Origin of the sequence: Ralstonia sp. SET104 (assembly GCF_003851545.1) — a bacterium.
Lineage (GTDB): Bacteria > Pseudomonadota > Gammaproteobacteria > Burkholderiales > Burkholderiaceae > Ralstonia.
Genome location: NZ_BHVX01000012.1, coordinates 1 through 55213, shown reverse-complemented (window position 1 = coordinate 55213; position 55213 = coordinate 1). Strand labels below are relative to the sequence as shown.

The following is a 55213-nucleotide window of genomic DNA, read 5'->3' as shown; positions in this document are numbered from 1 at the left end:
GATCGCGGCTACGACCGCATCGAAGACAAGCTCTCCGCCGTCGGCGCCAAGATCCGCCGCGTCCAGGCGTAAGGTAAGGAACAAGCAGGCCATGAACGCACTCCAGTCCGCTTCCAATCAGCTCACGCTGGCGCTCTCCAAGGGCCGCATCTTTGAAGAGACGCTGCCGCTCCTGAAGGCCGCCGGCATCGAGGTGACCGAGGATCCGGAAACTTCGCGCAAGCTGATCCTGCCCACGTCGGACCCGGCGCTGCGCGTGATCATCGTGCGCGCCTCTGACGTGCCGACGTACGTGCAGTACGGCGCGGCGGATTTTGGCGTGGCCGGCCGCGACGTGCTGATGGAGCACGGCATGGCAGGCCTGTATGCGCCCATTGATCTGAACATCGCCCGCTGCCGCATGTCGGTGGCGGTGCCCAAGGGCTTCGACTACGCCAATGCGGTGCGCCAGGGCGCGCGCCTGTCGGTGGCGACGAAGTATCTGAACACCGCGCGCGAACACTTTGCCAAGAAGGGCGTGCACGTCGACCTGATCAAGCTGTACGGCTCGATGGAGTTGGGCCCGCTGGTGGGCCTGGCTGATGCCATCGTTGATCTGGTCAGCACCGGCGGCACGCTGCGCGCGAACAACCTCGTCGAGGTGGAGGAGATCGTGCAGATCTCGTCCCGGCTGGTTGTCAACCAGGCTGCGCTGAAGCTCAAGCGCGAGCGGCTGGCACCGATTCTCGACGCTTTCGAGCGCGCTTGCGCCAAGAGCGAGCGCGCCGGGGAACCCGCATGAGCCTGACCATCCGTAAGCTGGATTCGGCCGAAGCCGGATTCGCGGCGCAACTGCGCCAGGTGCTCGCTTTCGAGGCGAGCGAAGACGAAGCCATCGATCGTGCTGCCGCGCAGATACTGGCCGACGTGAAAGCCCGCGGCGATGCTGCCGTGCTGGAGGCCACGCGTCGCTTCGATCGCATCGAGGCGGACAGCGTAGCTGCGCTGGAACTGTCGCCGGCCACCCTGCAAGCCGCGCTGGACGGCCTGGAGCCCAAGCGCCGCGCGGCACTGGAGGCGGCCGCGGCTCGCGTGCGCGCCTATCACGAGAAGCAGAAGATCGAGTGCGGCACGCACAGCTGGGAATACGCCGAAGCCGATGGCACGGTGCTTGGCCAGAAGGTCACGCCGCTCGATCGCGTCGGCATCTACGTGCCCGGCGGCAAGGCGGCGTACCCGTCTTCGGTGCTGATGAACGCGATTCCGGCACGCGTGGCCGGTGTCAAGGAAATCATCATGGTGGTGCCCACGCCGGGCGGCGTGCGCAATGAGCTGGTGCTGGCTGCTGCGTGCATTGCCGGGGTGGACCGCGTGTTCACCATCGGTGGTGCGCAGGCTGTCGGTGCGCTGGCTTATGGCACCGACACCGTGCCTGCCGTCGACAAGATCGTCGGTCCGGGCAACGCCTACGTGGCGGCTGCCAAGCGTCGCGTGTTCGGCACGGTCGGTATCGACATGATTGCCGGGCCGTCGGAAATCCTCGTCATCTGCGATGGCACAACCGACCCGGACTGGGTGGCGATGGATCTGTTCTCGCAGGCCGAGCACGACGAGCTCGCGCAGTCGATCCTGCTGTGCCCGAGCGCGGAATTCATCGCGCAGGTGGAAGCCAGCATCAATCGCCAGCTCGAAGAGATGCCGCGCAAGAACGTGATTGCCGAATCGCTGTCGGGCCGTGGTGCGCTGGTCAAGGTGCGTGACATGGAAGAGGCGTGCGAGATCGCCAACGACATCGCCCCCGAGCACCTGGAGATTTCCACTGAGAACCCGCGCCAGTGGGCCGAACGCATCCGCCACGCGGGCGCGATCTTCCTGGGCAAGTACACCAGCGAATCGCTGGGCGACTACTGTGCCGGCCCGAACCATGTGCTGCCGACCTCGCGCACGGCGCGCTTCTCGTCGCCGCTGGGTGTGTACGACTTCATCAAGCGGTCGAGCCTGATCGAGGTGAGCGAAGCCGGCGCGCAGATGCTGGGCGAGATCGCCGCCGAACTCGCCTACGGCGAAGGCCTGCAGGCGCATGCCCGCAGCGCTGAATATCGCCTGACCCCCAAGTCCGAATAACGCCTGCAGCATCACAATGACCGCCGCCGCCGCTCCAGCCCAGCCTTCGCTTGACCACCTGCTCGCCCGCATCGTGCGCGACGACGTACGCGCCATGGGCGCCTACCACGTGCCCGACGCGACCGGCATGGTCAAGCTGGACGCGATGGAGAACCCCTACTCGCTGCCAGCGATGCTGCGCGACGCGCTGGGCAAGCGCCTGGCCGACGTGGCGCTCAACCGCTACCCGGTACCGACCGCCGACGCGCTCAAGGCCCAACTCAAGCGCGTGATGCATGTGCCGGCTGGCGCCGAGGTGCTGCTGGGCAACGGTTCGGACGAAATCATCAGCCTGATCGCCATCGCTGCGGCCAAGCCAGGGGCGACCGTGCTGGCGCCGCTGCCGGGCTTCGTGATGTACGCGATGTCGGCGCAGTTGCTGGGCCTGAACTTCGTCGGCGTGCCGCTCAAGGCCGACCTGACGCTCGACCGCGAAGCGATGCTGGCGGCCATGGCTGAGCATCAGCCCGCCGTGATCTATCTGGCGTATCCGAACAACCCGACCGGCAACCTGTTCGACGCGGCCGATATGGATGCCGTCATCCGCGCCGCCCGCGGTCCGGTGTGTCAGAGCCTGGTGGTGGTCGACGAAGCCTACCAGCCGTTCGCGCAGCACAGTTGGATGCCGCGTTTGCCGGACTTCGATCACCTGCTCGTGATGCGCACGGTCTCCAAGCTCGGCTTGGCGGGCATTCGCCTTGGCTACGTGGCCGGCCACCCCAAGTGGATCGCCGAGCTGGACAAGGTGCGCCCGCCGTACAACGTGAATGTGCTGACCGAGGCCACCGCCCAGTTCATGCTCGAACACGTCGATGTGCTTGATGCCCAGGCAGCGACCCTGCGTGAAGAACGCACCAAGTTGATCGATGCGCTGTCCGCTCAGCCGGGCGTGACGGTGTTCCCAAGCGCGGCGAACTTCATCCTGCTGCGCGTACCCGATGCAGCGCGCTTGTTCGAGCGTCTGCTCAATCGGCGGATTCTTATTAAAAACGTCAGTAAAATGCACCCGTTGCTGGCCAACTGTCTGCGCGTGACGGTCAGCAATCCCGAAGAAAATGCGCAATTTCTCGATGCCTTTGCCGCATCGCTGCAGGAAGCCCCATGAGCCGCCCCACCAGTCGTCGCGCTGAGGTCACTCGCAATACCTCTGAAACGCAGATCCGCGTCGCCCTTGATTTGGACGGCACGGGCAAGCAGACGCTGAATACCGGCGTTCCCTTCCTCGACCACATGCTCGACCAGATCGCCCGTCATGGCATGGTCGACCTTGACGTCTCGGCCACCGGCGACACCCATATCGACGACCACCATACCGTGGAAGACGTCGGCATCACGTTCGGCCAGGCCGTTGCCAAGGCTATCGGCGACAAGAAGGGCATCGTGCGCTACGGCCACAGCTACGTCCCGCTGGACGAAGCCCTGTCGCGCGTCGTGATCGACTTCTCCGGCCGCCCGGGTCTGGAGTTCCACGTGCCGTTCACGCGTGCGCGCGTCGGCAGCTTTGACGTGGATCTGTCCATCGAATTCTTCCGCGGGTTCGTCAACCATGCCGGCGTGACGCTGCATATCGACAACCTGCGCGGTGTCAACGCGCATCACCAGATTGAAACCGTCTTCAAGGCCTTTGGCCGCGCGCTGCGCATGGCGGTCGAGATCGATCCGCGTGCCGCCGGCACGATTCCTTCGACCAAGGGCGCGCTGTAAATCGCTGCGCCGGCCTGGCCGCGCCTACCCGACTCCGAAAACGGCCACCGATCCGATGGATCTGACCAAGAGCTTCTTCTCGCTGCTCGCGCTGATCAACCCGATCGGCGCGATCCCGTTCTTCATCAGCCTGACCGAGAGCCAGACGGATGAAGAGAAGCGGCGCACGATCAAGGTCGCGTCGATTTCGGTGGCGATCGTGATTGGCCTGTCCGCGTTGCTGGGCGAGCAGATCATCGGTTTTTTTGGGTTTTCGGTCGGTTCGTTGCAGGTGGGCGGCGGGATCATCATGATCATGATCGCGCTGAACATGCTGAACGCGCAGACCAGCCGCACCAACGCCACGCCCGAAGAAGAGGATGAGGCGGGTGCCAAGGCCAGCATTGCCGTCGTGCCATTGGCGATCCCGCTGCTCACGGGCCCGGGCTCGATCAGCACCGTGATCGTGTATGCGGGCAAGACGCGCCACTGGTGGGAGTTGCTGCTCTTGGCCGGTGTGGGCGTGGCAATCGCGGGCGTGGTCTGGATCGTGTTGCGCGCGGCCGAACCGATTGCCCGTGTGATCGGCCGTACCGGCATCAACGTTGGTACGCGGTTGATGGGTTTGATCCTGGCGGCGCTGGCCGTGGAATTCATTGTTGATGGGTTGAAAACCCTGTTGCCCGTACTCAGGGCCTAAGTTAAGTCATGACTAAGATCGCAATCGTCGATTACGGCATGGGCAACCTGCGCTCGGTAGCGCAAGCCCTGATGGCCGTTGCTCCGGAGGCCGATGTGCGCATCAGTGCGCAAGCCGACGAGATCCGCGCCGCAGACCGTGTGGTGCTGCCGGGGCAGGGCGCCATGCCCGACTGCATGGCCGCGTTTGACCAATCCGGCCTGCGCGAAGCGGTGCTGGAGGCATCGCGCACCAAACCGATGCTCGGCGTGTGCGTTGGCGAGCAGATGATGCTCGAGCGCAGCACAGAGGCGCGTGTTGGCCAGCAATATACTCAGGGCCTCGGCCTGATCGGCGGTGAAGTCGTCCGCTTTGATCTGGACGGCCAGTTGCAGCCGGACGGCTCACGGTACAAAGTGCCTCAGATGGGCTGGAACCGCGTGCACCAGAGCCGCGCCCACGCGTTGTGGGCCGGAGTGCAGGAAGGCGCTTATTTTTATTTCGTGCACAGCTACTACGCTCGGCCCACCAATGCCGATGAATCGGTCGGAGAGACCGAATACGGCGTGCGGTTTACCTGCGCCATCGCCCGGGATAATATTTTTGCAACACAGTTTCACCCGGAAAAAAGTGCCCAATCCGGCCTGCAGATCTACCGGAACTTCGTGCACTGGAATCCGTGAACCGGCCTCACAGTCGCAACCGAATCCCTTTTTTCCCGTTTAACCCCACCCCCTCAACTTTGTCGTTACGACTATGCTGCTCATCCCGGCCATCGACCTGAAGGACGGTCAGTGTGTGCGCCTCAAGCAAGGCGATATGGATCAAGCCACCGTGTTCTCGGAAGACCCCGCTGCCATGGCGCGGCATTGGGTCGAGCAGGGTGCACGCCGCTTGCACCTTGTCGACCTGAATGGCGCTTTCGCGGGCAAGCCGCGTAACGAGGCGGCCGTCAAGGCCATCCTCGCCGAGGTGGGCGATGAGATTCCCGTGCAACTCGGCGGCGGCATCCGCGATCTGGGCACCATCGAGCGTTGGCTCGACGACGGCCTGTCGTACGTCATCATCGGTACGGCGGCGGTCAAGGACCCGGGCTTTCTGCGAGACGCATGCACGGCATTCGGCGGCCACATCATCGTCGGGCTCGATGCCAAGGACGGCAAGGTGGCGACCGACGGCTGGAGCAAGCTCTCGGGCCACGAAGTCGTGGACCTCGCCAAAAAGTACGAAGACTACGGCGTCGAATCCATCATCTACACCGACATCGGCCGCGACGGCATGCTGCAGGGCATCAACATCGATGCCACCGTCAAGCTGGCACAGTCGGTGAAGATTCCCGTGATCGCCAGCGGCGGGCTGTCCAACCTGAAGGACATCGACCATCTGTGCGCCGTTGAGGAACATGGCGTGGAGGGCGTGATCTGCGGTCGCGCCATCTACTCAGGCGACCTGAACTTCAAGGAAGCACAAGCCCTCGCGGACAAACTCGGCGCGGCCTAAGCTGCGCTCAACGGGTGCTGTGGCACCCGACTCATCATGCTAGCCAAACGAATCATCCCCTGCCTGGACGTGACCAACGGCCGGGTGGTCAAGGGCGTCAACTTCGTCGAGTTGCGCGATGCGGGCGACCCTGTCGAAATCGCGCGCCGCTACGATGAACAGGGCGCTGACGAAATCACATTCCTCGACATCACGGCCACGTCCGACGGGCGCGACCTGATGCTGCACATTATCGAAGCGGTGGCGTCGCAGGTGTTTATTCCGCTGACGGTCGGTGGCGGCGTGCGCGCGCTGGAAGACGTGCGCCGGCTGCTCAATGCCGGCGCAGACAAGATCAGCATGAATTCGTCGGCGGTGTCGAATCCGCAACTGGTGTCGGACGCCAGCGCCCGTCATGGCGCACAGTGCATCGTCGTGGCCATCGACGCCAAGAAGGTGTCGGCCGAAGGCGAAGCGCCGCGCTGGGAGGTCTTTACGCACGGTGGTCGCAAGGGCACGGGCCTGGACGCCGTGGCGTGGGCACGCGAGATGGCGCAACGCGGCGCCGGCGAAATCCTGCTCACCAGCATGGATCGTGACGGCACCAAGGCCGGCTTTGACCTCGAACTTACGCGCGCCGTGTCGGACGCCGTACCGGTGCCGGTCATTGCCTCGGGCGGTGTCGGCAACCTGCAGCATCTGGTAGACGGCATCCAGCAAGGCCATGCCGATGCGGTGCTGGCCGCCAGCATCTTCCACTACGGCGAATACACCGTCGGCCAGGCCAAGCAGTTCATGGCAGAGCATGGCATTCCGGTACGGGTTGGACTATGAGCAAGAAGTGGCTGAACAAGGTCCACTGGGACGACAACGGCCTGGTGCCGGTGATCGTGCAGGAGCAGGGCAGCAACGACGTCCTGATGTTCGCCTTTATGAACCGAGAGGCGCTGCAGAAGACCGTAGAAACCGGCGAGGCCGTGTTCTGGTCGCGCTCGCGCAAGCGCCTGTGGCACAAGGGCGAGGAGTCCGGCCACATTCAGAAGGTGCATGAAATCCGCCTCGACTGCGACGAAGACGTAGTCTTGCTCCGCGTCACACAAGTCGGCGGCATCGCCTGCCATACTGGCCGCCACGCATGCTTCTTCCAGAAGTTCGAAGGCAACGTGGAAGACGGCGACTGGCACACTGTTGAGCCCGTCCTGAAGAATCCTGACGATATTTACGCCGGAAAGCCCGGCCACAATCATGAGTGACACCCTGCGCCGCCTGGGCGAGGTGCTTGAATCCCGCAAGCTCGCCAATGGCGGCGATCCGGAAAAGAGCTACATCGCCCGCCTGTTCAACAAGGGCGACGACGCCATCCTCAAGAAAATCGGCGAAGAGGCCACCGAGACGGTCATGGCCGCCAAGGACGCTCGCGCCGCCGGCATGACCGGGGAGGCACGCAGCAAAGTCGTCTACGAAGTGGCCGATCTGTGGTTCCACACCATGGTGCTGCTGTCTCACTTTGACCTGACGCCGGATGATGTCGTCAACGAACTGGCGCGCCGCGAAGGGCTCTCGGGTCTGGAGGAAAAGGCGTTGCGCAAGTCGCAGGCACGCGACGCGGCAGGCGACTGATCACGGTGACGAATCGTCGCAGGGAGGCAGCGTGGACAAATACGGAGCGGCAGTGGTGGTGACAGACGACGCAGAGCGCTTGGCCGGACTGCGGCGCCTGACGCATATTCTGTATGCCCTCTACGCCATTTTTTGGCTGACCGGCGGCATCACTGCATTGATTGCCATCATTGTCGGCTACGTTAAGCGCGACGATGTGCGTGGCACGCTGTATGAGTCGCACTTCCGATGGCAAATCCGTTCGTTCTGGTGGTGCGTTCTGTGGGGTGTGATCGGCGTCTTGCTCATTCCTGTGGCGTTCATCGGCTTTGCCGTGCTGTGGGCTCTGGGCGTCTGGATGCTGTATCGTATTGTGAAAGGCTGGCTGTATCTGAACGACAGCAAGCCGATGTACGCAAATCCGTAAAATCAACCAATGGCGCCGCCACCGTTGCGGCGTTTCCAGCCGTATTTACGTGGGAGTAGGACATGGGTTCCTTTAGCATTTGGCACTGGCTGATCGTGCTGGTGATCGTCATGATGGTGTTCGGCACGAAGAAGCTGCGCAACATCGGTTCGGACCTCGGTGGTGCCGTGAAGGGCTTCAAGGACGGCATGAAGGAAGGCTCGGAAGACAAGCCCGCAGCACCGCAGCAGACCGCCGGCCAGCCGCCGCGCGAGTTGCACGACTCGACGACGATCGACGTCGAAGCGCGCGACAAGTCCAAGCAAGGTTGAGTACCGGCGCGCGCTGACCGATGATCGATCTCGGCATTTCCAAGCTGGCGCTGATTGGCATGGTGGCGCTTGTCGTCATCGGGCCGGAGCGCTTGCCTAAAGTGGCGCGTACGGCCGGCGCCTTGCTCGGCCGCGCGCAGCGCTACATCGCGGATGTGAAGGCCGAGGTGAGCCGCGAAATCGAGCTTGAGGAGCTGCGCAAGATGCGCACTGACTTCGAGCAGGCCGCGCGCAATGTCGAGCAGACCATCCATCAGGAGGTCAGCAAGCACACGACCGAGATCAATGAGCGCCTGAACGAGGCACTCGGCGATCCGTCGCAGCAGGCGGCGACCTCCGCGCCCGACTGGCGCCCCGCGCCGGGCAAGTCGCGCAACGGCCGCAACAGCTGGCGCAACAAGCAGCTCTCGATGCCCAAGTGGTACCGCCAGAAGCAGGGCGTGCGCATGTGGGCGCAATCGGGCGCGGCGCGCGTCAAGCGTCATCGTCCGCCCATCGTTGCCGCACAGTCGCGTGCGCGCTCCTTCTTCGAATGATCTTTCGGGCGCGAGCCGTCTCTGCGGTGTCGCGTCCTGACTCTCCCTTTTCCCACCCGACATGAGTGCCGCTCCGCTCGATCCGCAAGAGTCGCCCGAGGACGGCGCGCAGGAAACCTTCATCTCGCACCTGGTTGAGTTGCGCGAGCGCATCGTCAAGGCGGGCGCGGGCGTGCTGCTGGTGTTTCTTGGCCTGGTGTACTGGGCGCCGGATATCTTCAATCTGTTCTCGCGGCCGCTGATTCAGGCATTGCCCAAGAACGGCCACATGATCGTGACGGATGTCACCGGCTCGTTCTTTGTGCCGATGAAGGTGACGCTGCTGGCCGCCTTCCTGATCGCATTGCCATGGGTGCTGTATCAAATCTGGCGCTTCGTGGCGCCGGGGCTGTACACGCACGAGAAGCGGATGATCATGCCGCTGGTGGTGAGCACCTATGTGCTGTTTCTGTGCGGCGTGGCGTTTGCGTACTTCCTGGTCTTCCCGACAGTGTTCAAGGTGATGGCGCACTACAACGCGCCATTGGGTGCCGAGATGTCGACCGATATCGACAAGTACCTGAGCTTTGCGATGACCACGTTCCTGGCGTTCGGCATCACCTTTGAGGTGCCGGTGGTGGTGATGGTGCTGGTGCGCTTTGGCATCGTGAGCCTGGACAAGCTGCGCCAAGCGCGACCGTACGTGGTGGTGGGCGCGTTCATCATTGCGGCCGTGGTGACGCCGCCGGACGTGATGTCGCAGTTGCTGCTGGCGGTGCCGCTGTGGCTGCTGTACGAGTTGGGGCTGATCCTGGCGGCGATCTTCTTGCGCAAGACGGTCGCGCCCGATGCAGACCCCGAGCATCTGCCGGTGGTCAAGGACTGACGCGGATCGCCCCAAAAGAAAAGGCAGCCGAGGCTGCCTTTTTCTTTTGTTGCCGTTGAAACCCGCTTACGCTGCATATAGCCAGAACTGCTCGCGCGGGAAGGTCAGCGCGTACTTGCCGTCGCTCGGGGCGCTGGCGGAGTAGGCGCGCAGACCTGTGCCGGTCGCGCCGCTGTCGCCGGTGGCCCGGAACAGGCATTCCCAACGGTCGCCCAGGTACATGCGCGTGGCCAGCGGCAGGTGGATGGTGTTGTCGGCGTTGTCCACGCCCACGCGCACCTGTTCCAGACGGATCACGCCGTGCGCCGATGCACCGGGCTTCAGATCACCACGTGCCATCCCCCACAGCGACCAGCCGCCAGCTTCGTCCACCAAGCGGGCCATGCCGTCACGCACTTCGGCGATTTTGCCGTTGATGCGATTGTTGCTGCCCATGAACTCAGCGGTAAAGAGCGTTTCGGGTGCGCCGTACATCTGCTCGGGCGTGCCTTGCTGTTCGATCACACCGTTGTTCAGCAGCAGGATGCGGTCGGACATCGCCATCGCTTCGCTCTGGTCGTGCGTGACCATCAGCGCGGACAGCCCCAGGCGCACGATCAGCTCGCGCAGGAAGGCGCGAGCTTCTTCACGCAGCTTGGCGTCGAGGTTCGAGAGCGGCTCGTCGAGCAGGATCACGGGCGGGTTGTAGACCAGCGCACGGGCGATTGCCACGCGCTGCTGCTGGCCGCCGGAGAGCTGGCTCGGGAAGCGCTCGCCCAAGTGGCCAAGGCCCAGTTGCTGGAGCACGGCCTGTACGCGTTCCTTGATCTGCGCAGACGGCGTCTTGCGCAGCTTGAGCGGGTAGGCGACGTTCTCGGCCACGGTCTTGTGCGGCCACAGCGCGTACGACTGGAACACCAGCCCCAGGTTGCGTCCTTCAGCCGGTACGTCGAGCTTCCTGGCGCCGTCGAACATGACGCGATCGCCGATCGTGACGGTGCCGCGGCTGGCTTGTTCGAGGCCGGCGACAGCGCGCAGCAGCGTGGTCTTGCCCGAACCCGACGGGCCCAGCAGCGAGACGACCTCGCCCTTGTGCAACTGCATCGAGACACCCTTGAGGACCGGGTTGTTGCCGTATTGCAGGTGCAGGTCGTTGACGGTGAGTTCAATCATGGAGCTTCACTCCGAAACGCAGTGCGATGCCGAGGCCCACGGCCACCAGCATGATATTGACGAAGGACAGGGCGGCAACGATATCGATGGCGCCGCCAGCCCACAGGGAAACCAGCATCGAGCCGATCGTCTCGGTGCCCGGCGAGAGCAGGTACACACCGGTCGAGTACTCGCGCTCGAAAATCAGGAAGATCAGCAGCCACGCGCCGAGAAGGCCGTAGCGTGTGAGCGGCACGGTCACGTCGCGCGTGGTGCGGGCACGGCTGGCGCCCACGGAGCGTGCAGCCTCTTCCAGCTCAGGGCCGACTTGCAGCAGCGCGGCCGAGATCAAGCGCAGCCCGTAGGCCAGCCACACCACCGTGTACGCGATCCACACGCTGAAGATCGTGCTGCGCAAGTCGCGCAGGCTCGGCACGACGTGCTCGATGATCCAATTGGCGAAGGGCAGGCCGCTGTCGGTCAGGCCAGTCTCGACCCAGTTAGGTACGAACAGGAACACCCACAGGAAAGCCAGACCGGCCAGCAGGCCAGGAATGGCGCGGGGTACCAGCACGCTGTAATCGAGAAAGCGTGTCCAGCCATCCGGCTTGCGGTGCATGGCCAGGCCGATGCACGTGTAGCAGCCCACCGCCAGCGCGCCGCCGATCACGCCGATCAGGACCGTGTTGACCATCGCACGCAGGAACTGCGGCTGCTCGAAGATCTGCTGGAACGCCGTGGTCGAAAACGCCTCCACCAGCGACACGCCTTCACCCCAGTTCGACACGAAGGCGCGCAGTGCGATACCCGAGAGCGGCACCACCACTGTCACGAAGAACCAGAACACCACGACCGCCCAGGCAGGCCAGCGCCACTTGCCCAGCGGCAGCGGACGGCTGCGCGTGACCTTGCCCTTGACGGTGACAAAGCGGTTGGCCGATTTCAGCATGTAGCGCTGCAGCAGCACCAGCGGGAACGTCACCATCACCAGACAGACCGCCACGGCCGCCATCAGGTGATACGCCGGCGTGCCGAGCTTGTTGGTCAGCTTGTACAGATACGTCGCCAGCACCAGATGGCCTTCCGGATCGCCCAGCACGAGCACCAGACCGAACACTTCGAAGCCCAGGAATGTCACCAGTACGGCCGCGTACAGCAGCGCAGGGCGCACCATCGGCAGGCTCACGTTCAACGCCACCGACAGCGGCGAAGCCCCCGCGATACGCGCGGCTTCTTCCACGTCCGATCCGAGGCTGCGCAGCGCCGACGAGACATACAGATACACGTGCGGCACGTGTGTGAGGCCCGCAATGATGATGATGCTCGTGAACGAATACACGTTCCACGGTGCACCACCGAACAGGCTCTTGAACCACACCGTATAGAAGCCCACCGGGCCAGCCGACACCACATAGCCGAATGCCAGCACCATCGGCGAGACGAACACCGGGATCATCAGCAGCGGTTCGAGAAGGCGGCGGCCGGGCAGGTCCGAGCGCACCATCAGGAACGCGAGGATGCCACCCAGCGGCACCGAGATCGCCGCCAGGCCGAACGCCAGTGCGGCCGACTTTTCAAAAGCGTGCCAGAAATCCGAATCCGTAAAGATGAAGCGATACGCATCCAGCCCCGCCAGCGCGTCGGGCATGAAGAACGGCGCGGACAGAAAGCTCTGGTAGAAGATCAGCGCCAGCGGCGTGAAAATCGCCAGCGCGGTAAGCAGAATGACCACGCCGCGCGGCAAAGCCTGTCCCACACGCGTCCAGGGCGAGCGCTTGAGAGAGACTTCCGAAGCGGCGGCACGGTCTTGCGCTAGAGAACGCATGGTGCCTCCAAGGGGGCCGGCGCCAGATACGGATGGCGCCGGCAGGTCGGTCAGATGAGAAGAATCGTGATTCCGCGCGTCAGCAGATCAACGACCGGCGGCGGTGCGCCATTGCTTGATGAAGTCCAGGCGCTTCTTTGGCTCCAGGAACACCAGGATCGATTCGTCCACCGGAATCGGCTTGATGGAGTTGCCGAGAATCTTCTTCAGGCCAGCGGCGGTGGCTTCGCCCGTCACGTCGTCACGCAGCGAGTGCAGGTCCGACTTGTTGGCGAGGATGTCCTGGCCGCGCTTGGACAGGATGTAATCCAGCCACAGCTTGGCCGCGTTCGGGTTCTTCGCCTTCTTGGCGATCATCGCCACGCGCGAGACGACCAGCGTGTAGTCCTTCGGATAGACGATGCCGATCGACGGATCCTTCTTGGCGCGCGCAATCGCATACGAACCGAGGATGTTGTACGCCACCAGGTTTTCGCCCGAGGCCACGCGTTCCATCATCGTGCCGGTGGACGACTGCAGCACCAGGTTCGGGCCGACCGCCTTGATGAAGTCAAAGTATTGCGGCGAATCCTGATTGTCCTGCGCGGCCATCATGAAGCCCACGGCGGACTTCTCGATGTCATACGTCGTGACCTTGCTCTTGAAGCGCTCGGGTTGGCTGGCGACCAGCTTGGCGAAATCGGCGTGCGTTTGCGGCACTTCTGAATCCTTGACCAGGCGCTTGTTGTACAGGAACACGGCCGGCTCGTACGTCGTGCCATAAGCCAAGCCCTTGTAGATGGACCACTTCGGCAGGTTCGGCACCTCGGGCGAGTCGTACTTCATCGCGTAGGTCTGCGCGAGCTTGAGTTGCGAGTCCATCGACGAGTTCCACATCATGTCAGCCGAGGCGCCGCCGGCGGCCTGTTCGCTGATGAAGCGGTTGTACAGCTCGCTGCTGTTCATGTCGTTGTACTCGACCTTCACGCCGGGGTAGAGCGACTCGAAATCCTTGATCAGCGGATCCGCGGCCTTGGTGTCGGTCGTGGCGTAGACCACCACCTTGCCTTCCTTCTTGGCGGCGGCGACGGTGTCGGCGTAGCTGGCGGGGTAGCCGGCCGGGACTTGTGCGAAGGCGGCGGCGCTGAGGGTCAGGGCGGCAGCTGCAATTGAAGCGATCGCAGCGTGCGCGGGCACGAACTTGGGCGTAAAGCGGCCACGAAGCATGGTTTGTCTCCTGTTTGCTTGTGATGGTGTGGGGCCGGCTACTTATGGCTTGTTGCGTGTAGCTTGGACGGATGGCCCCAGGTGCGGCGGATTATAGAAATCGCGCGCTTTCGCCATGCTTTCATTACGGCTGCTGCATTGCAGCATGATCCGTGGCGGCTGTTGCGGCGGCCAGCGGCACGCGAATTCGCGCCGACAAACCGACACCACCGTGCTCGTTCGGCTCGCCATCGGCCAGCTCGATGTGCCCGCCACTACGCGCTGCATAGGCGCGGGCGATGGCCAGGCCCAGGCCGGAACCTTCAGCGGCATAGCGTGCGTCCTTGGGTTTGCCCGAGCGACTCCCGCCTTCGTGCGCACGGCGAAAACGCTGGAAAGCATGCGCACGCTCGTCGGCGTTCATGCCGGGGCCGGTGTCGTCTACGCAGACGAGCGCCGCATTGCCGTCCGCGGTCGCCCGCACGGTAATGCGTCCGCCGGCCGGCGTGTAGCGGATGGCGTTATGCACGAGGTTGGAGAGTGCCTCGCGCAGGAAAGCCGGATAGCCGATGACGGGCAGCGCCATGCCGAGGCCGCCGTCATCCCAGCCGAGGTCTTGCTGTTTTTCGCGTGCCAGCGGCAGCGCATCGACGACCACGTCGCGCGCCAGATCGCCGAGGTCGAAGGCTTCGGCCGGCGCATCCTGCCCCGCATGGCGCGCACGGGCGAGCGCGAGCAATTGCGTGGTCAGCCGGTTGGTCGACTGCAGGCGCGCGATGATGGCGGACAGGCTTTCACGCACGCGCGCCGGGTCGGTTTCGCGCAACGCATATTCGGCTTGCGTGAGCAGCACCGCCAGCGGCGTGCGCAGTTGGTGTGACGCATCGGCCAGGAACTGGCTTTGCGCTTCCGCGAGTTCCGCATACCGATGGATGTGGTGGTTGATCGCGTCGACCAGCGGGCGGACTTCGGCAGGTACGTCGGCGGCATCGAGTGCGCGCAGGTCATCTGACGCGCGCACGCCGATGCTGCGTGCCAGGCGATTGAGCGGCCGCAGCGCGACGGTCACGCCCAGCCACAGCAGCGCGGCACTCACCGCCACCAGCGCCGCATCGCGCAGCAGCGTGCCGCGCCAGACGGCCTGTTGCAGCGCGCGCCGCGTTTCGATGGTTTCCGCCACCTGAATGACGATGCGCGCTGGCAGCCCAGGCTGATACAGCGGTTTGGCCACGGCGGCCACGCGTACGGGTTCGTCGTGGTACGTCGCGTCGTAGAAGAGCGGGGTGTCGTTCTCCAACTGCGTGATGGGCAGGGGCAGATCATCGTAGCCGGTGAGTGCAGCTTCAGGCGCTTTGCCTGGCAGGGGCTCGAAAGCGACGCGGTAATAGACGTTGCTCTGCGCGGTCGATTCGAACATCGACAGCGCCACATATGGCACGTTGACCTGTACCTGCCCGCGCTCGATCGTCACGCCGTTTTCGATGGCGCGCACCGAGCCGAGCAGGGCGCGGTCGTACGCGCGGTCGGTTGCGCCGCGCAACGCCTGGTACGCGGAAACGATGTCGATGGCCAGCACACCCACCAGCCCCGGCAGCAGCAACCAAAGCAGCGTGAGTTTCAGGCTGCGCGGCAGCCGAAGCTGGGCGAAGCGCTGCATCATGGGCTGCTGTCGCCGGTGGGGACCGCCTCACCGGCGCCGGCTTCGAGCATGTAGCCCAGCCCGCGCACGGTGACGATCTGTACACCCGTGCCCGCCAGCTTCTTGCGCAGGCGATGCACGACCACCTCCACCGCATCGGGGCTCGAGTCGCTGTCGAGATTAAAGACCTTGTCGAACAGATGCACCTTGCTGATCGGCTGGCCGGTCTTGTGCAGCAGCGCCGACAGCGCAGCGTGCTCGCGCGGTGTGAGCGACAGTGGTTCGCCCGAGAGCAGGAACGCCTTGCGCCCGGTATCGAACTCCAGCGGCCCGCAACGCAGGCGCGGGAACGCCCGGCCGCGGCTGCGCCGGATCAGCGCCATCAGCCGCGCTTCCAGCTCGGACAGCGCGAATGGCTTGGTGAGGAAGTCATCCGCGCCGGCGTTCAGGCCGCGCACGCGCTCATCCAGCGCACCTTGCGCCGTGAGGATCAGCACCGGCGTGCGGTCGTCACGCGCGCGCATGTCGGCCAGCACGGCAAAGCCGTCCTTGCGCGGCAGGCGCAAGTCCAGCACCACCGCGTCAAACTCTCCGGAGCCGAGGAAAGCTTCCGCGATGACGCCATCAGCGGCGCGCTCAATCACGAAGCCGCTCTGCGCCAGCGCGCGCGCCAGCCACGCGGCCAATTCGTCCTCGTCCTCCACCAGCAAGATCCGCATCGGGTGTCTCTCAATATCGTTCTGACTACTTTTTCATGATAATGCGTGGCGCCCGCATCCCGATCACACCGTCCACCTGATGCGGCTCCAGATGCGCTTTAACCGGCATGTCGTCCATTCCCAATTCCCGTCGCCGCTGGCTTTGTCAGACCGCCGCATTGCTGGCTGCAAACGGCGCCGTTTCGCGTAGGGCGCACGCGCAGTGGCTGGCCCGTCCGGCGCCGGAACTGCCGTCGTACTACCCGCGCGACTACGACGCAATGATCGACGCCGCCCGCCGCGAAGGTCGCGTCACGGTCTATTCGACGACAGATTTCTCCTCCGCATACCCGCTCATCCGCGCCTTCGAGACCCGCTATCCCGGCATCACCGTCGACTACCGCGAGCAGAACAGCGACGACATTTACCGCCGCTTCCTCGCTGAACTTGCCGCCAGATCGCCCGGCGCCGATGTGGTCTGGAGCTCGGCCATGCCCGAGCAGTTCAAGCTCGTGAACGACGGCCACGCGCTCCCATATGCTTCCCCCGAGCGCCCGTACTTGCCGTCATGGGCCATCTGGAAGAACGAGGCGTACGGCACGAGCTACGAACCCGTTGTCTTTGTCTACAACACGCGCCAATTGCCGCCGGAGCTGATTCCCTCCACGCACGCCGATTTCGCCCGCATCCTGAACGGCCACCGTGACCTGCTGCGCGGCCGCGTCGCCTCGTACGACATCGAGCACTCCGGCTCCGCGTTCCTCTTTGCCGCCGAAGACGCGCGCACCACGCCCGTGTTCTGGGAGGTTGCCAAGGCATTGGGCGGCGTCAACGTCAATCTGTACATCACCACGGCCGCAATGCTCGAGCGCGTCGCTTCCGGCGAAAGTCTGCTCGCCTACGACGTGATCGGCTCATACGCCGCACGCTACGCCGATCGCAATCCGGCACTCGCCATCAAAATGCCGACCGACTACACGCTGGTCGCGACGCGTGTCGCCTTTATCGCCCGCCGTGCCGCTCGTCCGAACGCGGCACGCCTGTGGCTCGACTTCATGCTCTCGCGCGATGGTCAGACTGTGATGGCGGACCGCGCGTTTCTGTTCTCGCTGCGCCAGGATGTTGAGACAGGGCTCACCGCCAAGCGCCTGCTCGCCGAGCTTGGCAACACGCATCGCCCCATTCCCGTCGGCCCGGGTTTACTCGCCCATCAAGATCAGCTCCGCCGTGCCGATTTCCTAAAGCGATGGCACGCCGCACTCGGTCGATAAAAAGAGGATAATGGCGCACTTATCGCCGTAACGTGGCGCAAAGGCGACAATTCAGAACGGCCCCGCGGCTGCCAAATTTGTTGCGCGGAAGAGGGCGACAATCGCCCGCCAACCCCCGTGCCACCGCGTAAAAAGCGGGTCGCGCCCCCCTTTCCACGGGGCTTGGCGCGTGTTGCCCATGAGCAACAACTTGGCCGCAAATCGCGGCCCAGAGCCAGAAAGGGTTTCCGGAATCCGTCAACGCTGGCCCATAATGCGGTCAGACGTGAGGTATCTGCGTCGTCCATAAGGACAGTCAAGATTTCCCAATCAGTTGACAAGGAAAGTGTCGATATGAAGATGAAACTGTTTGCAGCTGCTGTTGCAGCTCTGGCCGCCAGTGGCGCCTATGCACAATCCTCCGTGACCCTGTACGGCGTGGTCGACGCTGGTCTGACCTACGCAAACAAGGTACCGGGCGCCACCGCTGGCACCAGCGGCTCGCGTTTTGGTCTGGATTCGGGCGGCCTGTCGGGCTCGCGTTGGGGCCTGCGTGGCGTTGAAGACCTGGGCGGTGGCCTGAAGGGTATCTTCAACCTGGAAAGCGGCTTCAACCTGGACACCGGCACGTCGGCTCAAGGTGGCCGTCTGTTCGGTCGTAACGCTTACGTTGGTCTGCAAGGCCAGTGGGGTCAACTGACCCTGGGTCGCCAGCAAAACCTGCTGTACGACTTCTCGCTGGTCTATGACCCGATGGCAATCGCCACGCGTTACTCGCTGGCCTCGCAAGACCAGTTCTTCGCTGGCCGTGCTGACAACGCCGTCAAGTACATCGGCACGTTCGGTGGCCTGAGCGTCTCCGGTCTGTACGCGTTCAACTACAACGGCAACGAAGTGGCTGGCAGCAGCAAGACCGGCCGCGAGTGGAGCCTGGGTGCTAACTACGCTGGCGGCCCGCTGGGTATCGGCGCAGTGTACGACCAGACCAACTCGACGACCGTTGGTAGCGACAACAAGGAACAACGCGCCACGATCGCTGGCACGTACGCCTTCGGCCCGGCCAAGCTGTACGCTGGCTACCGTTGGTACAAGGCTAACTACGCAACTGTTGCTGGCAACGGCAACCTGCGTTCGAACCTGTACTGGGCTGGCCTGGGTTACCAAGCTACCCCGGCTCTGTCGCTGACGGGTACGGCTTACTACCAACAGTTCAAGAACAGCAACGCGGGCAACCCGTGGCTGTTCGTGGTCGGCACCGACTACGCTCTGTCGAAGCGCACCGACGCCTACTTCAACCTGGCCTATGCTAAGAACAGCAGCGGCTCGGGCCTGGGCGTGCTGGGTCTGAACGCTAGCGATTCGTACGCTGGTACGACCCTGTCGAGCGGTAGCAACGTGTACTCGAGCCCGGCTGCTGGCAATGCCAACCAGTTCGGCGCTACCGTCGGCCTGCGTCACAAGTTCTAATTTGACGCGCTCGTAAGAGCGCATCGAATTAAACGGTTAAACGCCGATCCCGAAAGGGGTCGGCGTTTTTCTTTGTGCGGGCGATTTGCAACGCTCCTGTGTGGCGGAGGCCGCGCCCAAGGAGGGGGGGGCTCAGCTAACGCTAGTCAGCTATCTGCGGGTGCTTCGGCTGCGCGCAAAGCGGTGGCCAAGCATCGCGCTGGCGTCATGCTTGTCGCGGTTGCTCTGAGCCTGAGCCAAGGCGCGCCGCATGGCTCGTGCAGGGCGCGACAAGCGCAGCTTATATCGATAGAGCGCAGTTTCTGGTGCGCCGCGGATTGCGCTTTGTGCGGAGGGGCGGCATCAAGGTGGGTCCTGCGCGTTAATGCACCGGTTTAATCCCCGTGCGAGCGCGCAAAAAAACGGCGGCACATCTGGCCGCCGTTTCTGTGTTCCGAAACTTACCACTTACTGTTCTTCGTCGTCCTGCGAGGGCATCGGTACGTTGCGACGTGTTGGCGGCGGGCGTTTGCCGACGACGATAGTCAACTCCACCGCCTTGCCCTTACGCGACACCGTCGCCTTGGCTTCCGCGCCCGGCCGCAGTTGCGCGATGCTGTTGAGCAGCGCCGTCGTATCCAGGATCGCTTCACCGTTGACGCTGGTAAGGATGTCCCCCGGGCGCAGGCCAGCCTTGTCCGCCGGGCCACCTTGAACCACAGCGGCAATCAGCGCGCCATCCTTGCGTGACAGGCCGAACGACTCGGCAATTTCTGGCGTTACATCCTGCGGTTCGACGCCGATCCAGCCACGGACCACGCTGCCGGTCGAGATGATCGATTCCATCACCTGCTTGGCCAGCGACACCGGAATCGCGAAACCGATGCCCAGCGAGCCGCCCGAGCGTGAGTAGATTGCCGTGTTGATGCCAAGCAGGTTGCCGTCGGCGTCGACCAGCGCGCCGCCCGAGTTGCCAGGGTTGATCGCAGCGTCGGTCTGGATGAAGTTCTCGAAAGTGTTGATGCCCAGGTGGCTGCGGCCGAGGGCCGAAACGATGCCCATCGTTACCGTCTGGCCTACGCCGAACGGGTTGCCGATGGCTAGTACCACGTCGCCGACGCGCACATTTTCCAGCCGGCCCAGCGTGATGGCGGGCAGTTTCGGCAGATTGATCTTGAGGACGGCCAGGTCGGTTTCCGGGTCTGAGCCGACCACCTTGGCGTTGGCCTTGCGCCCGTCGTTCAGGGCGACTTCGATCTCGTCAGCGCCGTCCACCACGTGATGGTTCGTTAGAATGTAGCCTTCCGGGCTGACGATCACGCCCGAACCCAGGCTGGCCGTGGGTTCCTGGCGCTGCTCAGGGGCGCGGTCGCCGAAAAAGAAGCGGAACCACGGGTCCGAACTGGCCTGCGGACTGTTGCTGCGCTTCGGCGCATTCTTGCTGCTGAAGATATTGACCACCGCGGGCATCGCTACCTTGGCGGCGTCCGCGTACGAGTTGCTGGAAGTGCCGCCATGGCCGATCGGCGCGACTTCCTTGAGCGCGACGATAGGCGAGCCGGATTGCACTGCCACCTTGCCGCGCTGCAGCCAATCGGGCTTGAGCGTGGCGATCACAAACCAGACGGCCAGGACGACCGTGACGGCTTGCGCAAAAAACAGCCAAAAGCGGCGCAACATAGGGCGAAATTGAGTCGAAATGGATCGAAAAGAACTTGAATTGTACTTGAACGACCTGTTACAGGCGGCCCGTTTTCGGGACTATTGCCCCAATGGTCTGCAGGTGCAAGGGTGCGAAACTATTACCCATGTCGTGACGGGGGTGACCGCCAGCCTGGCGCTGATTGAGGCTGCCATCGATGCGCGTGCCGACGCCATCCTCGTGCATCACGGCTACTTCTGGAAGGGCGAGGACGGCCGTGTCGTGGGCCAGAGACATGCGCGCCTGAAGCAACTTCTGGCGCACGATCTGAACCTGTTCGCGTATCACTTGCCGTTGGATGCGCATCCGGTGCTGGGCAACAACGCGCAACTGGGCGCCTTGCTGGGTATCGAGCCCCAAGGCCGCTTCGGCGAGGACGAGCTTGGCTGGATTGGCGCGCTTCCCGAGGCAACCACACTGGGCGCTTTTGTGAAAACGGTGTCGACAAAGTTGAACCGGGCACCGCTGGTGATCGGCGAGGAAGATCGCCCGGTGCGTATGGTCGGCTGGTGCACGGGCGGCGCGCAAGGCTGGTTTGATGCCGCCGTGGCAGCCGGCGCAGATGTGTATCTGAGTGGTGAGGCATCGGAGCAGACCACGCATCTCGCTCGAGAATCGGGTGTTGCCTATATCGGGGCGGGTCACCACGCCACCGAGCGCGGCGGCGTTCGCGCGCTCGGCGATCACCTGGCCGAGCGCTTCGGGGTCCGTCACACCTTCATCGATATCCCGAATCCGGTGTGATTCAACATCCGATTACGGCTTGTTCTTCAGGCTGTCACGAATTTCGCGCAGCAGCAGCGTGCTTTCGGGCGTCTCGACTTCGGCTGCCGGCGGGTTGGCGTCGATCACGCGCGTGATGGCGCGCACCATCAGGAACACGATAAACGCCAGGATCAGGAAGTTGACCGCCACGGTGATGAAGTTGCCGTAGGCAAGGACCGGCACGCCTGCCTTCTTCAAATCCACCAGGGTGTGCGGCACACCCGCGGGCGCCTCTGCCAACTGGATGAACAGATTCGAGAAATCCAGCTTGCCGACCACGCGGCTGATCAGCGGCATGATCAGATCATTGACAAGGGAATCGACGATTTTTCCGAACGCCGCACCGATGATCACACCCACCGCCAGGTCGATCACGTTGCCGCGCATCGCGAATTTCTTGAAGTCTTGCATCAGTGCCATCGGTTTTCTCCGGATTGTTTGATTCGAAACAAACGGTCAAGCTAGCGAACGGTTGACCTGAATTGTTGAAAGCGAGGTTGCAAGAGGCATGCCGAAGCCTTGTCTGTACTGGGCTGGCGGGCAATCGGTGTGTTCACTATATCTGCAACGAGCGCCCTCCGCGACCGCTATCGTTGGCTAGGTACGGTCGGGTATAATTTTTGGTTGACGCGAATCTATCTTGATTTCTCATCCTGGGGTCTTGAATGAGTGACCAGCAAAACGTGGACAAGGGTCGCCGTAATCTTTTGATTGCGACGTCCGTGGCTGGTGGTGTGGGAGGGGTTGCTGTTGCGGCCCCTTTCGTTTGCACATTCGCACCATCTGAAAAAGCCCGCGCAGCGGGCGCGCCCGTAGAGGCAGACGTGAGTGACCTGGCCCCCGGCCAGATGAAGGTGGTGGAATGGCGCGGCAAGCCGGTCTGGCTGCTCAAGCGCACGCCCGACATGCTGGAATCGCTCAAGAAGACCGATAACGAAGTCGCCGATCCCAAGTCCGACGTGCCCTTCACCATGAAGACGCCGGACTACTGCAAGAACGAAACCCGCTCCCGTGCCGAGCATAAAGATCTGCTGGTTGTCGTCGGCATCTGCTCCCACCTTGGGTGCTCCCCGTCAGGCCCGTTTCCCGCTGGCGCCAACGTGCAGCTCGCCGGAGACCCCGGCTTCGTCTGCCCGTGCCACGGCTCCACGTTCGACCTGGCTGGCCGCGTGTTCAAGAACAAGCCCGCGCCGCAGAACCTCGACGTTCCGCCGTACATGTTCCTGTCCGACACGAAGCTGCTGATCGGCAAAGACGAGAAAGGAGAGGCTTGATCATGGCCGAGAAAAAGGTGGAGACAACCGGGGTGCTGGGCTGGATCGATGCGCGCTTCCCGTTGACCGAGACATGGAAGGCGCATCTGTCCGAGTATTACGCGCCCAAGAATTTTAATTTCTGGTATTTCTTCGGCTCGCTGGCGCTGCTGGTGCTGGTGCTCCAGATCGTCACGGGCATCTTCCTGGTGATGAACTACAAGCCGGATGGCACGCTCAACGCCGCCGGCATCCCCGTCGCCTATGCGAGCGTGGAGTTCATCATGCGCGAGGTGCCGTGGGGCTGGCTGGTGCGCTACATGCACTCGACCGGCGCGTCGGCGTTCTTCATCGTCGTGTATCTGCATATGTTCCGCGGCATGCTGTACGGCTCGTACCGTAAGCCGCGCGAGCTGGTCTGGATCTTCGGCTGCCTGATCTTCCTGTGCCTGATGGCCGAGGCCTTCATGGGCTATCTGCTGCCGTGGGGCCAGATGTCGTACTGGGGCGCGCAGGTGATCGTGAACCTGTTCTCCGCCATTCCGCTGATCGGCCCGGATCTGTCGCTGTGGATCCGCGGTGACTACGTGGTGTCGGACGCAACGCTCAATCGCTTCTTCTCGTTCCACGTCATCGCAGTGCCGCTGGTGCTGCTGGGCCTGGTGGTGGCGCACGTCATCGCGCTGCACGAAGTGGGCTCGAACAATCCGGATGGCGTCGAGATCAAGGCCAAGAAGGATGCGCGCGGCATTCCGCTCGACGGCATTCCGTTCCACCCGTACTACTCGGTGCACGACATCGTGGGCGTGGCGGTGTTCCTGTTCATCTTCAGCGCGATCGTGTTCTTCGCGCCGGAAATGGGCGGCTACTTCCTGGAAGCCAATAACTTCATCCCGGCAGACTCGCTCAAGACGCCGCCGCACATTGCGCCGGTCTGGTACTTCACGCCGTTCTACTCGATGCTGCGCGCAACCACGTCGGACTTCCTGCCGTGGCTGTGGGGCTTCATCGCGATCATGCTGGGTCTGCTGTTCGCTCGCACGAAGAGCATGAATGTCAAAGTGGTGGCCGTGGCTGTGGCCGTGATCCTGGCACTGGGCTTCAAGTTTATCGACGCGAAGTTCTGGGGCGTGGTGGTGATGGGCGGTTCGGTGGTGATCTTCTTCTTCCTGCCGTGGCTGGACCACTCGCCGGTCAAGTCGATCCGCTATCGTCCGGGCTTCCACAAGACGCTGCTGATCCTCTTTGTGATCGCCTTTGCGGTGCTGGGCTACTTGGGCATTCAACCGCCGAGCCCGGTCGGTTCGATCATCTCGCAGATCGGCACCATTCTGTACTTCGCGTTCTTCCTCGCGATGCCGATCTGGAGCCAGATCGGGACGTTCAAGCCAGTGCCTGAGCGCGTTACGTTCAAGCCGCACTGATTCGAGCCGAGCACAAGGACCCATGAAGGACACAAGAATGAAAAAGCTGCTTGCGATTTTCGCCTTGGCCGGTCTCGTGTTTGCCGCGCCTGTGATGGCCAATGAGGGCGGCGTGCCGCTCGACACGGCGCCCAACCAGTCCAGCGACACGTCTGCGCTGCAGCGTGGCGCCAAGCTGTTCGTCAACTACTGCCTGAACTGCCACGGCGCCAGCGCCATGCGCTACAACCGCCTGCGCGACCTTGGTTTGAGCGAGGAGCAGATCAAGCAAAACCTGCTGTTCACGTCGGACAAGGTCGGCGACACGATGCACATCGCCATGGACCGCGAAGACGCCAAGAAATGGTTTGGCGCCGTGCCGCCGGATCTGTCAGTGATTGCGCGTGCGCGCGGCAGCGACTGGCTCTACACCTATCTGCGCACGTTCTACCGTGACGACACGCGTCCGACCGGCTGGAACAACCTGGTGTTCGACAAGGTCGGCATGCCGCATGTGCTGTGGGAGTTGCAAGGCCAGCAGGTGCCGAAATACGCCGAGGTGAAGTCTGAACACGGCGAGGCAGAGAAGAAGCTCGTCGGCCTTGAGGTGTCGGTTCCAGGCAAGATGAACAAAGTCGAATACGACCAGGCCGTGGCCGATCTGGTCAGCTATTTGGACTGGATGGCTGAGCCTTCGGGCAACCTGCGCAAGCGCTTGGGCGTGTGGGTATTGTTGTTCATTGGCGTGTTCTTCGTGCTGGCCTGGCGCCTGAATGCGGCCTATTGGAAGGACATCAAGTAAAATCCGTGTTTTCCGGGCAAGGGCTAGGCCGGTGGAGAACTGGTCCTAGCCCTTTGCCTTTTCGCTTTTTGTGCCGTGGCGATATCATTTGTCGTCACGGTTGTACCGTCATCGGGCCGCCCCCGGCCCGTGCGCCAAGGAACTACAACCATGATGGTCTTGTACTCGGGTACCACTTGCCCGTTCTCGCAGCGTTGCCGCCTCGTCCTGTTCGAAAAGGGCATGGATTTCGAGATCCGCGACGTCGATCTCTTCAACAAACCGGAAGATATCGCGGTGATGAATCCGTACGGCCAGGTGCCTATCCTGGTTGAGCGTGATCTGATTCTGTACGAGTCGAACATCATCAACGAGTACATCGACGAGCGCTTTCCGCATCCGCAGCTGATGCCGGCCGATCCGGTGCAGCGCGCCCGCGCCCGCCTGTTCCTGTTCAACTTCGAGAAGGAACTGTTCACGCACGTCTCCGTGCTCGAGAATGAAAAGGGCAAGGCCGCCGAGAAGAACCACGAGAAGGCACGCGCTGCCATCCGTGACCGCCTCACGCAACTGGCGCCGATCTTCCTGAAGAACAAGTACATGCTGGGCGAAGAGTTTTCGATGCTCGACGTGGCGATTGCGCCGCTGTTGTGGCGCCTGGACCACTACGGCATCGAAGTCTCGAAGAACGCCGCCCCGCTGATGAAATACGCGGAGCGTATCTTTAGCCGTCCGGCGTATATTGAAGCGCTGACGCCGTCGGAAAAGGTCATGCGCCGCTGATTGCCGCTGGGTTGTGGGCTGCGCGGGTTGGGATTGAACCCGTGTGTGGCCCAGCCCAACGGTTACTGATTTCATCATGCCGGAAACTTCCACCAAGCCCTATCTGATCCGTGCCATCTACGAATGGTGCACGGACAACGGCTTCACGCCGTATATCGCTGTCTTCGTCGACAACAGCACCAACGTGCCGCGCGAATTCGTCAAAAACGACGAGATCGTGCTGAACGTGAGCTTTGACGCGACCAGCCAGCTCGACATGGGCAACGAGTGGATCACCTTCCACGCACGCTTCTCGGGCGTGTCGCGCAAGATCGAGGTGCCGATCGAAAACGTGCTCGCCGTGTATGCGCGCGAGAACGGGCAGGGCATGGCCTTCCCGGTTGAGCGCAGCACGCCGACGACACAGGCCGCCACCGAACGCGAGAACAATCCGCCGCCCAAGCTGGCCGCGGTGGACTCCGAATCGGCACCCGCGCCGGTTCATGCAGAAGCGGAAAACAGCCCGGAAGACGAGCCGACACCGCCGAATGTGCCGCGCATTGGTGGCAAGCCCGCGCTAAAGGTCGTCAAGTAACGCATGTTAGGTTAGAATCGCGTTTCTTTGCCGGCTTAGCTCATCTGGTAGAGCAGTTGATTTGTAATCATCAGGTGGCGGGTTCGAGTCCTGCAGCCGGCACCAATACCGAAGCGGCCTCCATAAGGAGGCCGTTTTCTTTTTCGCGCCGATCCAGGCGGTTAGGCGGCCGCCTGCTCTCCAAAGATGCACGCCCAACCGCGCTTCCTATCCATGTATTCACGCACGCGTGCGATTCGCTCGCCCTCCAGCACGAAAACGAAGCAGTAGGTGTTGTCATAGCGCCTGCCGTTTGCCAACGTGGCCTGCATGCGCTCCTCTACGACCACCGTTTCGCCATCGGCGTGGATGCCGCCCAACTCCACTGAGACATCGGCGACGAAGAGCTTCGGAAACTCCGCCGTCAGGAAATGAACGATGGCGTCGCGCCCGACCATGTGATGCGTGCAGTTGAGCGCAATCGCAGTGGCATTGCCTTCGGGGGCAAGCCATTGCGCGTTCGGCGTGAAGCATTCGGCAATGCGGGCGGCATCGCGTGAGGCGAATGTGAACCACGCATCTACCACGATGTCTTTGCTCGTTCGGGTTGTCATGTGGGCATTGAGGGCGTCGAATCTATGTTGATCCTAGCGCGATCGAACCTTGCCGGCATGCCAGTTCCGGACCATTCCCTCGGTCGGTTGTACGTTCAGCGGCGGCTCATCCGCGGCGCACCCAGATTACCTTGCCGTCCTGGATGCCCAGGTTGCGGCGTTCTTCGCGGTAGTCCATGGTGCCGGGCAGGGCTTTGCCGTCGCGCTCGCTGACGCGCCAGAGGCAACCCTTGAGCAGCGCCGCGGCATCCTGTTCTGACTTGCCGATCAGGGTGTCGTCAGGAGCGGCGGCCGCCTGGCATGTGGCGATGAGCGGTGCGTGGTCGGTCATCTTGGATTCGCCTTCGTTTTTGGCATGTTCTGAGCCTGCCGTCGAGCATCCGGCCATGCCTGCGATGGCGGCAATCGTGGTGAGCAACGTTGCTAAGCGCGTCATACAACCTCCGTCTGATATCGATGTGCCGAGTGCCCTGAGTGATGCGCTCGAGCGACACGGCAGTGTACCGACACCGGCTTGCGAAGCGCCCAACGTCGGGTTGTTGCCGTTGCGCAATGCGCGCTGCAACGGTCCAAGAAAACGCTTGCCGGCGGCAACCACACTTTGTTACTCTGCGCTCCGTCATAGCTACGGAGTGAATCTCCATGGACAGTTGTTCTAGTCGATCTTCGATCGCACATTGAACGGCTAGACAGTCTCGGCGCACCGTCTTCGCGCCTCACCACTGCCTAGCCGCATTGCACGGCGGGTGGTGGCTCTTGTGCGGGTTCTCCGTACAAGCCCTTCCCACAATTCGATTGTTTTACCGACACGGCCATGTGGTTGCGTGCGTCTTCGCGTGCGCGGTTTCCTGGGATGGCCGTGATCGGCCCATGCCTACGTTCGCCATAGAAGCGAACGAGGGAGGTTCTATGCTGTTTCTCTCGATGCTGCAGTATGTTTGGCTGGCGGTGCGCCCGCTGGTTTGGGTTCGCGTGCTGATGGGCGTGTCGGCCGTGGTGTCGGCCATGTCGATGGCGCATGCAGCGGATGTGCCGGCTTCTACGGAGGACATTTCTCCTCGCATCGCCAGCGGCGGGCTGGATGACCGCTTCGGTTTCCATGGCCAGACCACGTATGTGTGGCAGCGCAAGCCCGCGTTCGATGCTGCGTACAGCGGCGACAACAGCCTCGGCGCTGCCCGTGCGAAGAGCTATTCCTTTACGGCGACGCTCGATCTGGGCATGCGCCTGTGGAAGGGGGCGGAGTTCCACATCAACCCGGAAGTCGCGCAAGGCGTGGCGTTTTCCGGGTTGCATGGCCTGGGCGGCTTGCCCAACGGTGAGCTGGCCAAGACGGCGGGGACGAATCCTACGCTGTACCGTGCCCGCGCCTTCCTGCGCCAGACCTGGGGCCTGGGTGGTGACACGGAAAAGATCGACGCCGATTTCAACCAGTTCGCCAACGTGGTCGACAAGCGCCGCGTGGTGCTGACCGCCGGCAACTTCGCGGTGCCCGATGTGTTTGATGCGGTGTCGTATGCGCAAGACCCGCGCACGCAGTTCATGAACTGGTCGTTCATGGCGCATCCGTCGTTCGACTACCCGGCCGATGCGCGCGGCTACAACTGGGGCGTGGCGCTTGAATACATCGATAGCGAAAATGGCTGGGCCGTGCGCGCGGGCCGCTTCCTGCAGCCGGAGCAGTCGAACGGCTTGCCGCTCGACACGCGTTTGCTCCAGCACTACGGTGACATGCTCGAGCTGGAAAAGCGCTACACGGTGTTCGGTCAGGAAGGCACGGTGCGGTTGCTCGGCTGGCGCAATCAGGCGCGCATGGGGCGCTTTGACGATGCGATGGCGCTGGGGGCTGCCACGGGTGCAACGCCTGATGTCGGGTTGGTGCGCAAGGCGCATGCCAAGGTGGGCGTGGGGGTGTCGTTCGAGCAGAAAGCGGGTGACGACCTCGGGTTGTTCGCACGCCTGAACTGGTCAGACGACAAGACCGAAACGTACGCCTTTACCGAAGTCGGCCGCAACGTATCGTTTGGCGGGTTGCTCAAGGGCACGGCCTGGCGTCGTCCGAATGATGTGCTGGGCATGGCCGTTGCGGTGAATATGCTGGGGCCCGATCACCGCGCCTATCTGGCGGCCGGCGGCAGTGGCGCGTTCCTGGGGGACGGCGGGTTGAACTATGGCCACGAGCGCGTGCTGGAGTTGTTCTACAGCCTGCAAGTGACCAAGGCCTTGGCAATCAGCCCTGATTTCCAGCTGATCCAGAACCCGGGCTACAACCGCGACCGCGGTCCGGCCAAGTTCGTGGGCGTGCGCGTCCACGCCGAGTTCTAAACGCAGGAGGACCCATATGGACAGTCCGAGTCGACCTTACCCGACGTCTTTTTCCCACTAGGCGAGTCCGCCGCACGGTTGTTCCCTGCTGCTGACTTGCCACCCTGGCAAGGCAGCGGTGTCTGCATCGCTCCTTGATTGTTTCTGCTGTGCCGCCGCGTGTGTGCAACGCGTGCGGTGATTGCCGCGTGCCGTGCGTATCGCGCGCGGCGAGGAGTGTGTCATGCGCAAATTCAATATTCCCGCCCGTCGTTTCTCGGCCATTGCCTTGCCGTTCAGTTCGCCGTTTGTGCAAGGCCGGGCCGGAGCGCCCGAGCGTGCCGGCGCGGTATCGACCACGTCCGGCCGGCGCGCCGGTGACGGCGGCGGTGGTCAGGGGCCCTCCAACCACGGCTACGCGGCGGCGGCCATCCGGCTCTCGCGCACCTATTGGTAAGCGCCGGGCAATCCAACAACACCAACACAAATGGAGGTTGATATGACCCAATTCGCTTCGGGCATCAACACACCACCACGTCACGCCGCGCTTGACGACGCCCACGTTGGCGACATTCGCGGTGCGCTCGGCACCATTGCGCACCACGACACAGGAGCGCGCAATAGCTGGCGCGCGCGCTTGCGAACGTTGCTCGCCATCCTCGGGCCCGGCCTGATCGTGATGGTCGGCGACAACGATGCCGGCGCGTTCGGCACCTACGCGCAGGCCGGGCAGAACTACGGCACCACGCTGCTGTGGACGCTGCTGCTGCTCATTCCCGTGCTCTACGTGAACCAGGAGATGGTGCTGCGCCTGGGCGCCGTCACGCGCGTCGGCCATGCGCGGCTGATCTTCGCGCGCTTCGGCAAGTTCTGGGGCAGTTTCTCCGTGATCGATCTGTTTCTGGTGAATGCGCTGACCTTGGTGACGGAATTCATCGGCATCAGTCTGGCGCTGGAGTACCTCGGCATCCCGCGGCATTGGGGCGTGTGTGCAGCGGCGGCACTTGTGATGCTGGCCGCGTCTACCGGAGACTTCCGCCGTTTCGAGCGCTTTGCGCTGATCCTGGTAGCGGGCAGTCTCACGCTCATTCCCGTGTTTGTGATGGTGCATCCGCCGATGGGGCAGGTGGCGCGCGACTTCTTCATGCCAGCGCTACCGGCGGGTGCACCGCTGGCGGAGGTGATGCTGCTGATCATCGCCATCGTGGGGACGACGGTGGCGCCGTGGCAGTTGTTTTTTCAGCAGAGCTACGTGATCGACAAGCGCATCACCGCGCGCTTCATCCGCTATGAGCGTGCGGACTTGTGGCTTGGCATCGTGCTGGTGATTGCCGGCGCGGTGGCGATGATCGCCTTTGCCGCGCAAGCCTTCCACGGCATGCCGGAGTTCGGCAACTACACCGATGCGCTGGGCACGGCGCAAGGCCTGGAGCGCCATTCGGGCCGTTGGGCCGGCGTGCTGTTTGCGATTGCGTTGCTGGACGCCAGCATCATCGGTGCTTGTGCGGTGTCGTTGTCGACCGCGTATGCGATTGGCGACGCGTTTGCCGTGCGGCACTCGCTGCATCGCAAGCCGACGCAGGCCAAGGGCTTCTACGCCGTGTACTTCGGCCTGACGTTGCTGGCGGCAGGCTTGGTGCTGACGCCCGGCGCGCCGCTCGGTCTGCTGACCAACGCTGTGCAATCGCTGGCGGGTGTGCTGCTGCCGAGTGCCACGGTGTTTCTGCTGCTGTTGTGCAACGACAAGGCCGTGCTCGGCCCGTGGACGAACGGTCGCGCGATGAACATCTTCACGGGCGGCGTGGTGGCGGTGCTGGTGATGCTCTCTGTCATCCTCACGGCGGCGGTGCTGTTTCCGGGCATCGGCGAATTCGAGATCGGCGCGATCCTGATCGGCGGCTCGCTGATTGCGGTGGTGATGTCGCTGGTGCTGTGGCGTATCGGGCGGCGTAACCACCGGCCGCCGCATCCGCAGCGGGTGAGCGTGCTTGACCGTGATCACTGGACCATGCCGCCGCTGGAGCAGTTGACGCCGGTGCGCTGGACGCCACTCAAGCGCACTTGGATGTTTGTGCTGCGCAGTTACCTCGTTGTGGCGGCGGGGCTGGTACTGGTGCGGATTGCCGGGCTGCTGACGCAGTAAGGGCCCATGAGCGGGCGCGTTCGTTGCCAGGCGAAGACGAGAGTCGTTCTCATTTTCCCCTGTTCTGGCGCGCACATCCGGGGACAACGTCGGGTGCGCACCACTGTGGCTGATTGTCGCAGTGCAACAACATCCACTTTCAATTTGCTTACCCGCAAAGCCGCGTAAACCCTAGCCGTGTAGGGCAGGTAGCACTTGTCAATCGGCCCCGATTCCTCGTTGCCTCAGCAAATTGCGCGATCGCAGGGGCCGTCTGGCGGTAAGATCGCGCCCGCATTCCACTCCCAAACGCGCTCCCCAACGAGCGCACGACGTAGTGCCTGCTCCGACTCCATCCGCGCCCCGACTGTTGTCCGCCGCTTTGTGCGGTGCGGCGAAGTTCGGCCTCGTCCATGCCAGCCATGGTCGAAGTCCGCCTCGCAGGCAGGGCGCGCCTGGTTCTGCTTCTCCCTGACCGGCGCCAGATGTGATCGAAGATCCGCTGCCGCACCTAGCCGTCTCACGGTGCTCCAGCACGGTCTTCTCTCATTTCCCGCGTTTTTTGCCTGCGGCCCGTTGTCTGGGTTGCCTGGCTTCCGTGCAAGACATGAAGAACACACTCGTTCCACATATGAAGCGGCTCCTGGCCGCAAGCCTCCCGCTCCTGCTTGCGGGCTGCAACCTGACGGTCCTGGACCCGAAGGGGATGATCGCGGCGGAGGAGAAGACGCTGATCCTGGTGGCAACCGGCCTGATGCTGCTGGTGGTCATTCCCGTGATCATCATGACGCTGGCGTTTGCGTGGAAGTACCGTTCCACCAATACCCGTGCGCGCTACGAGCCCGACTGGTCGCACTCCAACGCCATCGAGGCCGTGGTGTGGCTGATCCCGTGCCTGATCATCGTCGTGCTGGGGTGGATCACCTACAAGTCCACGCACGCGCTCGATCCGTACAAGCCGATCGAATCCGACGTGAAGCCGATCACCGTCGAGGCCGTCTCGCTCGACTGGAAATGGCTGTTCATCTATCCGGAACTGAAGATCGCGACGGTCAACCAGCTCGCGTTCCCGGCCAACACCCCGGTCAACTTCAAGATCACGTCTGACACGGTGATGAACGCGTTCTTCATCCCGCAGTTGGGCAGCCAGGTGTATGCCATGGCGGGCATGCAGACCAAGCTGCACCTGATCGCCAACGAGACCGGCGTGTTTGACGGCATGTCGTCCAACTACAGCGGCTCGGGCTTCACGGGCATGAAGTTCAAGGCCACGGCGATGACGAATGAGGAGTTCGATGCCTGGGTCAAGCAAGTCCGCAGCGCACCGCAAGTCCTGACCAAGGATGGCTACGCGGAGCTTGCCAAGCCGAGCGAGAAGGTGCCGCCGGCGGCGTATGCCTCGGTCGACCCGACGCTGTATCACAGCATCCTGCACAAATACATGGACAAGATGGGCGAAGGGGAGAAGGTCCTGACGCTCGACGAGGCGCTCCAAGGCGCCAACTGCACGACGGCCACGGCTGAGGCGGCAACGCGCCCGCTGCCGGTGCAGTCCGCCCTGCCGGCGCCTAAGAACGCGGCCAAGAATTCCTAGGAGTTGACGATGTTTGGCAAGTTGAGTCTGGAGGCCATTCCGCTGCACGAGCCCATCGTGGTCGTGACGGTCTCGGCCATTCTGCTGGGTGGCGCAGGCGTGTTTGGCCTGATCACCTATCTCAAGAAGTGGACCTACCTCTGGAATGAGTGGATCACCTCGGTCGATCACAAGAAGATCGGCGTGATGTACTGCATTCTGGCCATCGTGATGTTGCTGCGCGGCTTTGCCGACGCCATCATGATGCGCTCGCAACTGGCGGTCGCCTCGGGCGGCGGTGCCGGCTATCTGCCGCCCGAGCACTACGACCAGATCTTCACCGCGCACGGCGTGATCATGATCTTCTTCATGGCCATGCCGCTGATGACGGGCCTGATCAACCTGATCGTGCCGCTGCAGATTGGCGCACGCGACGTGGCCTTCCCGTTCCTGAACACGCTGTCGTTCTGGCTGGCCGCTGCGGGCGTGGTGCTGATCAACGTGTCGCTGGGCGTGGGCGAGTTCGCGCGCACCGGCTGGCTGGCGTACCCGCCGCTGTCGGAGCTGGCCTACAGCCCCGGCGTGGGGGTCGACTACTACATCTGGGCGCTACAGATATCCGGCTTAGGCACCTTGCTGACCGGTGTGAACTTCGTCGCGACCATCTTCAAGATGCGCGCGCCGGGCATGACGCTCATGCGCATGCCGATCTTCACCTGGACGGCGCTGTGCGCCAACATCCTGATCGTCGCGGCCTTCCCGGTGCTGACCGTGGCGCTGGCACTGCTGGGTGCTGACCGCTACCTGGACATGCACTTCTTCACGAACGGCGGCGGCGGCAACGCGATGCTGTACGTGAACCTGATCTGGATCTGGGGGCACCCAGAGGTGTACATCCTGATCCTGCCGGCGTTCGGCATGTTCTCGGAAATCGTCTCCACGTTCTCGCGCAAGAAGCTGTTCGGCTACACGTCGATGGTGTGGGCAACGGCCGGTATTACCGTGCTGTCGTTCCTGGTATGGCTGCACCACTTCTTCACCATGGGTTCGGGTGCGAACGTCAACGCGTTCTTCGGGATCGCCACGATGATCATCTCCATCCCGACCGGGGTGAAGATCTTCAACTGGCTGTTCACGATGTATCGCGGCCGCGTCGAGCTGAACTCGATGATGCTGTGGACGATCGGCTTCATGATCACCTTCGTGATCGGCGGGATGACCGGCGTGCTGCTGGCCGTGCCGGGCGCCGACTTCCTGCTGCACAACAGCCTGTTCCTGATTGCTCACTTCCACAACACCATCATCGGTGGCGTGGTGTTCGGTTACCTGGCCGGTATCACGTACTGGTTCCCGAAGGCGTTCGGCTTCAAGCTGGATGAGAAGTGGGGCAAGCGCGCCTTCTGGTGCTGGTTCGTTGGCTTCTACACGGCTTTCATGCCGCTGTACGTGCTGGGCTTCATGGGCATGACGCGTCGTCTGAACCACACCGACAACCCGGCTTGGCAGCCGTGGCTGATCGTCGCCGTGATCGGCGCTGCGATCATCGCCTGCGGTATCGCTTCGCAGCTCATCCAGATCTTCGTCAGCATCCGCAATCGCCACGCGCTGGCCGACGTGACGGGCGACCCGTGGGGCGGCCGTACGCTGGAGTGGGCCACGTCGTCGCCGCCGGCGCACTACAACTTTGCAACGGTGCCGGTCATCCGTGATATCGACGCTTTTGCCGATATGAAGGCGCGTGGTGAGGTGCTGACGCAAGTCGCGCCGAGCTACGAGAAGATCCACATGCCGAAGAACACCGGTGCCGGTTTCTTCATCGGCATGTTCTCGATCGTGATGGGCTTTGCGCTGATCTGGCACATCTGGTGGATGGCCGTGCTGGGTCTGGTCGGCATGATCGGCAGCTTCATCCTCCGCAGCAACAATGACGACATCGATTACTACGTGCCCGCTCACGAGGTCCACGAGACCGAGTCGGCCTACTTCCAACGTATCGGTTCGCAGGCTTAAACCATGGCTTCCAATGTTCTAGACGGCCACGCGGCGCACGCCGCCGCCCACGGCCACGCGCATGACCATGCGCACCACCACCACGACGCTGCAGACACCAAGGTCTTCGGCTTCTGGGTGTACCTGATGAGCGACTTGATCATCTTCGCGTCGCTGTTCGCTACGTTCTGCGTACTGCGCGGCGCGACGGCGGGCGGCCCGACGGGCAAGGAACTTTTCGACCTGTCGTACGTGGCGATCGAAACCGGCATCCTGCTGGTGTCGTCCATCACGTACGGCATGGTGATGATCAGCCTGCAGAATGGTCGCAAGGATCAAGTGATGCTGTGGCTGGGCATCACTTTGCTGCTGGGCGCCGCGTTCGTCGGCATGGAAATCAACGAGTTCCATCACCTGATCGCTGAAGGTGCTGGCCCGAGCCGCAGCGCGTTCCTGTCGTCGTTCTTCCTGCTGGTCGGCACCCACGGTTTGCACGTGGCGAGCGGCATGCTGTGGATCATCGTCCTGATGTGGCAGATCGCTGCCAAGGGCCTGACCCCGACGCAATCGACCCGCCTGGCGTGCCTGAGCCTGTTCTGGCACTTCTTGGATGTGGTGTGGATCGGCGTATTTACCGTCGTGTATCTGCTGGGAGCGATGTAAATGGAACAGACCAACGCAACGACCGCCGTCGCGCACGATGACGCTCACGGCCATGCAGCCGGCGGCGCCGGCCATGCCACCATCAAGGGCTACCTGATCGGCTTCGTGCTGGCCGTGATCCTGACGACCATCCCGTTCAAGATGGTGATGGACGGCGGTTACTCGCAGCAGACGCTGCTGGTGACGGTGATGGCCCTGGCGGTCGTGCAGATCGTCGTACACCTGATCTATTTCCTGCACCTGGATGGCTCGTCCGCCCAGCGCTGGAACGTGATGGCTTTCCTGTTCACGTTGTTGATCCTGGCGATTGTGATCGTCGGTTCGCTGTGGGTCATGCACAACATGAACGCCAACATGATGACGATGTAACGAGGCTTAGCCTCCGCTGCATCGGAAGGGCGCCCCAGGTGGGCGCCTTTTCTTTTACCGGCGAGGTGTGGCAGCCCGGCTTTGCTACACTCCGCGGATTCCCTCTTTCAGCGCGTTCCCCGCTTTTTACGCCCGCCTTTTACCTATGTCACAGTACGTTTTCACCATGAACCGCGTGGGCAAGATCGTCCCGCCCAAGCGCCAGATCCTCAAGGACATCTCGCTGTCGTTCTTCCCCGGCGCCAAGATTGGCGTGCTGGGCCTGAACGGCTCGGGCAAGTCGACCGTGCTCAAGATCATGGCCGGCCTCGACCGTGACATCGAAGGCGAAGCCACGCCGATGCCCAACCTGAACATCGGTTATCTGCCGCAAGAGCCGCAGCTCGATCCCGCCAAGACCGTGCGCGAGGAAGTCGAAAGCGGCCTGGGTGAAGTGATGGACGCGCAGAAGCAGCTCGAAGCCGTCTATGTCGCTTACGCCGAGCCGGATGCCGATTTCGACAAGCTGGCCGAAGAGCAGGCGCGCCTGGAAGCCATCATTGCCGCCGGTGCGGGTGACAACGTTGAGCTGCAACTGGAAATTGCTGCCGACGCGCTGCGCCTGCCGCCATGGGACGCCAAGATCGAGCACCTTTCGGGCGGTGAAAAGCGCCGCGTGGCCCTGTGCAAGCTACTGCTCTCGCGCCCCGACATGCTGCTGCTCGACGAGCCGACCAACCACCTGGATGCCGAATCGGTGGACTGGCTCGAGCAGTTCCTTACGCGCTTTCCGGGCACCGTGGTGGCTGTCACCCACGATCGCTACTTCCTTGATAACGCTGCCGAGTGGATTCTCGAGCTCGACCGCGGTCACGGCATTCCCTGGAAGGGCAACTACAGTTCGTGGCTTGATCAAAAAGAGACGCGCCTGAAGCAAGAAGAGTCGAGCGAGTCGGCCCGCCAGAAGGCGCTGAAGAAAGAACTGGAATGGGTGCGCCAGAACCCAAAGGGCCGCCAGGCCAAGTCGAAGGCGCGTCTGGCCCGCTTTGATGAGTTGAACAGCCAGGAATACCAAAAGCGCAATGAGACGCAGGAAATCTTCATCCCGGCCGGCGAGCGTCTGGGCAATGAAGTGATCGAATTCACTAACGTCAGCAAGTCGTACGGTGATCGCCTGTTGATCGACGACCTGAGCTTCACGATTCCGCCGGGCGCCATCGTCGGCATCATCGGTCCGAACGGCGCGGGTAAGTCGACGCTGTTCCGCATGATCACCGGCAAGGAGCAGCCGGACTCGGGCACCATCAAGATCGGCCCGACGGTCAAGCTGGCCTATGTGGACCAGAGCCGCGACGCGCTGTCTGCAGACAAGACTGTCTTTGAAGAAATCTCGGGCGGCTCCGATATCCTGACGGTCGGTCGCTACGAGACGCCGTCGCGCGCCTACATCGGCCGCTTCAACTTCAAGGGCGGCGATCAGCAGAAGCACGTCGGCACGCTGTCGGGCGGTGAGCGCGGGCGCCTGCACCTTGCCAAGACGCTGATCTCGGGCGGCAACGTGCTGCTGCTGGATGAACCGTCGAATGACCTCGACGTGGAAACGCTGCGTGCGCTGGAAGACGCGCTGCTCGAGTTCGCCGGCTGCGTGATGGTCATCTCGCACGACCGCTGGTTCCTCGACCGCATCGCCACGCACATCATCGCGTTCGAGGGCGACTCGCACGTCGAATTCTTCCCAGGCAACTACCAGGAATACGAAGCCGACAAGAAGAAGCGCCTGGGCGAAGAGGGCGCCAAGCCTAAGCGCATTCGCTACAAGCCGGTCGTCCGCTAAGCAGAAGGGCGGGCGTCGCTGCCCGCAATGCAGCCTACGGCGAGCGATCCGCCTCGACTGTGGGCGGCGCGTCGAGATCGCTATCGAACTCGGCGCGCTTGTGCGAGCCATCACAGAATGGCTTGTTCAACGAGTGCCCGCAGCGGCATAGCCATGCCTGTCCTTCCTCCACCGGCAACTCGCGCCCATTCTGGGTGACGATGCGAAAGCTTCCCTTGATGTGATACGGCCCGTTGTTGCGGACTGTGATGACGACGTCGTCGGCCATGGCGGCCTCCTCAGAAGAGGATGCCCTGCATGCGATAGGCGAAGTGCGCGGGCTTGGCGTCGCGCATCAGGGCCATGAACTGGTCCATATCCATGTGCACCACGTTTTCATGATCACCGGCTTCGAAGTAGACGTCACCGTGCGTCATCAGGCTGCTGTCGATGTAGGTGGGCATGCCATAGGCCATGCCCACCGGTGGTACGGCGCCCGCATCGCAGTCCCGGAAGACTTCGCGCAACTCGGATTCATCGGCCAGCGTGAGATCCTGCCGGCCCGATTCTTTTTGCAGCTCTGACAGGTGCAGGTGATATGTCGACGGCAACACGGCCGCAACATAGCCGAGCTTGTCTTCAAGCAGCAGCGTCTTGGCCAGACGATCGCCCGGAACATGGGCAGATTGCGCGGTTTCCGTGCTGGTGTGGGTATGCGGATGACGAATCACCTCGTACAGGCAACCTTTGCTGCGCAAGCAGCCGTCGAGGGTGCTGGAAATCGACATGGCGTCCTCCCGTATGGTTGGCGGCCGGCGGCAAAGTTGCGATGGCCGCTACGTCAGCATAGGTCGGTTTGCGAATTGCGCAGGCATTCGGGCGTACAAAAGCAACGGGCCGCTCATCTGAGCGGCCCATTTGCCTGTTGCGACTGTTGCGACTGATCAACTGAGCTTAGCGATCCCAGCCGCGGTGCCAGCCATTGTCGTGGCGCCATTCACGTTCACGCCACTCGCGGCGGCGCCATTCGCGCTCACGCCACTCGTCACGATCACGCCAGTAGCCACCGCCGTAGATCACCGGGGCCGGTGCATAAACCGGAGCCGGACGATACACCACCGGGGGCGGCGCATAGACGGGCGCCGGGGCCACATACACTGGCGCGGGTACGCCAATCGCCACGCCGACATCCACATGCGCCAGCGCCGCCGTCGAGGCGCACAGCGCGGCGCCACCCAGAACGAATGCGAGCAGTGTGCGTTTCATGATGCTTCTCCTTACGGTTGCGAGGCAGAGGCTACAGTGCCGCCGACTTCGTGTACCAAGTTCGTGATGCCATTCTATGAACCGCCGGGCGCTTCAGGTGATACGCAAATCCTACGGATGTAACGGGAAGTAAAACGCCCCACCGGAAAGGCCTCGGTGGGGCGCGGTATTTCACACCGTGCGTGGTTCAGCTTTGCAGCGGCTCCCACGCCGCACGCTGTGCGGGTGACGACCACACCGCCAAATGCAGCGCCGACAGCGAGAACGGATCTGACAGCAGCACCAGCTTCTGCTTGCCGGTGAGCTTGTCGGGGCCCACCTCCAGCGCGTGGCGCACATGAGCCTCGCGCACCGCAATCAAACGCCGGTCATGCGGAAAGCGCGTCGTACCGATCGCGCACATCAACGCGTTGGTGACGGGGTCGACCACCGCTTGGCGGAAGTCCGGCATCGGCGGTGCGTTGCGCAGGTGCTTGCGCGTGGCACGCAGCTCGCGCGGCGGGCGCACTTCCTCGGGGATCATGAACAACCGCAGGCGGCGCATGCGGCGGCCCAGGCTCACGCGGCTGGAGAACACTGACAGCGGGATCGACACGATCAGCGCGCCCACCACCGGCGAGAGCCACCACAGGAAGCTCGGGTTCAGCCAATACACCACAGCGGCCCAAACGATGCCGATCAGGGTATGCAGGCCGTGGCGGCGCACGGCATCGCCCCAATGCGTCTGTGCGTCTTCGCGCGGGGGCGATTTCCAGTGCACTTTCCAGCCGAGGAATGCGGCCGTCACGAAGCGCGTGTGGAACAGCATGCGCACCGGCGCGGCCAACACCGAGAACGCAGCCTCAATCGCCATCGACAGGGCCAGGTGGATCGCCCCGCCAAAGCGCTTCGGCCCCTGCGCCCACAGCACCAGCACACTCAGAATCTTCGGCAGGAACAGCACAGTGGCGGTGGCCGAGAACAGCGCGGCGGCCTTTTCCGGATGCCATTCCGGCCAGATCGGGAAGAGCTGGCGCGGCTGCGTGAAATACTCCGGCGCGATCAGCGTGTGCTTGGCCAGCAATGCGGTAGACAGCAACAGGAACAAGAACCACAGCGGTGCTGACAAATACGCCATCACGCCCGTGATGAACACCGCGCGGTGCACGCGGTGAAAGCCCGGCGCGCCGAACAGGCGGAAGTTCATCAGGTTGCCGTGGCACCAGCGGCGGTCGCGGCCCAGCTCGTCAAGCAGGTTGGGCGGCATCTCTTCATAGCTGCCGTCCAGGTCATAGGCGATCCACACGGCCCAGCCGGCGCGGCGCATCAGCGCGGCTTCGACAAAGTCATGCGACATGATCTCGCCGGCCAGCGAGCCCTTGCCCGGAATCGGCGCGAGCGCGCAGTGCTTGATGAACGGGTCCAGCCGGATGATGGCGTTGTGGCCCCAGTAGTGCGATTCACCCAGTTGCCAGTAGTGCAGGCCAGCCGTGAACAGCGGCCCATACACGCGCGTGGCGAACTGCTGGATGCGCGCATACAGCGTGTCGCGGCCAGCAGCGCGCGGTGCCGTCTGGATGATGCCGGCGGACGGTGCACCTTCCATCAACTGCACCAGACGCGTCAGGCAATCGCCGCTCATCACGCTGTCGGCGTCGAGCACGATCATGTAGCGGTACTTGCCGCCCCAGCGCCGGCAGAAATCGTCGATGTTGCCGCTCTTGCGCTTCACGCGGTGACGGCGCCAGCGGTAGAAAATGCGGCCGAAGCCATTGAGTGCGCGGCAGATATGCAGCCATGCATCGGCTTCTGCGGTGCGGATGTCGGGGTCGCCGGAGTCCGACAGCACAAAGAAATCGAAGTGCTCCAGATGGCCCGTGCGCTGCAACGATTCGTACGTCGCGCGCAGCCCCGCGAATACGCGCTGCACATCCTCATTGCAGATCGGCATGACGATGGCGGTGCGCGCATCGTCCGGAATCGTGGCATCAGGCGTGGCACGGCGTGAGATGACGAAGCGATCGCCATGGAAGGCCAGCAGCAGGAAACCGGTGATGGCCGTCCAGAAGCCCGCCGACACCCAGCAGAACAGCACCGCGAACAGCACGATGATGATGGCTTCGAGCCAATCGGCGCCGTGATATGGCAGCACCGTGCTCATCGCCCATGTGGCGGCGATGGTCTGCGCGATCATCAGCGTGAGCAGCGTGAGGCGGCGGCGCGCGCCGACAAAGCGCCAGATGCCTTTCGGGTCTGGCGAGTCTGGCGCTTCGTACGGCACCGGTTTGTTACCGCCGTGCATCCAGCGGTCGATGGCGCGGCGCGTGCGCCAGATCGGCCCCAGCACCCACGGCCACGGCACCATCGAGCGACGTGCGGGCGTAGGGCCGGTATCCAGATGGATGCGGCCCTGGCTGTCGTGCTCAAGCGGCGGCGCGGGTTCGGCAGAGGGCTCCGTCGATGCTGCATCAGCGCGTGTGGCGCCATAGGCGGCATCCAGGCGCGAGCCTACAGATGCGTAGGCCGGCGCATCAGCTTCGAGCGAGGCCGTCTGCGCCGGGTCAAGCCTGGCCAGCGCGCGATGCAGTTTGGCGAGCGCAGCCGCGTCGTCGTCGCCGGCTGCGATGCCCGCGTCGCGCAGCAGCGCCGCACGTGCATCGACCGTCAGCGGCAGCGCTTCGAGGTAGTGGGCGGCCACAGCCTGCGCTGTGGCGGGGCCGGTGGAGGGCGCAGCGCCAGCGGCGCCGCCAGTCTGGGCCGTCGTCACGTTCAGCCCGGAGGTAACAGGTAGCTCCACGTCTCAGAGAGTCCGGTGCCGCCGCTGCGCAGGTAGCCGCGCAGTTCGACGGGTTTATCGTCGTCGACCCGCTTGAGGCGCACGGTCACGCGCCAGCCGCCGGTCGCGGTGTTGGGTTGGCCGAAGATCGATTCGATCTTGCCGTTGGCATCTGCCGAAAACACCGGTTCAACGGGTGCATTCGGTGCCAGCTTGGCCAGCGCAGGCCCTTCAAAGTCGACCACGAAGGCGATCGTGTCGTCGGGCTTGCGTTCGTCGGGGCGCTTGGTTGTCCAGCCGTGCGAGCGGCGCGTCTGCGTGACCCACGCCAGTGCGGGCTTTTTGTCGGCATCCTTCTGCCACAGCAGGCGGTATTCGAGATTGAACGGCTGATGCGGCTTGGGCGGGTTCTCCGGCACCCAGTAGGCGACCACGTTGTCGTTGGTCTCGTCGGGCGTCGGGATCTGCACCAGTTCCACGCGGCCTGCGCCCCATTTGCCGACGGGCTCGACCCACGCGCTCGGGCGCAGTTCGTAGCGGTCTCCGATCTCCTGGTAATTGGCGAACGCGCGGTCGCGCTGCATGAGGCCGAAGCCGCCAGGGTTGGTCGTCCCGAACGAGCTGACCAGCAGGCGCTTGGGGTTCGTCAGCGGGCGCCAGATCCATTCGCCTGTGCCCGAGAGCACCGACAAGCCATCGGAGTCATGCACTTCGGGGCGGAAGTCCAGCGCGGGCGCGGGTTGGTTTTCGCCAAAGAAGAACATGCTGGTGAGCGGGGCGATTGCCAGCTTGCTGACGTTCTCACGCATGTAGAGCTGCGCCTTCACCTCGACGCCCGTGTCGGTGCCCGGCTTGATGACGAAGCGGTACGCCCCCGTGGCGCGGCGCGAATTGAGCAGCGCGTAGATCGTCAGTTCCTTCGCGTTGGCGGCAGGGCGTTCGATCCAGAAATCGGTGAAGCGGGGGAATTCCTCGCCCGAATTGAGCGCGGTGTCGATGGCCAGGCCGCGCGCCGAGAGGCCATAGACCTGCCCCTTGCCGATGCCGCGGAAGTACGACGCGCCCAGGAACACGATGACCTCGTCCTTGTACTTGGGCGTGTTCATCGGGTAATGCACGCGAAAGCCTGCAAAGCCGAGTTTTTGCAACTGCTTGGGGTCCAGTTTGACCGGGCCATAGTCGAACAGGCGCGGGTCGAAGCGGATTTCGCGCACGCCGGCGGGCGACACCTCGTTGATCTTCACGGGCTGGTCGTAATACGAGCCCTCGTGGAAGAAGCCGAGTTCGAACGGCAGCTTGTCGCGGCGCCAGTAAGCCTGGTCGGACTTGAAGCGGATTTCGCGGTACTGGTCGTAGCGCAGCTCGCGCAATTCACGCGGCAGGGTGTTGGCGGGTGCCTGGTACGGCTTGGTCGCCAGTTGCTTTGCGCGCAGGGCCACATCGTTGAAACCGAAGGCCAGCGCAGCATGCGCCGACGCCAGCGCCAGCAGGCCCACGGCCAGCCGCGCATAGCGGGCTCCCAAAGAACGGGAGGAAACAGCGGAGGGAATGTTCAAAATGAGATCGCGTCTATGCGGCGGGCCCCGAGGAACGTGACGTTCGGGCCTGCCGGTCATTCGTCTGTGCCGCCGAGATTTTACCCGCCGGACCTTTACGAGATCAAAACTGGCAACATTTTGATAATGTTTCCCGCCGCGTCAGGCCGATAACCGCGTCAAACGGCGTGTAATCGCGCGTTTTTTGGCGGATCAGCCATTCGGTTGATGGGAACGTACCCCGCTGGCCGGCAGTCAGAACCGCTTTGCCGTGTGCCGGGATTCTCGCATGGCACACTCTTGGCTCTTTCCTCCATGGAGTTCGCATGACCTGTTGGACGCGACGCGCTACGGCCACCGCTGCGCTTGCCTTTTCGACCTCGTTGCTCGCGCCCGTGGCGTTTGCCGCACCTCCTGCCAAGAATGCGCCCAAGGCCGCGGCGCCAGCCAAGGCTGTGCGCGACCCAGGCGACGTGGCGGTGCTGCTTGACGCTTTCCCACTCGGCAAGCCGTTGCCCAAGCTGCCCTCGTGCGAGGACGTGCGTGCAAATGGTGGCAAGGATGTCGCTGAATACTGTTCCGACCCACTCGAATCGCACGGCCGTACGCGCTCGCTGGGGGTGCCACAGGCCAAGCGCCCCGAGTTGATGGATGGGCCGCAAGCCGTGCTGCTGATCGACCAGGATGGCAACACTGCCGGCATGTTCGTGCCCACGCGCGGGGTGGATACCGAGCAGCGCGTCTTCCAAGCGCTGTCTGATCGCTATGGCAAGCCCGCGCAGGAAGGCAAGGCGCCGCTGAAGCTGAAATCCGGCAAGACGGTGGATTCGTTGCGCGCCCGCTGGGCGGGGAATCAGACCATCATCACGATGTATGCGATTCCCGAAGAGCCGCAGAACGGCACCGTGGAATTCCTCTGGGCGCCACGCGCCAGCGCGGTGATGGACCAGATGCGCGCAGAAGTAGACCCGAATACGCCCAAGCCGGATGCTGCGTCCGGCACGGCGGCCTCCGCGCCCGCCGCAGGCAAGCCGGCGCCCAAGCAGTGAACTTACGGACACATGTTCGTAGTCTTCCGTTACACCGCTTACACTCGCATGACGCCGACGTCGCCCGCGCCGGCTTATAACGTCCGCATGGCCTCATTCGCGGGGCCAAAGGACGCTAATCATGAAAATCGTGGCTTTGGCCTCGCTTCTGGCCCTGTCGGCCGCGACGCTTGGAGGATGTGCGGTGTATCCGGCACCGGTGGCCGTAGCGCCGGCACCGATCTATGCAGCACCGGCGTATCCGGCCTACTACGGCGGCTACTGGGGCGGGCCGTCGATGTACTTCAACTACCACCACCGTTGATCGTGTGACTGTTTAGTCTGCTGCGTGCAGTCCGGGCCAGTCCGGTGCTAGCGTCTGCGGCAAGCCGAGCAGATCCAGCACGCGCCCGATGGTGTGGTCGATCAGGTCGTCGATCGTCTTGGGGCGCTGGTAGAAGCCCGGCACCGGGGGGAAGATGATCCCGCCCATCTCGGTGACGGCCGCCATGTTGCGCAGGTGCGCCAGATTGAGTGGCGCTTCGCGCACCATCAGGATAAGGCGGCGGCGCTCCTTCAGGGTCACGTCGGCGGCGCGGGCGATGAGGTTGTCCGACAGGCCGTGCGCGACGGCCGCCAGCGTTTTCATCGAGCACGGCGCCACCACCATCGCTTCGGCCCCAAACGAGCCGCTGGCAATGGTGGCGCCGACATCACGCACGTTGTGCACCACGTGCGCCAGCGCTTGCACTTCTTCGCGCGCCATCTGCAGCTCGTGCTGCGCGGTCATCAGGCCCGCGGGCGACATCAGCAGGTGCGATTCCACACCCGCGGTTTCACGCATCTCCTGCAGGGCCTGCAGCAGCCGTACGCCGTAGATTGCCCCCGACGCGCCCGTAATCGCCACGATAATGCGGCGCACAGGGGGCGTCTTGGCCGTAGCGCTCAGGGTAGAGGTCACGCTGAAACGAGAACGTAGCTCAGGCAGCCAGCAGCGGCTGCAGTTCGCCGCTCTGGTACATCTCCATCATGATGTCCGAGCCGCCGATGAACTCGCCCTTGATGTAGAGCTGCGGAATGGTCGGCCAGTTGGCGTAATTCTTGATGCCCTGGCGGATTTCATCGTCTTCCAGCACGTTGACGGTGTGAGGCTGGTCCACACCGCAGGCCTTCAGGATCTGGATGGCGCGGCCCGAGAAGCCGCACATCGGGAATTGCGCCGTGCCCTTCATGAAGAGGACAACAGGGTGGCCTTTGACGATCTGGTCGATCTTTTCGTGCGTGGTGCTCATGGGGAGACTCGATTTGGTGAGGGGCGGCAGCCGGGTTTCCGAGCTGACATCCACATTGGAAAACCCGACTATTTTAGCGAGGAACGCGCACCGGCGTTTTGATCCAGCCACTGCCCGCCGCTGCAGCGGTCGTGGCCGGCCAGGTCTTGCGCGGTGAAGACGTTGGCGAAGCCGGCGCCGCTCAGCAGCGCGCGCACGGCCTCGCCCTGGTCGTAACCGTGTTCGAGCAGCAGCCAGCCGCCGGCAACGAGCCGTGCTGGCGCCCCGGCGACGATGCTGCGCAGATGGCGCAGGCCGTCGCTGTGGTCGGTGAGCGCGCTGGCCGGTTCAAAGCGCAGGTCGCCCTGGCTGAGGTGCGTATCGGCGGCGGCGATGTAGGGCGGGTTGCTGGCGATCAGGTCGAAGGCGGGCGGTGCATCGGCTTCGGCCAGCGCGCCGTACCAGTCGCCCAATGCCGCATGCAGGTTGGTGGCGCCCAGCGTTTGCGCGTTGTCCATCGCCACGGCCAGCGCATCGGCCGATGCGTCGGTGGCCCACACGCGAGCGTCGCGTCGCGCCAGCGCGATGCTGACAGCGATGATGCCGCTGCCGGTGCCCATGTCGAGCACGGCGGGCGTATCACAGTCTTCGATGCGGTCCAGCGCTTGTTCGACCAGCAGTTCCGTATCCGGGCGCGGGATCAGTACGGCCGGGGTCACCTTGAACGTGCGGCCGAAGAATTCACGCTCGCCCAGCAGGTAGGCCATCGGCTCGCCCGCCAGGCGGCGCGTGGCGAGTTCGCTGATCTGCGCACGTGCGGCTTCGCCGATGGCGTAGCTGTCTTGGGTGATGAGTTGCACGCGCGACAGCCCGGTCACGTGCGAGACCAGCATGCGCGCTTCCAGCGCAGGCATGCCAGCGCGCGCGAGCACGGTCAGCGCGTCGGCCACGCGAGCGAATGTTTCGGGCGAAATGACGGGAGCAGACGGCACGGCAACAGACCAGCAACAAAGATCGGGCGCACAAAATAACACGGGCCCGGCCAATGTGGCGCGGGCCCGCAAGCGGGTCGGTGCGAAGGGTTGCGCTTATTGCTTGGTCGCGTCTTTGACCTTGTTGGCTGCATCCTTGGTGGCAGCGGCGGTCTTGTCGGCAGCCACCTTGGCGGCGTCGGCGGTCTTGTCAGCCGCCTCCTTGGCGGCATCCTTCGCCTGCGACAGCGCGCCGGATGCGGAGACCTGCGCGTCTGACGCGGCTTGCGAAAGCTCCACCTTGGCGGCGTCGGCGGCCTTGCTGACGGCCGTGCCGGCGTTGTCGAGGGCCTGCTTGGCGGCGTCCTTCGATTGCTCCATCGCGCTCTTGGCAGCCTGGTCGGTGGCATCGTCCTTCTTGCCGCAGGCGGCAAGGCCGAGTGCGAGGGTGGTAGCGACAGTGATGGCCAGCAGTTGGGTACGCATTGCGATTCTCCTAATCGTGATGTTGTCGCGCTTGTTAGTGAGTGCTACGCACTCGGCGTGATCGAGATCGATTATAGGAACGAGGGACCCGTACGCCACTGCGCAAAGCTGTATCAAACGCAAGCGGATGTTACGGCGCGCGCGCTTCTTAACGGCTAACGCGATCAGACGTCTTCGCCCAGCGCGGCGAGCTGTTCCGCCTGATGCTCTGCAGCCAACGCGCCTACGAGTTCCTCAATGTCGCCGTCCATGATCGCGTCAATCTTGTAGAGCGTCAGGTTGATGCGGTGATCTGTTACGCGGCCCTGCGGGAAGTTGTATGTGCGGATGCGGTCGGAGCGGTCGCCCGAGCCGATCAGGCTCTTGCGCGCGCTGGCTTCCTTGGCCTGCGCTTCGCGCTCCTGGCGGTCCTTCAGGCGCGCGGCCAGCACTTGCATGGCGCGATCTTTGTTGCGGTGCTGGCTGCGGTCGTCCTGGCACTCCACCACCAGGCCGGTCGGCAGGTGAGTGATGCGCACAGCCGAATCCGTCTTGTTGATGTGCTGCCCGCCCGCGCCCGACGCGCGGAACGTATCGATGCGCAGGTCGGCCGGGTTGATCTGAATGTCGGCCAGCGCATCGGCCTCGGGCATGACCGCCACGGTGCAGGCAGACGTGTGAATGCGCCCCTGCGCCTCGGTGGCCGGCACGCGCTGTACGCGGTGGCCACCCGACTCGAACTTCAGCCGCGAATACGCGCCTTCGCCCACCAGCCGCACGATCACTTCCTTGTAGCCGCCCAGGTCTGACGGCGATTCGCTCACGATCTCCACCTGCCAGCGCTGGCGTTCGGCAAAGCGCGTGTACATGCGCAACAGGTCGCCCGCGAAGAGGGCGGACTCATCGCCGCCCGTGCCCGCGCGGATTTCCACAAAGATGTTGCGGTGGTCGTTCGGGTCTTTGGGCAGCAGCAGGCGCTGCAGTTCGCCTTCAAGCGACTCCATGCGCGCGCGCGCGGCGTGGAGTTCGTCTTCGGCAAACGCCTTCATGTCGGGGTCGGCCAGGAGTTCCTGCGCGGTGGCGATGTCGCCTTCGGCTTGCTTCCACGCCGCGAATTGCGCGACCACGGGTTCCAGCTCGGCGTGCTCACGCGTGAGCTTGCGGTACTGGTCGAGGTTGGCGGTGGCGTCTTCACGCGCGAGCAGCGCGTTGATTTCAATGATGCGCTCGGCCAGTTGGTCGAGCTTGGACAGCATGCTGGGCTTCATTCGGGCAGTCGCGGAGGGAAACGCTGGAAGCGAAGGCGGCGCATGATACCGCGCCAGAAGTTGCGCGCCGCGCATCAAACCATGCGGCGCACATGCGACGCGGCGGCCGCTAGCGCTCGGAGTGGCTGGACTGGCGGAACAGCGCCGGCAGCAGGTCGATGAGCTGTTCGCGGCCTTCGCCCTGTGCGTGGTTCAGCGCATGCGTCGGGCCGTGGAGGAATTTTTTGGTGAGCGCTTGCGACAGCGCCTCAAGCACGAGCGCCGGATCGTCGCCGCGCGCGAGCATGCGCTGGGCGCGTTCGAGTTCACCCTGGCGCAGTGTTTCGGCCTGCGCGTGCAGATCGCGAATCACGGGCACCACGCTGCGCGCGTCGAGCCAGTGCATGAAGTTCAGCACGCGTGTCTCGATGATGGCCTCGGCCTGCGCCACGGCAGCCTGGCGCAGCGCATTGCCCTCGCGCACGATGGCGCCGAGGTCGTCCACGGTGTAGAGGAACACGTCGGACAGGCGCGAGACTTCGGGCTCGATATCGCGCGGTACAGCCAGGTCGACCATGAACATCGGGCGGTGGCGGCGCTGTTTGATGGCGCGCTCCACGGCGCCCAGGCCGATGATGGGCAGCGTGCTGGCGGTGCACGAAACAACGATGTCGAACTCGGCCAGCTTGGTCGGCAGTTCGGCAAGCCGCACGGCGCGGGCGTTCAGCCCCTGGTTCGACAGCGATTCGGCCAGCTTCTCGCCGCGCTCCAGCGTGCGGTTGGCGATCACCACCTCGCGCGGTGTCTGCGCGGCGAAGTGGGTGGCGCACAGCTCGATCATCTCGCCGGCGCCGATGAACAGCACGCGCTGCTCGCCAATCGATTCAAAAATGCGCTGTGCCAGTCGTACGGCAGCGGCGGCCATGGATACGGAATGCGCGCCGATCTCCGTCGTGCCGCGCACTTCCTTGGCCACCGCAAAGGTGCGCTGGAAGAGCTGATTCAGGTACGTGCCGAGGGCGCCCGCTTCAGTGGCGGTGCGCACGGCGTCTTTCATCTGGCCGAGGATCTGCGTCTCACCCAGCACCATCGAATCGAGCCCGCTGGCCACGCGAAACGCGTGACGTACAGCCAGCGATTGACCGAGCGAATACACATGCGGCGCGAGTTCGCCCGCGTCGATATTGTGATGTTGTGCCAGCCAGCGAATCGCATGCTCGTGCGCGGTCTGCTCGGGCAAATTGCCGTCGGTGGCGCAGTAGATTTCGGTGCGATTGCAGGTGGAGAGGATGGCCGCTTCAGCCGTGCTCTTGAGGTGCGGCAGATGCTGACGCAGCGCGCCCAGTGCGGGCTTGAGCTGCTCGAGCGGAAACGCCACCTTCTCGCGCAGGGAAAGCGGCGCCGTGTGGTGGTTAATTCCGAGGGTCAGCAACTGCATGTGGGGCGGCCGGTTAAAAAAGGAACGGCACGAATTTTGAGCACCCTGGATTATAGCGCCCGGCCTTGATATGAGCAGGAACTAGGTCAACTCCTGTGGCGTGTGCGGACGAATGTTAACTATTGGTCACGTGTGAAGCGGTGCGCCGCCGTGGCCTTCCACACCGTCCTGCGCTAAGGTACGCGTCCAATTGAGTCGGTTACGGGCAATACAGAATACGGAGAACAGGCATGGGGTGGATCGGGCCGCTGTGGATCGGGCTGGCTGTGGGTGTGGCAGCGCGTTGGTTGCATCCCGCAGGCAAACGCCTGGGGTGGCTGGCGGCCTTGCTGACGGGTGGGCTTGGGGCGTTGGGTGGTTACTACAGCGGCCAATTCGTCCATCTGTACGCCGACGGGCAGATCATGGCGTGGACGGCCGCCGTGGTGGGCGCCATGTTGCTGCCCGCGGCTTGGGGCCTGTTGCGTCGCTAGGCCGACTGCACCTGCGGCATTCTGGCGCGGTCAGCCCGTGCCCACGCTCGCGGTTCGCGTATCGCGCGCGGCCAGGTAGCTGGCCAGCAGTGTTTCCAGCCGCTTGAAGTCCACCGGCTTGGTCAGGTGGTCAGTGAAGCCCGCTTCGCGGCAACGGGCGATGTCTTCTTCCATGCCATAGCCAGTAATTGCGATCGACGGGGCGGCCTGCCGCTCGGCAAATACACGCACCACGTCCAAGCCGCTGCCGTCCGGCAGGCCGATATCGCTGATCAGCAGATCAAACTTGTGCGATTCAGCGGCTTGCATGGCTGCGCGCGCGCTATTGGCCGTGGCGACGGTGTGGCCGAGAATCTCCAGCATCTGCGACATGGCTTCGGCCGTATCGGCGTTGTCTTCCACTAGCAGCACGTGCAGGCCGTGCGCCGGTTGCTCGCGTGGCATGGGCGGCGACGGCGGTGTCTCGGGCTGCGCCATCTCGGCGGCCAGCGGCAGCGTGAGCGTGAACGTGGCGCCCTCGTGGCGGCCGGCGCTCTCGACAATCAATGATCCCTCGTGCTTCTGCACCAGCGCATAGGCAATCGCCAGGCCCAGGCCCAGGCCGCCAAAGCGCTGCGTGATCGACGCATCGGCCTGCTCGAACGCCGAGAAGATGCGCGGCAGCGCGTCAAGTTCGATGCCGATGCCGTTGTCCTTCACGGCCACGGCCACGGTGGAGGACGTGGGGTTCCAGACGCGCACCTCGATGGCGCCGCCTTCGGGCGTGAACTTGACCGCGTTGCGCACCAGGTTCCAGATCACCTGCTGAATGCGCGCGCCGTCGGCATACAGCCGGCTGCAGCCTGCCTCGAAGTGCGTCTTGAGCGAGAGCCGCTTGCCTTGCATGTCGTTACGCGACATCTCCAGCGTGCTCTCCAGCAGCGGATACAGGTCGACCAGGGCAAAGCTCACTGCCAGCTTGCCGCGCGCAATGCCCGTGATGTCGAGCAGGTCGTCGATCAGGCGCGCCTCAAGCTCGGCATTGCGGCGGACCACCTCCAGTTGCGCGACCGCGTAAGGCGGCAAGTCGCGGCGCAGTTCCAGCAAATGTACGGCGGTCAGGATCGGGGTGAGCGGCGTGCGCAGCTCGTGCGAGAGCACGGCGAGGAAGTGGTCCTTCGCGTGGTTGGCGGTCTCGGCTTCTTCTTTGGCGCGGCGCAGGGCATCGGCGGCCATGCGCTCTTCCGTGGCGTCGCGGATGATCTTGGAGAACCCGAGCAGTTGGCCGGTCTCGTTGTGGATGGCGGTGACCACGCTTGATGCGTAAAACGGCGTGCCGTCTTTGCGTAGCATCCAGCGGTCGTCGGTGAGGCTGCCTTCGCGGCGCACGCGTTCGAGCTTGCGCTGGAATTCGCCAGCTTCGCGCGCGGCTTGTGGATACAGGATCTCGGCCGATTTGCCGAGAATTTCCTCGCGCGCATAACCGAGAATGCCCCGCGACGCCGCGTTCCAGGTGCGCACGATGCCTTGCGGGTCGAGCGAGAGCACAGCGTGCTCCTTGAGCGCGTTGATCAGCAGGCGAAAGTGCGTTTCCGCTTCACGCAGCGCAGCTTCGGCGGCAATGCGCTGGCGGCGCTCGGCAGCTTCGGCCAGCGCGCGCAGCAGCACCACGGGCAGGCGCTGCAGGCGCTGCTTGATGACGTAATCGGTGGCGCCGCGCTTGAGCATGTCCACCGCGTGCTCCTCGCCCAGCGCACCTGACACGAAGATGAACGGCGTTTGCGGCGCCATGCGGCGCGCAATGTCCAGCGCCTCCGTCCCCGTGAACTGCGGCAGCATGAAATCGGCCAGGATGGCGTCGAAGGTGCGTGCGCCGAGCTGGGCGACGAAGTCGGTTTCGTTGTCCACGAGCACGGTATCGGCGATCAGGTTGGCGGTTTCCAGGCGGGCGCGCGTGAGTTCTGCGTCGAGCGGATTGTCTTCGACCAGCAGCAGTTGCAGATTGGACATGGGGGCGGATGCTCCGGAGAGGGCGGCTAGCTCGACGGCAGCAAGGCACGGCGGGCCCGGGTCGAACCCGGCGGCGGTTCGTTGAGCACAGCCCAGAATACGCCCAGATCGGCAATCGCATCGACAAACGCTCGGAACTCCACCGGCTTGACCACATAGGCGTTGACACCCAGCTCGTAGCTGCGCAGCAGGTCGGTTTCTTCGCGCGACGAGGTGAGCATGACCACCGGCAGGCTCTTGAGCGTGGGGGTTGCACGAATCTCGGCCAGCACTTCCAGACCATCGACCTTCGGCAGCTTCAGGTCGAGCAGCACCACGGCCGGATTACCCGGCACGCGCTGCGCGTAGAGATTGCGCGCGTGCAGGTAATCCAGCGCTTCAGCGCCGTCGCGGGTGACGACCACATCGTTGGCGAGCTGGCTGCGCTCCAGCGCCAGCAAGGTCAGCTCGAGATCGTTTGGGTTGTCTTCAACGAGCAGGATGGGTTTGAGCATGGTGACAATGAACGTGGAAAGAACGATCAGGCATCAGGCATCACGGCTGACAGGCTCGGGCGGCGGCGTCGGCCTTGGACTCTCCAGTGGATCGGGCACGCGTGGCAGCGTGAAGGTGAATGTCGCACCCCGGTCCAGCTCGCCCTCCGCCCAGGTACGGCCGCCATGGCGCTCGATGATGCGCCGGACATTGGCCAGGCCGATGCCGGTGCCCTCGAATTCGTCCATGCGATGCAGCCGCTGAAATACCCCAAACAGCTTGGCCACGTATTCCATCGAGAAGCCCACCCCGTTGTCGGCAATGCGCACGATGGTTTCGGCGTCGGTATGTTCGGCGTTGATGTGGATGCGCGCCGGGTTACGGTCGCGCGTGTATTTGACCGCGTTGGAGAGCAGGTTGCGCACGGCCAATTGCAGGAAGGCCGGGTCGGCGCGCACCACCGGCAGCGTGGCGATGTCCCATTCAATGTGGCGGCGCCCCTGGTCGACGCTCAGGTCACGCACCACGCCGCGCACGAGTTGCGCGAGATCGACATCCGCCACCCGCAGCGCGCCGCGGCCCATCTGCGAGAAGGTGAGCAGATCGTCGACCAGCTTGCCGGCAAAGCGCGATGACTCTGAAATCGTCTGCAGGAAGTGCCGCCCGCGTGCGGACACGTGGTCGCCTTCCATTTCGTCCAGCAATTCGGCATAGCCCGCGATGTGGCGCAGCGGCGCGCGCAAGTCATGCGAAACGGAATACGAGAACGCCTCCAGCTCGTGATTGGCGCGGCGCAGTTCGCTGGTCAGTTCGGCAGCTTCTTCGGCGTGGCGCAGCACGATGTTGAGGATGGCGTAGCGGAACTCCGCGGCGGTTTCCACTTCGCTCGTACGCCACGGGCGCGAGGTGTGTGCGATGTCCTCTTGCCAATGGCGCGTGCGGCCGAGCATGCGGTCCGTATCGCCCTGGCTTGCCAGGCCGGGCGCATCGCCGGCCCAACGCACGGTGTGCGTCGTTTCGGGGCGGAACCACAGCACATATTGACGATGCAGTTGCGAAATCTGCACCGCCAGCAGGCCGCTAACCTGTGGCAGCAGCGAGACGCCGTCCGGATAGACGGCAGCGAGGCTGTCGGTGTGGAAGATCTCGCCAGGGTGCTCGTTTGCCAGCCATTCGGTCAGGCGCAGGACCCTCTCTGCGTCGGGCGCCGCACCCACGCACAGGCATTCCTCCCGGCGCACGATGGCCGCGCCGCTGGCCGAGGCAAAGCGCAACAGATCGGCGGGATGTTCGACCAGGCCGTCCTGGAAGCGGTCGCGGTCGGCCGTCGCGGCCAGCAGGCGTACCAGAATGCGTCGCAGCTCCAGCCGGTGGGCGATCTCGGCGCGGTCCTCCTTGGCTTCAATCTGCAGCGACAGAATCTGCGCCAGGTGTTCACACGCCGTACGCACTTCAAACGACAGCGAGCAGGGCGTCGCGTGGTGACAGGCGATCAAGCCCCACAGTTGCCCGCGCACCGTAAGCGCCAGCGTGAACGAGGCCTTGGCGCCCATGCGGCGCATGGTTTCGCGCTGCGCATCGGAGACAGCGCGCAGGGCCGCATACGACAAATCCGTCGCCCGCCCGGTGGATGGGTGCAGCGGCGGCACCAGGCCCACGGGCGTGTCGTTGATGTCCGCCACCAGGCGCAACGGGTTGTGGCTATACAGGCTGCGCAACTCGGGCGTCATGCCGGCGCCGGGCAAGTGCGTGCTGATCAGCATGTCGTACGCCACGTCGCGCGCTTCGGCCAGCGCTCGCAACGAGCCACCGCGGTCGATGCGGTAAATCGTGACGCGGCCAAAGGTGCTCAGGCGGCGCACTTCGCGCGCGGCCAAGTCCGTCAACGCATCGACGCTGCTCACGGCCTGCAGGCTCGTGACGAAGGTGCGCACCAGCGGATACATCGACGCAAACGCCCCATCAGCTGCGTGCACTGCGGGTTCGAGTTCCAGAATCAGCGTGCCCTTGTGCCGGTGTACAACTGCATCGAGCACGTGGCCGTGCGGCGTGTGCAGGGTGCCGATGTACAGCGGGTGGTCGTCGATACTGTGGGTGGCCAGGGCGCTCTCCAGCGCCTCGTGGCCAGCCGTGCCGATCACACGGTCGACTGGCGCCTGCAGCGCGGCGGCGTGTGGCGTACCCAGCGTGGCCTCGAGGTTTGCGCTCACTTGGTGGATGCGCAGATCAGGCTCGGACAAGCACAGCAGCACCCCGCGCGATTGGATGGCGGCGTTGCTGCCAATGCCGGGCGAAGCGTCGATGTCGTCGAGTACGGACAAGGGCGGAGGCGATTGCGAACTCATGGCGTCGGGCGAGTGCGCTGTCCCAAGGGCTTGGCTGACGTGCTAAGGGGAGGCAGCGGGCTGCCCCGGGCGGAAGCAGCCTGCTGGGGTTCAGCGTATTCGTCGTAGCCCACGCAAGCGGCATGCCACACACGTGAAATCGAGACGGTGAGCCGCACGGCGGGGCGCGGGACTCGCTATGTGACCCGGCATGCATGTAAAAAAGTGATGTCAGATCGCCTCAACGTTGCAAGTCTCGCCGGTACGCGTTCGGCCTGTTGCATCGCATGGGCGTTTTTGCGCAAGGTGTTGTCGATATACCTTGGCTTGCTTGCGCTTCGTCCATAAAAAAAGGTTCATCGAGGAATTCCGGGGAAGGCGGCGCGGATCTTGAGGAAGAAGTATTCCTCGTCGCG

General features: G+C 63.7%; 57 protein-coding genes and 1 tRNA gene (1 of these 58 cut by a window edge). 35 read left to right on the top strand and 23 right to left on the bottom strand.

The genetic code is table 11. The features are described from left to right. From murA to tatC, 15 genes are all read left to right on the top strand, one after another. Nucleotides 1-72: the final stretch of a UDP-N-acetylglucosamine 1-carboxyvinyltransferase gene (gene murA, locus PSUB009319_RS15860; protein ID WP_124383254.1), read on the top strand. The gene continues 1194 nt to the left of window position 1, outside the view; only the last 72 of its 1266 coding nucleotides appear in the window; its start codon lies beyond the left edge, outside the window; it ends in the stop codon at nt 70-72. A gap of 19 nt (nt 73-91) precedes the next feature. Continuing rightward, complete coding sequence (hisG, locus tag PSUB009319_RS15855) at nt 92-781, top strand: ATP phosphoribosyltransferase (protein WP_124383191.1); 690 nt, start codon at nt 92-94, stop codon at nt 779-781. Further along, complete coding sequence (hisD, locus tag PSUB009319_RS15850; protein WP_124383190.1) at nt 778-2103, top strand: histidinol dehydrogenase; 1326 nt, start codon at nt 778-780, stop codon at nt 2101-2103. The genes hisG and hisD overlap by 4 nt, the downstream gene beginning before the upstream one ends. A 16-nt stretch (nt 2104-2119) precedes the next feature. Continuing rightward, on the top strand, nt 2120-3247 hold the full coding sequence (hisC, locus tag PSUB009319_RS15845; protein ID WP_124383189.1) for a histidinol-phosphate transaminase: 1128 nt from the start codon (nt 2120-2122) through the stop codon (nt 3245-3247). After that, nucleotides 3244-3846 carry an imidazoleglycerol-phosphate dehydratase HisB gene (hisB, locus tag PSUB009319_RS15840; protein WP_124383188.1) on the top strand — a complete coding sequence of 201 codons (603 nt, stop codon included), beginning with the start codon at nt 3244-3246 and terminating at the stop codon, nt 3844-3846. Before hisC ends, hisB begins: the two co-directional genes overlap by 4 nt. 55 nt (nt 3847-3901) lie before the next feature. Further along, complete coding sequence (locus tag PSUB009319_RS15835; RefSeq protein WP_124383187.1) at nt 3902-4525, top strand: MarC family protein; 624 nt, start codon at nt 3902-3904, stop codon at nt 4523-4525. 8 nt (nt 4526-4533) lie between these two features. Then, on the top strand, nt 4534-5187 hold the full coding sequence (gene hisH, locus PSUB009319_RS15830) for an imidazole glycerol phosphate synthase subunit HisH (protein WP_124383186.1): 654 nt from the start codon (nt 4534-4536) through the stop codon (nt 5185-5187). Nucleotides 5188-5260: 73 nt separating this feature from the next. Beyond that, the gene (gene hisA / locus PSUB009319_RS15825; RefSeq protein ID WP_124383185.1) at nt 5261-6004 is read left to right on the top strand and encodes a 1-(5-phosphoribosyl)-5-[(5-phosphoribosylamino)methylideneamino]imidazole-4-carboxamide isomerase; all 744 of its coding nucleotides are present in this window, start codon (nt 5261-5263) and stop codon (nt 6002-6004) included. Between the two features lie 36 nt (nt 6005-6040). Beyond that, on the top strand, nt 6041-6817 hold the full coding sequence (hisF, locus tag PSUB009319_RS15820) for an imidazole glycerol phosphate synthase subunit HisF (RefSeq protein WP_185453486.1): 777 nt from the start codon (nt 6041-6043) through the stop codon (nt 6815-6817). Then, complete coding sequence (gene hisI, locus PSUB009319_RS15815; RefSeq protein WP_027680226.1) at nt 6814-7236, top strand: phosphoribosyl-AMP cyclohydrolase; 423 nt, start codon at nt 6814-6816, stop codon at nt 7234-7236. Before hisF ends, hisI begins: the two co-directional genes overlap by 4 nt. Next, nucleotides 7229-7603 carry a phosphoribosyl-ATP diphosphatase gene (locus PSUB009319_RS15810; RefSeq protein ID WP_124383183.1) on the top strand — a complete coding sequence of 125 codons (375 nt, stop codon included), beginning with the start codon at nt 7229-7231 and terminating at the stop codon, nt 7601-7603. The genes hisI and PSUB009319_RS15810 overlap by 8 nt, the downstream gene beginning before the upstream one ends. 31 nt (nt 7604-7634) lie before the next feature. Further along, nucleotides 7635-8009 carry a hypothetical protein gene (locus PSUB009319_RS15805; protein ID WP_124383182.1) on the top strand — a complete coding sequence of 125 codons (375 nt, stop codon included), beginning with the start codon at nt 7635-7637 and terminating at the stop codon, nt 8007-8009. A 62-nt stretch (nt 8010-8071) separates the two neighbouring features. After that, nucleotides 8072-8320, top strand: a complete 249-nt coding sequence (gene tatA / locus PSUB009319_RS15800) for a Sec-independent protein translocase subunit TatA (protein ID WP_124383181.1) — start codon at nt 8072-8074, stop codon at nt 8318-8320. 20 nt (nt 8321-8340) lie between these two features. Continuing rightward, on the top strand, nt 8341-8856 hold the full coding sequence (tatB, locus tag PSUB009319_RS15795) for a Sec-independent protein translocase protein TatB (RefSeq protein ID WP_124383180.1): 516 nt from the start codon (nt 8341-8343) through the stop codon (nt 8854-8856). A 61-nt stretch (nt 8857-8917) separates the two neighbouring features. Beyond that, entirely contained in the window at nt 8918-9721 is an 804-nt protein-coding gene (gene tatC / locus PSUB009319_RS15790; RefSeq protein WP_124383179.1) for a twin-arginine translocase subunit TatC, read from the top strand. 66 nt (nt 9722-9787) lie between these two features. Here tatC and PSUB009319_RS15785 read toward each other — a convergent pair whose 3' ends face one another. The 5 genes from PSUB009319_RS15785 to PSUB009319_RS15765 all read right to left on the bottom strand — a co-directional run bounded on the left by PSUB009319_RS15785 (nt 9788) and on the right by PSUB009319_RS15765 (nt 16220). Beyond that, entirely contained in the window at nt 9788-10873 is a 1086-nt protein-coding gene (locus PSUB009319_RS15785) for an ABC transporter ATP-binding protein (RefSeq protein ID WP_124383178.1), read from the bottom strand. Continuing rightward, complete coding sequence (locus tag PSUB009319_RS15780) at nt 10866-12677, bottom strand: iron ABC transporter permease (protein WP_124383177.1); 1812 nt, start codon at nt 12675-12677, stop codon at nt 10866-10868. The genes PSUB009319_RS15785 and PSUB009319_RS15780 overlap by 8 nt, the downstream gene beginning before the upstream one ends. A gap of 87 nt (nt 12678-12764) precedes the next feature. After that, a complete protein-coding gene (locus PSUB009319_RS15775) occupies nt 12765-13883 on the bottom strand; it encodes an ABC transporter substrate-binding protein (protein ID WP_124383176.1) in 1119 nt (372 codons plus the stop codon). 124 nt (nt 13884-14007) lie between these two features. Further along, nucleotides 14008-15522 (bottom strand): sensor histidine kinase, encoded by a 1515-nt coding sequence (locus tag PSUB009319_RS15770; RefSeq protein WP_124383175.1) that lies wholly within the window; start codon nt 15520-15522, stop codon nt 14008-14010. Further along, nucleotides 15519-16220: a response regulator gene (locus PSUB009319_RS15765; protein WP_124383174.1), complete on the bottom strand. Its 702-nt coding sequence runs from the start codon at nt 16218-16220 to the stop codon at nt 15519-15521. Before PSUB009319_RS15765 ends, PSUB009319_RS15770 begins: the two co-directional genes overlap by 4 nt. Before the next feature lie 107 nt (nt 16221-16327). Between PSUB009319_RS15765 and PSUB009319_RS15760 the strand changes: the two genes are divergently transcribed. After that, nucleotides 16328-17470 (top strand): ABC transporter substrate-binding protein, encoded by a 1143-nt coding sequence (locus PSUB009319_RS15760; protein ID WP_124383173.1) that lies wholly within the window; start codon nt 16328-16330, stop codon nt 17468-17470. A gap of 333 nt (nt 17471-17803) precedes the next feature. After that, entirely contained in the window at nt 17804-18916 is a 1113-nt protein-coding gene (locus PSUB009319_RS15755) for a porin (RefSeq protein WP_124383172.1), read from the top strand. A gap of 447 nt (nt 18917-19363) precedes the next feature. Here the strand turns inward: PSUB009319_RS15755 and PSUB009319_RS15750 are convergent, their stop codons facing one another. Beyond that, nucleotides 19364-20575: a Do family serine endopeptidase gene (locus PSUB009319_RS15750; protein ID WP_124383171.1), complete on the bottom strand. Its 1212-nt coding sequence runs from the start codon at nt 20573-20575 to the stop codon at nt 19364-19366. Between the two features lie 19 nt (nt 20576-20594). Between PSUB009319_RS15750 and PSUB009319_RS15745 the strand changes: the two genes are divergently transcribed. Further along, a complete protein-coding gene (locus PSUB009319_RS15745; RefSeq protein ID WP_124383170.1) occupies nt 20595-21341 on the top strand; it encodes a Nif3-like dinuclear metal center hexameric protein in 747 nt (248 codons plus the stop codon). Nucleotides 21342-21353: 12 nt separating this feature from the next. Here PSUB009319_RS15745 and mscL read toward each other — a convergent pair whose 3' ends face one another. Then, the gene (gene mscL / locus PSUB009319_RS15740; RefSeq protein ID WP_124383169.1) at nt 21354-21782 is read right to left on the bottom strand and encodes a large conductance mechanosensitive channel protein MscL; all 429 of its coding nucleotides are present in this window, start codon (nt 21780-21782) and stop codon (nt 21354-21356) included. Between the two features lie 245 nt (nt 21783-22027). On the opposite strand from mscL, the gene petA reads away from it, so the two are divergent. The 6 genes from petA (at nt 22028) to PSUB009319_RS15710 (ending at nt 26261) form a co-directional block, all read left to right on the top strand. Then, nucleotides 22028-22636, top strand: coding sequence for a ubiquinol-cytochrome c reductase iron-sulfur subunit (petA, locus tag PSUB009319_RS15735; RefSeq protein ID WP_124383168.1), 609 nt, complete (start codon nt 22028-22030; stop codon nt 22634-22636). Next, entirely contained in the window at nt 22636-24039 is a 1404-nt protein-coding gene (locus PSUB009319_RS15730) for a cytochrome bc complex cytochrome b subunit (RefSeq protein WP_185453492.1), read from the top strand. The genes petA and PSUB009319_RS15730 overlap by 1 nt, the downstream gene beginning before the upstream one ends. Before the next feature lie 37 nt (nt 24040-24076). Beyond that, nucleotides 24077-24820: a cytochrome c1 gene (locus PSUB009319_RS15725; RefSeq protein ID WP_124383166.1), complete on the top strand. Its 744-nt coding sequence runs from the start codon at nt 24077-24079 to the stop codon at nt 24818-24820. 150 nt (nt 24821-24970) lie between these two features. After that, nucleotides 24971-25582: a glutathione S-transferase N-terminal domain-containing protein gene (locus tag PSUB009319_RS15720; RefSeq protein WP_004634649.1), complete on the top strand. Its 612-nt coding sequence runs from the start codon at nt 24971-24973 to the stop codon at nt 25580-25582. A gap of 76 nt (nt 25583-25658) precedes the next feature. Further along, the gene (locus PSUB009319_RS15715) at nt 25659-26156 is read left to right on the top strand and encodes a ClpXP protease specificity-enhancing factor (protein ID WP_124383165.1); all 498 of its coding nucleotides are present in this window, start codon (nt 25659-25661) and stop codon (nt 26154-26156) included. Between the two features lie 29 nt (nt 26157-26185). Beyond that, a tRNA-Thr gene (locus tag PSUB009319_RS15710) sits at nt 26186-26261 on the top strand. Nucleotides 26262-26317: 56 nt separating this feature from the next. On the opposite strand, the gene PSUB009319_RS15705 is transcribed toward PSUB009319_RS15710, so the two are convergent. Together PSUB009319_RS15705 and PSUB009319_RS15700 are read right to left on the bottom strand one after the other, a co-directional pair. After that, nucleotides 26318-26749: a nuclear transport factor 2 family protein gene (locus tag PSUB009319_RS15705; protein ID WP_124383164.1), complete on the bottom strand. Its 432-nt coding sequence runs from the start codon at nt 26747-26749 to the stop codon at nt 26318-26320. 106 nt (nt 26750-26855) lie between these two features. After that, nucleotides 26856-27080 carry a hypothetical protein gene (locus PSUB009319_RS15700; RefSeq protein ID WP_374704204.1) on the bottom strand — a complete coding sequence of 75 codons (225 nt, stop codon included), beginning with the start codon at nt 27078-27080 and terminating at the stop codon, nt 26856-26858. Nucleotides 27081-27754: 674 nt separating this feature from the next. On the opposite strand from PSUB009319_RS15700, the gene PSUB009319_RS15695 reads away from it, so the two are divergent. From PSUB009319_RS15695 to ettA, 8 genes are all read left to right on the top strand, one after another. Beyond that, complete coding sequence (locus PSUB009319_RS15695) at nt 27755-29074, top strand: carbohydrate porin (RefSeq protein WP_374704203.1); 1320 nt, start codon at nt 27755-27757, stop codon at nt 29072-29074. Nucleotides 29075-29297: 223 nt separating this feature from the next. Beyond that, nucleotides 29298-29510 (top strand): hypothetical protein, encoded by a 213-nt coding sequence (locus PSUB009319_RS15690; RefSeq protein ID WP_124383161.1) that lies wholly within the window; start codon nt 29298-29300, stop codon nt 29508-29510. Nucleotides 29511-29552: 42 nt separating this feature from the next. Then, nucleotides 29553-31196 carry an Nramp family divalent metal transporter gene (locus PSUB009319_RS15685; RefSeq protein WP_124383160.1) on the top strand — a complete coding sequence of 548 codons (1644 nt, stop codon included), beginning with the start codon at nt 29553-29555 and terminating at the stop codon, nt 31194-31196. Nucleotides 31197-31782: 586 nt separating this feature from the next. Beyond that, nucleotides 31783-32769 (top strand): ubiquinol oxidase subunit II, encoded by a 987-nt coding sequence (cyoA, locus tag PSUB009319_RS15680; RefSeq protein ID WP_260393002.1) that lies wholly within the window; start codon nt 31783-31785, stop codon nt 32767-32769. Nucleotides 32770-32778: 9 nt separating this feature from the next. After that, nucleotides 32779-34758 (top strand): cytochrome o ubiquinol oxidase subunit I, encoded by a 1980-nt coding sequence (gene cyoB / locus PSUB009319_RS15675; protein WP_124383159.1) that lies wholly within the window; start codon nt 32779-32781, stop codon nt 34756-34758. 3 nt (nt 34759-34761) lie between these two features. Further along, the gene (gene cyoC / locus PSUB009319_RS15670) at nt 34762-35400 is read left to right on the top strand and encodes a cytochrome o ubiquinol oxidase subunit III (protein WP_124383158.1); all 639 of its coding nucleotides are present in this window, start codon (nt 34762-34764) and stop codon (nt 35398-35400) included. Further along, on the top strand, nt 35401-35769 hold the full coding sequence (locus PSUB009319_RS15665) for a cytochrome o ubiquinol oxidase subunit IV (protein ID WP_124383157.1): 369 nt from the start codon (nt 35401-35403) through the stop codon (nt 35767-35769). Between the two features lie 145 nt (nt 35770-35914). Next, nucleotides 35915-37582: an energy-dependent translational throttle protein EttA gene (gene ettA / locus PSUB009319_RS15660; protein ID WP_124383156.1), complete on the top strand. Its 1668-nt coding sequence runs from the start codon at nt 35915-35917 to the stop codon at nt 37580-37582. Nucleotides 37583-37616: 34 nt separating this feature from the next. Here ettA and PSUB009319_RS15655 read toward each other — a convergent pair whose 3' ends face one another. From PSUB009319_RS15655 to PSUB009319_RS15635, 5 genes are all read right to left on the bottom strand, one after another. After that, nucleotides 37617-37850 carry a CDGSH iron-sulfur domain-containing protein gene (locus PSUB009319_RS15655; protein WP_124383155.1) on the bottom strand — a complete coding sequence of 78 codons (234 nt, stop codon included), beginning with the start codon at nt 37848-37850 and terminating at the stop codon, nt 37617-37619. A gap of 10 nt (nt 37851-37860) precedes the next feature. Beyond that, on the bottom strand, nt 37861-38349 hold the full coding sequence (locus PSUB009319_RS15650; RefSeq protein ID WP_124383154.1) for an aminoacyl-tRNA deacylase: 489 nt from the start codon (nt 38347-38349) through the stop codon (nt 37861-37863). A gap of 166 nt (nt 38350-38515) precedes the next feature. Next, complete coding sequence (locus tag PSUB009319_RS15645) at nt 38516-38827, bottom strand: hypothetical protein (protein WP_124383153.1); 312 nt, start codon at nt 38825-38827, stop codon at nt 38516-38518. Between the two features lie 187 nt (nt 38828-39014). Continuing rightward, a complete protein-coding gene (mdoH, locus tag PSUB009319_RS15640) occupies nt 39015-41603 on the bottom strand; it encodes a glucans biosynthesis glucosyltransferase MdoH (RefSeq protein WP_124383152.1) in 2589 nt (862 codons plus the stop codon). Next, nucleotides 41576-43138 carry a glucan biosynthesis protein G gene (locus PSUB009319_RS15635; RefSeq protein WP_124383151.1) on the bottom strand — a complete coding sequence of 521 codons (1563 nt, stop codon included), beginning with the start codon at nt 43136-43138 and terminating at the stop codon, nt 41576-41578. Before PSUB009319_RS15635 ends, mdoH begins: the two co-directional genes overlap by 28 nt. A 305-nt stretch (nt 43139-43443) precedes the next feature. Between PSUB009319_RS15635 and PSUB009319_RS15630 the strand changes: the two genes are divergently transcribed. Together PSUB009319_RS15630 and PSUB009319_RS15625 are read left to right on the top strand one after the other, a co-directional pair. Then, nucleotides 43444-44166 (top strand): hypothetical protein, encoded by a 723-nt coding sequence (locus PSUB009319_RS15630; RefSeq protein ID WP_124383150.1) that lies wholly within the window; start codon nt 43444-43446, stop codon nt 44164-44166. Nucleotides 44167-44287: 121 nt separating this feature from the next. Next, a complete protein-coding gene (locus tag PSUB009319_RS15625) occupies nt 44288-44470 on the top strand; it encodes a hypothetical protein (protein WP_124383149.1) in 183 nt (60 codons plus the stop codon). A 12-nt stretch (nt 44471-44482) separates the two neighbouring features. Here the strand turns inward: PSUB009319_RS15625 and PSUB009319_RS15620 are convergent, their stop codons facing one another. The 6 genes from PSUB009319_RS15620 to hemA form a co-directional block, all read right to left on the bottom strand. Continuing rightward, a complete protein-coding gene (locus PSUB009319_RS15620) occupies nt 44483-45106 on the bottom strand; it encodes a UbiX family flavin prenyltransferase (protein WP_124383148.1) in 624 nt (207 codons plus the stop codon). Nucleotides 45107-45125: 19 nt separating this feature from the next. Beyond that, entirely contained in the window at nt 45126-45437 is a 312-nt protein-coding gene (grxD, locus tag PSUB009319_RS15615; RefSeq protein ID WP_124383147.1) for a Grx4 family monothiol glutaredoxin, read from the bottom strand. Nucleotides 45438-45505: 68 nt separating this feature from the next. Further along, nucleotides 45506-46408, bottom strand: coding sequence for a peptide chain release factor N(5)-glutamine methyltransferase (prmC, locus tag PSUB009319_RS15610; RefSeq protein WP_124383146.1), 903 nt, complete (start codon nt 46406-46408; stop codon nt 45506-45508). 96 nt (nt 46409-46504) lie between these two features. Further along, complete coding sequence (locus PSUB009319_RS15605) at nt 46505-46873, bottom strand: hypothetical protein (protein ID WP_124383145.1); 369 nt, start codon at nt 46871-46873, stop codon at nt 46505-46507. Between the two features lie 164 nt (nt 46874-47037). Beyond that, on the bottom strand, nt 47038-48120 hold the full coding sequence (gene prfA / locus PSUB009319_RS15600; protein ID WP_124383144.1) for a peptide chain release factor 1: 1083 nt from the start codon (nt 48118-48120) through the stop codon (nt 47038-47040). Nucleotides 48121-48229: 109 nt separating this feature from the next. Then, complete coding sequence (hemA, locus tag PSUB009319_RS15595; protein WP_124383143.1) at nt 48230-49537, bottom strand: glutamyl-tRNA reductase; 1308 nt, start codon at nt 49535-49537, stop codon at nt 48230-48232. Nucleotides 49538-49767: 230 nt separating this feature from the next. On the opposite strand from hemA, the gene PSUB009319_RS15590 reads away from it, so the two are divergent. Further along, entirely contained in the window at nt 49768-50010 is a 243-nt protein-coding gene (locus PSUB009319_RS15590) for a GlsB/YeaQ/YmgE family stress response membrane protein (RefSeq protein ID WP_124383142.1), read from the top strand. Between the two features lie 30 nt (nt 50011-50040). On the opposite strand, the gene PSUB009319_RS15585 is transcribed toward PSUB009319_RS15590, so the two are convergent. From PSUB009319_RS15585 to PSUB009319_RS15575, 3 genes are read right to left on the bottom strand one after another with little or no spacing between them, the layout of a single operon-like run. Continuing rightward, the gene (locus PSUB009319_RS15585; RefSeq protein WP_124383141.1) at nt 50041-51999 is read right to left on the bottom strand and encodes a response regulator; all 1959 of its coding nucleotides are present in this window, start codon (nt 51997-51999) and stop codon (nt 50041-50043) included. A 26-nt stretch (nt 52000-52025) separates the two neighbouring features. Further along, the gene (locus tag PSUB009319_RS15580) at nt 52026-52493 is read right to left on the bottom strand and encodes a response regulator (RefSeq protein ID WP_124383140.1); all 468 of its coding nucleotides are present in this window, start codon (nt 52491-52493) and stop codon (nt 52026-52028) included. Between the two features lie 33 nt (nt 52494-52526). Continuing rightward, nucleotides 52527-54818 carry an ATP-binding protein gene (locus PSUB009319_RS15575; protein WP_124383139.1) on the bottom strand — a complete coding sequence of 764 codons (2292 nt, stop codon included), beginning with the start codon at nt 54816-54818 and terminating at the stop codon, nt 52527-52529. Between the last annotated feature and the right edge of the window lie 395 nt (nt 54819-55213).

Bases quoted from the DNA above. Each gene is read 5' to 3' on its own strand.
- hisG (WP_124383191.1), top strand. From the start codon at position 92: ATGAACGCACTCCAGTCCGCTTCCAATCAGCTCACGCTGGCGCTCTCC.
- hisD (WP_124383190.1), top strand. From the start codon at position 778: ATGAGCCTGACCATCCGTAAGCTGGATTCGGCCGAAGCCGGATTCGCG.
- hisC (WP_124383189.1), top strand. From the start codon at position 2,120: ATGACCGCCGCCGCCGCTCCAGCCCAGCCTTCGCTTGACCACCTGCTC.
- hisB (WP_124383188.1), top strand. From the start codon at position 3,244: ATGAGCCGCCCCACCAGTCGTCGCGCTGAGGTCACTCGCAATACCTCT.
- PSUB009319_RS15835 (WP_124383187.1), top strand. From the start codon at position 3,902: ATGGATCTGACCAAGAGCTTCTTCTCGCTGCTCGCGCTGATCAACCCG.
- hisH (WP_124383186.1), top strand. From the start codon at position 4,534: ATGACTAAGATCGCAATCGTCGATTACGGCATGGGCAACCTGCGCTCG.
- hisA (WP_124383185.1), top strand. From the start codon at position 5,261: ATGCTGCTCATCCCGGCCATCGACCTGAAGGACGGTCAGTGTGTGCGC.
- hisF (WP_185453486.1), top strand. From the start codon at position 6,041: ATGCTAGCCAAACGAATCATCCCCTGCCTGGACGTGACCAACGGCCGG.
- hisI (WP_027680226.1), top strand. From the start codon at position 6,814: ATGAGCAAGAAGTGGCTGAACAAGGTCCACTGGGACGACAACGGCCTG.
- PSUB009319_RS15810 (WP_124383183.1), top strand. From the start codon at position 7,229: ATGAGTGACACCCTGCGCCGCCTGGGCGAGGTGCTTGAATCCCGCAAG.
- tatA (WP_124383181.1), top strand. From the start codon at position 8,072: ATGGGTTCCTTTAGCATTTGGCACTGGCTGATCGTGCTGGTGATCGTC.
- tatB (WP_124383180.1), top strand. From the start codon at position 8,341: ATGATCGATCTCGGCATTTCCAAGCTGGCGCTGATTGGCATGGTGGCG.
- tatC (WP_124383179.1), top strand. From the start codon at position 8,918: ATGAGTGCCGCTCCGCTCGATCCGCAAGAGTCGCCCGAGGACGGCGCG.
- PSUB009319_RS15785 (WP_124383178.1), bottom strand. From the start codon at position 10,873: ATGATTGAACTCACCGTCAACGACCTGCACCTGCAATACGGCAACAAC.
- PSUB009319_RS15780 (WP_124383177.1), bottom strand. From the start codon at position 12,677: ATGCGTTCTCTAGCGCAAGACCGTGCCGCCGCTTCGGAAGTCTCTCTC.
- PSUB009319_RS15775 (WP_124383176.1), bottom strand. From the start codon at position 13,883: ATGCTTCGTGGCCGCTTTACGCCCAAGTTCGTGCCCGCGCACGCTGCG.
- PSUB009319_RS15770 (WP_124383175.1), bottom strand. From the start codon at position 15,522: ATGATGCAGCGCTTCGCCCAGCTTCGGCTGCCGCGCAGCCTGAAACTC.
- PSUB009319_RS15765 (WP_124383174.1), bottom strand. From the start codon at position 16,220: ATGCGGATCTTGCTGGTGGAGGACGAGGACGAATTGGCCGCGTGGCTG.
- PSUB009319_RS15760 (WP_124383173.1), top strand. From the start codon at position 16,328: ATGTCGTCCATTCCCAATTCCCGTCGCCGCTGGCTTTGTCAGACCGCC.
- PSUB009319_RS15755 (WP_124383172.1), top strand. From the start codon at position 17,804: ATGAAGATGAAACTGTTTGCAGCTGCTGTTGCAGCTCTGGCCGCCAGT.
- PSUB009319_RS15750 (WP_124383171.1), bottom strand. From the start codon at position 20,575: ATGTTGCGCCGCTTTTGGCTGTTTTTTGCGCAAGCCGTCACGGTCGTC.
- PSUB009319_RS15745 (WP_124383170.1), top strand. From the start codon at position 20,595: ATGGATCGAAAAGAACTTGAATTGTACTTGAACGACCTGTTACAGGCG.
- mscL (WP_124383169.1), bottom strand. From the start codon at position 21,782: ATGGCACTGATGCAAGACTTCAAGAAATTCGCGATGCGCGGCAACGTG.
- petA (WP_124383168.1), top strand. From the start codon at position 22,028: ATGAGTGACCAGCAAAACGTGGACAAGGGTCGCCGTAATCTTTTGATT.
- PSUB009319_RS15725 (WP_124383166.1), top strand. From the start codon at position 24,077: ATGAAAAAGCTGCTTGCGATTTTCGCCTTGGCCGGTCTCGTGTTTGCC.
- PSUB009319_RS15720 (WP_004634649.1), top strand. From the start codon at position 24,971: ATGATGGTCTTGTACTCGGGTACCACTTGCCCGTTCTCGCAGCGTTGC.
- PSUB009319_RS15715 (WP_124383165.1), top strand. From the start codon at position 25,659: ATGCCGGAAACTTCCACCAAGCCCTATCTGATCCGTGCCATCTACGAA.
- PSUB009319_RS15705 (WP_124383164.1), bottom strand. From the start codon at position 26,749: ATGACAACCCGAACGAGCAAAGACATCGTGGTAGATGCGTGGTTCACA.
- PSUB009319_RS15700 (WP_374704204.1), bottom strand. From the start codon at position 27,080: ATGACCGACCACGCACCGCTCATCGCCACATGCCAGGCGGCCGCCGCT.
- PSUB009319_RS15695 (WP_374704203.1), top strand. From the start codon at position 27,755: ATGTCGATGGCGCATGCAGCGGATGTGCCGGCTTCTACGGAGGACATT.
- PSUB009319_RS15690 (WP_124383161.1), top strand. From the start codon at position 29,298: ATGCGCAAATTCAATATTCCCGCCCGTCGTTTCTCGGCCATTGCCTTG.
- PSUB009319_RS15685 (WP_124383160.1), top strand. From the start codon at position 29,553: ATGACCCAATTCGCTTCGGGCATCAACACACCACCACGTCACGCCGCG.
- cyoA (WP_260393002.1), top strand. From the start codon at position 31,783: ATGAAGAACACACTCGTTCCACATATGAAGCGGCTCCTGGCCGCAAGC.
- cyoB (WP_124383159.1), top strand. From the start codon at position 32,779: ATGTTTGGCAAGTTGAGTCTGGAGGCCATTCCGCTGCACGAGCCCATC.
- cyoC (WP_124383158.1), top strand. From the start codon at position 34,762: ATGGCTTCCAATGTTCTAGACGGCCACGCGGCGCACGCCGCCGCCCAC.
- PSUB009319_RS15665 (WP_124383157.1), top strand. From the start codon at position 35,401: ATGGAACAGACCAACGCAACGACCGCCGTCGCGCACGATGACGCTCAC.
- ettA (WP_124383156.1), top strand. From the start codon at position 35,915: ATGTCACAGTACGTTTTCACCATGAACCGCGTGGGCAAGATCGTCCCG.
- PSUB009319_RS15655 (WP_124383155.1), bottom strand. From the start codon at position 37,850: ATGGCCGACGACGTCGTCATCACAGTCCGCAACAACGGGCCGTATCAC.
- PSUB009319_RS15650 (WP_124383154.1), bottom strand. From the start codon at position 38,349: ATGTCGATTTCCAGCACCCTCGACGGCTGCTTGCGCAGCAAAGGTTGC.
- PSUB009319_RS15645 (WP_124383153.1), bottom strand. From the start codon at position 38,827: ATGAAACGCACACTGCTCGCATTCGTTCTGGGTGGCGCCGCGCTGTGC.
- PSUB009319_RS15630 (WP_124383150.1), top strand. From the start codon at position 43,444: ATGACCTGTTGGACGCGACGCGCTACGGCCACCGCTGCGCTTGCCTTT.
- PSUB009319_RS15625 (WP_124383149.1), top strand. From the start codon at position 44,288: ATGAAAATCGTGGCTTTGGCCTCGCTTCTGGCCCTGTCGGCCGCGACG.
- grxD (WP_124383147.1), bottom strand. From the start codon at position 45,437: ATGAGCACCACGCACGAAAAGATCGACCAGATCGTCAAAGGCCACCCT.
- PSUB009319_RS15605 (WP_124383145.1), bottom strand. From the start codon at position 46,873: ATGCGTACCCAACTGCTGGCCATCACTGTCGCTACCACCCTCGCACTC.
- prfA (WP_124383144.1), bottom strand. From the start codon at position 48,120: ATGAAGCCCAGCATGCTGTCCAAGCTCGACCAACTGGCCGAGCGCATC.
- hemA (WP_124383143.1), bottom strand. From the start codon at position 49,537: ATGCAGTTGCTGACCCTCGGAATTAACCACCACACGGCGCCGCTTTCC.
- PSUB009319_RS15590 (WP_124383142.1), top strand. From the start codon at position 49,768: ATGGGGTGGATCGGGCCGCTGTGGATCGGGCTGGCTGTGGGTGTGGCA.
- PSUB009319_RS15585 (WP_124383141.1), bottom strand. From the start codon at position 51,999: ATGTCCAATCTGCAACTGCTGCTGGTCGAAGACAATCCGCTCGACGCA.
- PSUB009319_RS15580 (WP_124383140.1), bottom strand. From the start codon at position 52,493: ATGCTCAAACCCATCCTGCTCGTTGAAGACAACCCAAACGATCTCGAG.
- PSUB009319_RS15575 (WP_124383139.1), bottom strand. From the start codon at position 54,818: ATGAGTTCGCAATCGCCTCCGCCCTTGTCCGTACTCGACGACATCGAC.